The organism is Catellatospora sp. NPDC049609 (assembly GCF_040675365.1).
Lineage (GTDB): Bacteria > Actinomycetota > Actinomycetes > Mycobacteriales > Micromonosporaceae > Catellatospora.
Window position 1 is genome coordinate 1 of sequence record NZ_JBFAOU010000025.1, and the last position, 56,165, is coordinate 56,165.

The 56,165-nt window shown below is 72.9% G+C and carries 53 protein-coding genes and 1 tRNA gene (1 of these 54 running past the window's edge); 28 read left to right on the top strand and 26 right to left on the bottom strand.

What is annotated here, in order from left to right; all coding sequences use genetic code 11:
• Positions 1 to 55: 55 nt before the first annotated feature.
• Positions 56 to 1,333, bottom strand: coding sequence for an aspartate--tRNA(Asn) ligase (aspS, locus tag AB0J67_RS10200; RefSeq protein ID WP_363479066.1), 1,278 nt, complete (start codon positions 1,331 to 1,333; stop codon positions 56 to 58).
• 268 nt (positions 1,334 to 1,601) lie between these two features.
• Between aspS and AB0J67_RS10205 the strand changes: the two genes are divergently transcribed.
• The 5 genes from AB0J67_RS10205 to AB0J67_RS10225 all read left to right on the top strand — a co-directional run bounded on the left by AB0J67_RS10205 (position 1,602) and on the right by AB0J67_RS10225 (position 5,625).
• Positions 1,602 to 1,883, top strand: coding sequence for a PIN domain-containing protein (locus AB0J67_RS10205; protein WP_363479235.1), 282 nt, complete (start codon positions 1,602 to 1,604; stop codon positions 1,881 to 1,883).
• 55 nt (positions 1,884 to 1,938) lie between these two features.
• Entirely contained in the window at positions 1,939 to 2,871 is a 933-nt protein-coding gene (gene lipA, locus AB0J67_RS10210) for a lipoyl synthase (protein WP_363479069.1), read from the top strand.
• 37 nt (positions 2,872 to 2,908) lie between these two features.
• Positions 2,909 to 3,601, top strand: coding sequence for a DUF4191 domain-containing protein (locus tag AB0J67_RS10215; RefSeq protein WP_363479072.1), 693 nt, complete (start codon positions 2,909 to 2,911; stop codon positions 3,599 to 3,601).
• A 138-nt stretch (positions 3,602 to 3,739) separates the two neighbouring features.
• Positions 3,740 to 4,336 carry a helix-turn-helix domain-containing protein gene (locus AB0J67_RS10220; RefSeq protein WP_363479075.1) on the top strand — a complete coding sequence of 199 codons (597 nt, stop codon included), beginning with the start codon at positions 3,740 to 3,742 and terminating at the stop codon, positions 4,334 to 4,336.
• Positions 4,336 to 5,625, top strand: a complete 1,290-nt coding sequence (locus AB0J67_RS10225) for an MFS transporter (protein WP_363479078.1) — start codon at positions 4,336 to 4,338, stop codon at positions 5,623 to 5,625. Before AB0J67_RS10220 ends, AB0J67_RS10225 begins: the two co-directional genes overlap by 1 nt.
• Positions 5,626 to 5,861: 236 nt before the next feature.
• On the opposite strand, the gene AB0J67_RS10230 is transcribed toward AB0J67_RS10225, so the two are convergent.
• Positions 5,862 to 6,227 carry an RDD family protein gene (locus tag AB0J67_RS10230; protein ID WP_363479081.1) on the bottom strand — a complete coding sequence of 122 codons (366 nt, stop codon included), beginning with the start codon at positions 6,225 to 6,227 and terminating at the stop codon, positions 5,862 to 5,864.
• Between the two features lie 259 nt (positions 6,228 to 6,486).
• Between AB0J67_RS10230 and glnA the strand changes: the two genes are divergently transcribed.
• A complete protein-coding gene (gene glnA / locus AB0J67_RS10235; protein WP_363479084.1) occupies positions 6,487 to 7,920 on the top strand; it encodes a type I glutamate--ammonia ligase in 1,434 nt (477 codons plus the stop codon).
• A 159-nt stretch (positions 7,921 to 8,079) separates the two neighbouring features.
• Here glnA and AB0J67_RS10240 read toward each other — a convergent pair whose 3' ends face one another.
• On the bottom strand, positions 8,080 to 8,526 hold the full coding sequence (locus tag AB0J67_RS10240) for a holin (protein ID WP_363479087.1): 447 nt from the start codon (positions 8,524 to 8,526) through the stop codon (positions 8,080 to 8,082).
• A 163-nt stretch (positions 8,527 to 8,689) separates the two neighbouring features.
• Between AB0J67_RS10240 and AB0J67_RS10245 the strand changes: the two genes are divergently transcribed.
• Complete coding sequence (locus AB0J67_RS10245; protein ID WP_363479090.1) at positions 8,690 to 11,254, top strand: penicillin acylase family protein; 2,565 nt, start codon at positions 8,690 to 8,692, stop codon at positions 11,252 to 11,254.
• Positions 11,255 to 11,322: 68 nt separating this feature from the next.
• Here AB0J67_RS10245 and AB0J67_RS10250 read toward each other — a convergent pair whose 3' ends face one another.
• From AB0J67_RS10250 to AB0J67_RS10260, 3 genes are all read right to left on the bottom strand, one after another.
• Positions 11,323 to 12,111 (bottom strand): metallophosphoesterase, encoded by a 789-nt coding sequence (locus AB0J67_RS10250; RefSeq protein ID WP_363479093.1) that lies wholly within the window; start codon positions 12,109 to 12,111, stop codon positions 11,323 to 11,325.
• A gap of 89 nt (positions 12,112 to 12,200) precedes the next feature.
• Positions 12,201 to 12,632, bottom strand: a complete 432-nt coding sequence (locus AB0J67_RS10255) for a hypothetical protein (protein WP_363479096.1) — start codon at positions 12,630 to 12,632, stop codon at positions 12,201 to 12,203.
• A gap of 70 nt (positions 12,633 to 12,702) precedes the next feature.
• The gene (locus tag AB0J67_RS10260; protein WP_363479238.1) at positions 12,703 to 15,753 is read right to left on the bottom strand and encodes a bifunctional [glutamine synthetase] adenylyltransferase/[glutamine synthetase]-adenylyl-L-tyrosine phosphorylase; all 3,051 of its coding nucleotides are present in this window, start codon (positions 15,751 to 15,753) and stop codon (positions 12,703 to 12,705) included.
• Positions 15,754 to 15,877: 124 nt separating this feature from the next.
• Between AB0J67_RS10260 and AB0J67_RS10265 the strand changes: the two genes are divergently transcribed.
• Positions 15,878 to 16,258 (top strand): DUF4259 domain-containing protein, encoded by a 381-nt coding sequence (locus AB0J67_RS10265; protein WP_363479099.1) that lies wholly within the window; start codon positions 15,878 to 15,880, stop codon positions 16,256 to 16,258.
• Here AB0J67_RS10265 and AB0J67_RS10270 read toward each other — a convergent pair.
• From AB0J67_RS10270 to AB0J67_RS10290, 5 genes are all read right to left on the bottom strand, one after another.
• The gene (locus AB0J67_RS10270) at positions 16,255 to 16,935 is read right to left on the bottom strand and encodes a DUF4166 domain-containing protein (protein ID WP_363479102.1); all 681 of its coding nucleotides are present in this window, start codon (positions 16,933 to 16,935) and stop codon (positions 16,255 to 16,257) included. The two genes, AB0J67_RS10265 and AB0J67_RS10270, sit on opposite strands and share 4 nt — an antisense overlap.
• Positions 16,932 to 17,747, bottom strand: coding sequence for a hypothetical protein (locus AB0J67_RS10275; protein ID WP_363479105.1), 816 nt, complete (start codon positions 17,745 to 17,747; stop codon positions 16,932 to 16,934). The genes AB0J67_RS10270 and AB0J67_RS10275 overlap by 4 nt, the downstream gene beginning before the upstream one ends.
• Before the next feature lie 233 nt (positions 17,748 to 17,980).
• A complete protein-coding gene (locus AB0J67_RS10280; RefSeq protein ID WP_363479108.1) occupies positions 17,981 to 18,742 on the bottom strand; it encodes a type 1 glutamine amidotransferase in 762 nt (253 codons plus the stop codon).
• 77 nt (positions 18,743 to 18,819) lie between these two features.
• Positions 18,820 to 19,455, bottom strand: coding sequence for a TetR family transcriptional regulator (locus AB0J67_RS10285; RefSeq protein WP_363479111.1), 636 nt, complete (start codon positions 19,453 to 19,455; stop codon positions 18,820 to 18,822).
• Between the two features lie 300 nt (positions 19,456 to 19,755).
• Positions 19,756 to 20,733 carry an endonuclease/exonuclease/phosphatase family protein gene (locus AB0J67_RS10290; RefSeq protein WP_363479114.1) on the bottom strand — a complete coding sequence of 326 codons (978 nt, stop codon included), beginning with the start codon at positions 20,731 to 20,733 and terminating at the stop codon, positions 19,756 to 19,758.
• A 96-nt stretch (positions 20,734 to 20,829) separates the two neighbouring features.
• Between AB0J67_RS10290 and AB0J67_RS10295 the strand changes: the two genes are divergently transcribed.
• Positions 20,830 to 21,756: an LD-carboxypeptidase gene (locus AB0J67_RS10295; protein WP_363479117.1), complete on the top strand. Its 927-nt coding sequence runs from the start codon at positions 20,830 to 20,832 to the stop codon at positions 21,754 to 21,756.
• 19 nt (positions 21,757 to 21,775) lie between these two features.
• Here the strand turns inward: AB0J67_RS10295 and AB0J67_RS10300 are convergent, their stop codons facing one another.
• The 4 genes from AB0J67_RS10300 to cimA form a co-directional block, all read right to left on the bottom strand.
• The gene (locus tag AB0J67_RS10300; protein ID WP_363479120.1) at positions 21,776 to 22,225 is read right to left on the bottom strand and encodes a DUF4279 domain-containing protein; all 450 of its coding nucleotides are present in this window, start codon (positions 22,223 to 22,225) and stop codon (positions 21,776 to 21,778) included.
• A gap of 66 nt (positions 22,226 to 22,291) precedes the next feature.
• Entirely contained in the window at positions 22,292 to 23,005 is a 714-nt protein-coding gene (locus tag AB0J67_RS10305) for a hypothetical protein (protein WP_363479123.1), read from the bottom strand.
• A gap of 158 nt (positions 23,006 to 23,163) precedes the next feature.
• Positions 23,164 to 23,913 (bottom strand): D-Ala-D-Ala carboxypeptidase family metallohydrolase, encoded by a 750-nt coding sequence (locus AB0J67_RS10310; protein WP_363479126.1) that lies wholly within the window; start codon positions 23,911 to 23,913, stop codon positions 23,164 to 23,166.
• A gap of 165 nt (positions 23,914 to 24,078) precedes the next feature.
• Positions 24,079 to 25,674, bottom strand: a complete 1,596-nt coding sequence (cimA, locus tag AB0J67_RS10315; protein WP_363479129.1) for a citramalate synthase — start codon at positions 25,672 to 25,674, stop codon at positions 24,079 to 24,081.
• A gap of 453 nt (positions 25,675 to 26,127) precedes the next feature.
• On the opposite strand from cimA, the gene AB0J67_RS10320 reads away from it, so the two are divergent.
• From AB0J67_RS10320 to AB0J67_RS10350, 7 genes are all read left to right on the top strand, one after another.
• On the top strand, positions 26,128 to 26,682 hold the full coding sequence (locus AB0J67_RS10320) for a peroxiredoxin (protein WP_363479241.1): 555 nt from the start codon (positions 26,128 to 26,130) through the stop codon (positions 26,680 to 26,682).
• Positions 26,682 to 27,215 carry a carboxymuconolactone decarboxylase family protein gene (locus tag AB0J67_RS10325; protein ID WP_363479132.1) on the top strand — a complete coding sequence of 178 codons (534 nt, stop codon included), beginning with the start codon at positions 26,682 to 26,684 and terminating at the stop codon, positions 27,213 to 27,215. The genes AB0J67_RS10320 and AB0J67_RS10325 overlap by 1 nt, the downstream gene beginning before the upstream one ends.
• Positions 27,216 to 27,471: 256 nt before the next feature.
• Positions 27,472 to 28,263 carry a class III extradiol ring-cleavage dioxygenase gene (locus tag AB0J67_RS10330; RefSeq protein ID WP_363479135.1) on the top strand — a complete coding sequence of 264 codons (792 nt, stop codon included), beginning with the start codon at positions 27,472 to 27,474 and terminating at the stop codon, positions 28,261 to 28,263.
• Between the two features lie 64 nt (positions 28,264 to 28,327).
• Positions 28,328 to 29,077, top strand: coding sequence for a tyrosine-protein phosphatase (locus AB0J67_RS10335; protein ID WP_363479138.1), 750 nt, complete (start codon positions 28,328 to 28,330; stop codon positions 29,075 to 29,077).
• A gap of 13 nt (positions 29,078 to 29,090) precedes the next feature.
• Positions 29,091 to 29,846 carry a tyrosine-protein phosphatase gene (locus AB0J67_RS10340; RefSeq protein ID WP_363479141.1) on the top strand — a complete coding sequence of 252 codons (756 nt, stop codon included), beginning with the start codon at positions 29,091 to 29,093 and terminating at the stop codon, positions 29,844 to 29,846.
• A gap of 62 nt (positions 29,847 to 29,908) precedes the next feature.
• Positions 29,909 to 30,628: a hypothetical protein gene (locus AB0J67_RS10345; RefSeq protein WP_363479144.1), complete on the top strand. Its 720-nt coding sequence runs from the start codon at positions 29,909 to 29,911 to the stop codon at positions 30,626 to 30,628.
• 91 nt (positions 30,629 to 30,719) lie between these two features.
• Entirely contained in the window at positions 30,720 to 32,060 is a 1,341-nt protein-coding gene (locus tag AB0J67_RS10350) for a C39 family peptidase (RefSeq protein WP_363479147.1), read from the top strand.
• Positions 32,061 to 32,105: 45 nt separating this feature from the next.
• Here AB0J67_RS10350 and AB0J67_RS10355 read toward each other — a convergent pair whose 3' ends face one another.
• Positions 32,106 to 32,864: a VOC family protein gene (locus AB0J67_RS10355; RefSeq protein WP_363479150.1), complete on the bottom strand. Its 759-nt coding sequence runs from the start codon at positions 32,862 to 32,864 to the stop codon at positions 32,106 to 32,108.
• A gap of 138 nt (positions 32,865 to 33,002) precedes the next feature.
• On the opposite strand from AB0J67_RS10355, the gene AB0J67_RS10360 reads away from it, so the two are divergent.
• Positions 33,003 to 33,641 (top strand): hypothetical protein, encoded by a 639-nt coding sequence (locus AB0J67_RS10360; protein WP_363479153.1) that lies wholly within the window; start codon positions 33,003 to 33,005, stop codon positions 33,639 to 33,641.
• Between the two features lie 90 nt (positions 33,642 to 33,731).
• Here the strand turns inward: AB0J67_RS10360 and AB0J67_RS10365 are convergent, their stop codons facing one another.
• The 3 genes from AB0J67_RS10365 to AB0J67_RS10375 form a co-directional block, all read right to left on the bottom strand.
• Positions 33,732 to 34,625: an oxygenase MpaB family protein gene (locus tag AB0J67_RS10365; protein WP_363479156.1), complete on the bottom strand. Its 894-nt coding sequence runs from the start codon at positions 34,623 to 34,625 to the stop codon at positions 33,732 to 33,734.
• A gap of 111 nt (positions 34,626 to 34,736) precedes the next feature.
• The gene (locus AB0J67_RS10370) at positions 34,737 to 36,173 is read right to left on the bottom strand and encodes an alpha-amylase family protein (RefSeq protein ID WP_363479159.1); all 1,437 of its coding nucleotides are present in this window, start codon (positions 36,171 to 36,173) and stop codon (positions 34,737 to 34,739) included.
• 250 nt (positions 36,174 to 36,423) lie between these two features.
• On the bottom strand, positions 36,424 to 37,350 hold the full coding sequence (locus tag AB0J67_RS10375) for an aminoglycoside phosphotransferase family protein (RefSeq protein WP_363479162.1): 927 nt from the start codon (positions 37,348 to 37,350) through the stop codon (positions 36,424 to 36,426).
• A 106-nt stretch (positions 37,351 to 37,456) separates the two neighbouring features.
• Here AB0J67_RS10375 and AB0J67_RS10380 point away from each other — a divergent pair, with 106 nt between their 5' ends.
• Entirely contained in the window at positions 37,457 to 38,173 is a 717-nt protein-coding gene (locus AB0J67_RS10380; RefSeq protein ID WP_363479165.1) for an FkbM family methyltransferase, read from the top strand.
• Here AB0J67_RS10380 and AB0J67_RS10385 read toward each other — a convergent pair.
• A complete protein-coding gene (locus tag AB0J67_RS10385) occupies positions 38,149 to 38,883 on the bottom strand; it encodes a CDP-alcohol phosphatidyltransferase family protein (protein ID WP_363479168.1) in 735 nt (244 codons plus the stop codon). The two genes, AB0J67_RS10380 and AB0J67_RS10385, sit on opposite strands and share 25 nt — an antisense overlap.
• 43 nt (positions 38,884 to 38,926) lie before the next feature.
• On the opposite strand from AB0J67_RS10385, the gene AB0J67_RS10390 reads away from it, so the two are divergent.
• The 9 genes from AB0J67_RS10390 (at position 38,927) to AB0J67_RS10430 (ending at position 47,129) form a co-directional block, all read left to right on the top strand.
• A complete protein-coding gene (locus AB0J67_RS10390; RefSeq protein ID WP_363479171.1) occupies positions 38,927 to 39,922 on the top strand; it encodes a dehydrogenase in 996 nt (331 codons plus the stop codon).
• Positions 39,910 to 40,308 (top strand): 6-carboxytetrahydropterin synthase, encoded by a 399-nt coding sequence (locus AB0J67_RS10395; protein WP_363479174.1) that lies wholly within the window; start codon positions 39,910 to 39,912, stop codon positions 40,306 to 40,308. Before AB0J67_RS10390 ends, AB0J67_RS10395 begins: the two co-directional genes overlap by 13 nt.
• Positions 40,305 to 41,354 (top strand): glycosyltransferase family 4 protein, encoded by a 1,050-nt coding sequence (locus AB0J67_RS10400; protein ID WP_363479176.1) that lies wholly within the window; start codon positions 40,305 to 40,307, stop codon positions 41,352 to 41,354. Before AB0J67_RS10395 ends, AB0J67_RS10400 begins: the two co-directional genes overlap by 4 nt.
• Before the next feature lie 100 nt (positions 41,355 to 41,454).
• Positions 41,455 to 42,441 carry a lysylphosphatidylglycerol synthase transmembrane domain-containing protein gene (locus AB0J67_RS10405; protein WP_363479244.1) on the top strand — a complete coding sequence of 329 codons (987 nt, stop codon included), beginning with the start codon at positions 41,455 to 41,457 and terminating at the stop codon, positions 42,439 to 42,441.
• On the top strand, positions 42,434 to 43,159 hold the full coding sequence (locus AB0J67_RS10410; RefSeq protein ID WP_363479178.1) for a dihydrofolate reductase family protein: 726 nt from the start codon (positions 42,434 to 42,436) through the stop codon (positions 43,157 to 43,159). The genes AB0J67_RS10405 and AB0J67_RS10410 overlap by 8 nt, the downstream gene beginning before the upstream one ends.
• Positions 43,156 to 43,782: a GTP cyclohydrolase II gene (gene ribA / locus AB0J67_RS10415; protein ID WP_363479181.1), complete on the top strand. Its 627-nt coding sequence runs from the start codon at positions 43,156 to 43,158 to the stop codon at positions 43,780 to 43,782. The genes AB0J67_RS10410 and ribA overlap by 4 nt, the downstream gene beginning before the upstream one ends.
• A gap of 80 nt (positions 43,783 to 43,862) precedes the next feature.
• Positions 43,863 to 45,530 carry a sulfatase-like hydrolase/transferase gene (locus AB0J67_RS10420; protein ID WP_363479184.1) on the top strand — a complete coding sequence of 556 codons (1,668 nt, stop codon included), beginning with the start codon at positions 43,863 to 43,865 and terminating at the stop codon, positions 45,528 to 45,530.
• Positions 45,531 to 45,716: 186 nt separating this feature from the next.
• Positions 45,717 to 46,316 (top strand): hypothetical protein, encoded by a 600-nt coding sequence (locus AB0J67_RS10425; RefSeq protein ID WP_363479187.1) that lies wholly within the window; start codon positions 45,717 to 45,719, stop codon positions 46,314 to 46,316.
• A 141-nt stretch (positions 46,317 to 46,457) separates the two neighbouring features.
• Positions 46,458 to 47,129, top strand: coding sequence for an HAD family hydrolase (locus AB0J67_RS10430; RefSeq protein WP_363479190.1), 672 nt, complete (start codon positions 46,458 to 46,460; stop codon positions 47,127 to 47,129).
• Positions 47,130 to 47,278: 149 nt separating this feature from the next.
• Here AB0J67_RS10430 and AB0J67_RS10435 read toward each other — a convergent pair.
• From AB0J67_RS10435 to AB0J67_RS10450, 4 genes are all read right to left on the bottom strand, one after another.
• Positions 47,279 to 47,350: transfer RNA gene (locus AB0J67_RS10435), tRNA-Val, on the bottom strand.
• Positions 47,351 to 47,711: 361 nt separating this feature from the next.
• Complete coding sequence (locus AB0J67_RS10440) at positions 47,712 to 48,170, bottom strand: peroxiredoxin (RefSeq protein WP_363479193.1); 459 nt, start codon at positions 48,168 to 48,170, stop codon at positions 47,712 to 47,714.
• 101 nt (positions 48,171 to 48,271) lie between these two features.
• Positions 48,272 to 48,712, bottom strand: coding sequence for a DUF3052 domain-containing protein (locus AB0J67_RS10445; RefSeq protein ID WP_363479196.1), 441 nt, complete (start codon positions 48,710 to 48,712; stop codon positions 48,272 to 48,274).
• A gap of 282 nt (positions 48,713 to 48,994) precedes the next feature.
• Positions 48,995 to 51,307 carry a thiamine pyrophosphate-dependent enzyme gene (locus AB0J67_RS10450; RefSeq protein WP_363479199.1) on the bottom strand — a complete coding sequence of 771 codons (2,313 nt, stop codon included), beginning with the start codon at positions 51,305 to 51,307 and terminating at the stop codon, positions 48,995 to 48,997.
• A 101-nt stretch (positions 51,308 to 51,408) separates the two neighbouring features.
• On the opposite strand from AB0J67_RS10450, the gene AB0J67_RS10455 reads away from it, so the two are divergent.
• A complete protein-coding gene (locus tag AB0J67_RS10455) occupies positions 51,409 to 52,368 on the top strand; it encodes a metallophosphoesterase (protein ID WP_363479202.1) in 960 nt (319 codons plus the stop codon).
• A 115-nt stretch (positions 52,369 to 52,483) separates the two neighbouring features.
• Here the strand turns inward: AB0J67_RS10455 and AB0J67_RS10460 are convergent, their stop codons facing one another.
• Both AB0J67_RS10460 and AB0J67_RS10465 read right to left on the bottom strand, forming a co-directional pair.
• Complete coding sequence (locus AB0J67_RS10460; protein WP_363479205.1) at positions 52,484 to 54,037, bottom strand: DUF4139 domain-containing protein; 1,554 nt, start codon at positions 54,035 to 54,037, stop codon at positions 52,484 to 52,486.
• Between the two features lie 268 nt (positions 54,038 to 54,305).
• Positions 54,306 to 56,165: the 3' portion of a glycoside hydrolase family 9 protein gene (locus AB0J67_RS10465; protein ID WP_363479208.1), read on the bottom strand. The gene runs 705 nt beyond the window's last position; only the last 1,860 of its 2,565 coding nucleotides appear in the window; its start codon lies off the right edge, out of view; the stop codon is at positions 54,306 to 54,308.

Consider the following 56,165-nt stretch of genomic DNA (forward strand, 5'->3'; position numbering starts at 1 on the left):
GGGGGTCTCCGCGGGCGCGGGGGCGCGGGGGGCGGGGCCGCGCGGGCGGGTGCGGTCAGGGGGTCACGCGGTGCAGGTCGCGGGGGTACGCGGTGACCTCGCGGATGTTCGGCGCGCCGGTGATCCGGGCGACGAAGCGCTCCAGGCCGATCGCGAACCCGCCGTGCGGTGGCATGCCGTGCTTGAACGCCTGCAGGTAGGGCTCGTACGGCTCGGGGCTCTCCCCGGCCGCGGCCAGCGCCGCCAGGTAGTCGCTGTAGCGGTGCAGCCGCTGCCCGCCGGTGACCATCTCCAGGCCCCGGAACAGCAGGTCGAAGCTGTTCGACCAGCGCTTGTCGCCCGGCTCCGGGTGCGTGTAGAACGGCCGCTTGACCATCGGGTAGCCGGTGACGAAGACGAACTCGCTGCCGTGCTCGCGCTTGGCCCACTCCCCGACCGCGCGCTCGTGCGCGGGCGCCAGGTCGGGCTCGTCCGCCGGCGCACCCGCGATCTTGAGCGCCTCGCTGAAGTGCAGCGCCGGGATCTCGGCCGGCACCTCGGGCAGGGCCAGGTCCGCGACGGGCGCGCCGAGCGCGGCCACCCTGGCGACCATGGCCGCCACGGTCTCGCGCAGCACCGCCATCACGTCGCGGTGGTCGGTGATGAAGCCCAGCTCCGCGTCCAGCGAGGTGTACTGGGCCAGGTGCCGGGTGGTGTCGCTGGGCTCGGCCCGGAACACCGGCCCGACCTCGTACACCCGCTCGAACACGCCGACCATCTGCTGCTTGTAGAACTGCGGCGACTGCGCCAGGTACGCCGGGCGGCCGAAGTAGTCGAGCGCGAACACGTTCGCCCCGGACTCGGTCGCGGTCGCGACGATCTTCGGCGTGTGGATCTCGGTGAACCCGAGCGCGTCCACACCCTCGCGGAACCCGGCCGCCGCGGCGGCGCTGACGCGCAGCGCACGGCTGCGCGACGGGTGGCGCAGCGACAGCGGGGCGTGGTCGAGCTGGGTCGGCAGGGTCGGCGTCAGCACCGGCCGGTACAGGTCGAACGGGGTCGGCTCGGCGGGCTCGCCGAGCAGGCGTACCGCGACCTCGGTCAGCTCGGCCCCGCCCGGGGCCGCCGGGTTGGCGGTCACGGTGCCCTCGACGGCGACGACGGTCTCCTCCGGGATCGTCTCCAGCCAGGCCCGCAGCTCCGGCTCGGCGACCACGGCCTGGGCCAGCCCGGACGCGTCGCGCACGATCAGGAAGGCGACCGACTTGAGCAGCCGGCGGCGATGGATCCAGCCGGCGATGGTGATCCGGGTGCCCACATGGCGGGGCAGCTCGACGGAAAGGATGCGTTGCATGGGTGGTTACCTCCGGTTCTTCCGCAACGCCATCCCCAAAGGGGTGTGGGCGGTTTGGGAACCCGCGGTGCCACCACACCTTCGCCCGACCGCGGGTGCGGTCCGGCCTCGGCAGGCAGTCGAGCGGGGCCACACGGGCGGCTTCCGCTGCCCGACCCGGGCGTCACTCCGGTGATTCGCCCCGCCGACTGCTGTTGATCAGGAAAGTACCCACCGCGCCGGTTGCGCGCAACCACCTTTCTTGTATGCCGATCCCGACTTGCTGGAGATGCTCGTGGCCGCCCGCAACAGCCGGGACTGGCTGCAGACGCGCGACGCCCTGTCCCTGCTGCCGCGGGTCGAGCTGACCGATCCACTGGCCGCCGTCGACCTGCACGGCGCGCTCGCGCAGCCGGGGCAGCACCGGACCCCGCCGGTGGACGTGATCGTCGTCGCCACGGCCGCCGAGCACCGGCTCACCGTGCTGCATTACGACCGCGACTTCGAGCGGCTCACCACGGTCAGCGGCGGCGCGCACGAGTGGGTGGTCCCGGCGGGCACGGGCCACTGAGACGTCCGTTACCCGGTAGAAGATCAAGCCTGTTTCGCCGCGTACGCTGGCTGGCATGACCATCGTGGCTCCCGAGGGCCGGCGCCTGCTGCGCGTCGAGGCCCGCAACGCCGAGACCCCCATCGAGCGTAAGCCGGAGTGGATCAAGGTCAAGGCGAAGATGGGCCCGGAGTTCACCGCACTGACCTCGCTGGTCAAGCGGGAGGGCCTGCACACCGTCTGCCAGGAAGCCGGCTGCCCCAACATCTACGAGTGCTGGGAGGACCGCGAGGCGACCTTCCTCATCGGCGGTGACCAGTGCACCCGGCGCTGCGACTTCTGCCAGATCGACACCGGCAAGCCGGCCGAGTTCGACGCCGACGAGCCCCGCCGGGTCGGCGAGTCCGTCGCCACCATGGAGCTGAAGTACGCCACCGTGACCGGTGTGGCCCGCGACGACCTGCCCGACGGCGGCGCCTGGCTCTACGCCGAGACGGTCCGCCAGATCCACGCGCTGGTGCCCGGCTGCGGCGTCGAGCTGCTGATCCCGGACTTCAACGGCAACCCGGAGCAGCTCGCCGAGGTCTTCTCGGCCGCGCCCGAGGTGCTCGCGCACAACGTGGAGACCGTGCCGCGGATCTTCAAGCGGATCCGCCCCGCGTTCCGCTACGAGCGCTCCCTCGACGTGATCACCCAGGCCCGCGCGGCCGGGCTGGTCACCAAGTCGAACCTGATCCTCGGCCTCGGCGAGGAGCGGGCGGAGATCTCGCAGGCCCTGCGCGACCTGCACGCCGCCGGCTGCGAGCTGATCACCATCACCCAGTACCTGCGCCCCACCCCCCGCCACCACCCCGTCGAGCGCTGGGTGAAGCCGGAGGAGTTCGTCGAGCTGCGCGAGGAGGCCGAGGAGATCGGCTTCGCGGGCGTCATGAGCGGTCCGCTGGTGCGTTCGTCGTACCGGGCGGGACGCTTGTATCGTCAGGCACTCGACGCGCGTACCGCCGCCTGATCGTCAACTCACCACCGACCCACCCTAGGATCCGTCTATGGCAAAGGCCGAAGAGAAGGTCTCCTTCACCCAGCGGTTGAAGCAGATCGGCATGGTGTTCAAGTTCACCGCCAAGCAGGACAAGTGGTTCACGCCCCTGGTGGCGGCCGCGATCCTGCTGCCGCTCGCGTTCACCGTGGTCGCGGTGCTGCTGGGCTGGGGCTGGATCTGGATCCCGCTGGGCGTCCTCACCGCGCTGCTGGCCGTGCTCATCGTGCTCAACCTGCGGTCCAACACCGCGATGATGAACATGATGGAGGGCCAGCCGGGTGCGGCCGGGCAGCTCGTCGAGCAGATGCGCGGCGACTGGCGGGTCAAGCAGGCCGTCTCGGCGACCACGCAGTTCGACGTGGTGCACATGGTCATCGGCCGTCCCGGCGTCATCCTGATCGCCGAGGGCAACCCGGCGCGGGTGAAGCCGCTGCTCGGTGAGCAGAAGCGCCGCCTGTCGAAGGTCATCGGCGACGCCCCGCTGTACGACTACATCATCGGCAACGAGGAGGGCCAGGTGTCGATCCGCAAGCTGCGGATGACCCTGATGCGCCTGCCCCGCAACCTGTCGGGCAAGGAGGTCAACGGCCTCGACCGGGCCCTGACCGCCCTCACCGCCCGCCCCCAGATGCCCAAGGGCCAGCTCCCGAAGGAGTTCCGCCCGCCGCGCATGCCCCGCGGCGGCGGCCGCATGCGCTGACCACGAACGAGGACAGGGCACCTTCTCAGCGCGCCGTGCGTTGCAGAAGGTGCCCTTTCTTATGTGGTAATTTATAGATACTCATAAGATCCAGTAGGAATATTGCGGAAGGTTTCTACTGGATCTAGCGTGGCATCCATGACCGACATGCGGCGCATCACGGACCCCGCAGTGCTCAAGGGCCTCGCCCAGCCCATCCGCCAGAAGCTGTACCGGCTGCTGGTGCAGAGCGGCCCCGCCACCGGTGCCACGCTGGCCCGGCGCCTGGGCACCGACCCCGGGCAGACCAGCTACCACCTGCGCGAGCTGGCCAAGGCCGGCTTCGTCGAGGACGCACCCGAACTCGCCCGCGACCGCCGCGAGCGCTGGTGGCGCGCGGTGCCCGGCCCCACCGGCTGGTCCTCCGCCGACTTCCCCACCCCCGAAGGCCAGGCGATCACCTCAGCCGTCAAGGCCCAGCTCGTCCTCGACGAGTTCGAGCGGGTACGCCGCTACGAGCAGACCCGCGACACGTGGAGCGAGCAGTGGCAGGCCGCCGCCATGAGCAGCGACTCCTTCCTCCGGCTCACCGCCGCCGAGCTGGCCGAGCTCACCGGCGAGCTGCACGAGCTGGTCGTCCGCTGGAAAGACCGCGGCCGCGCCGCAGCCGCCTCCGCTGACGCCACCACCGCCGGTGCCGGTGACGGTCGCGAGCACGTCTTCCTGTTCTTCCACGCCTTCCCGGAGCGTCCCTGATGACCGCCCCCGCCACCGTGACCGCCCCCGTCGGGCCGCTCCTGATCGCGCAGGCCGGGCCGCCCGCCCACCGCGATCCCACGTACCTGCGCTATCTCGGCGGCCAGGCGGTGTCGATCCTCGGCGACCAGGTCTGGTACGTGGCTCTGTCGTACAGCGCGGTCCAGCTCGCCTCACCCGGCACCGCCGGCGTGGTGCTCGCCGTATCGGCGCTGCCCCGGCTGGTGCTGCTGCTGTTCGGCGGCGCGTTCGTCGACCGGTACGGCCCGCGCCGCCTCATGATCGGCAGTGACGCGGCCCGCGGAGTGATCGCGCTGGTCACCGCCGCCGTCGCGCTCGCCCAGCCCAGCGTCGCCCTGCTGGTCGTCGTCGCGCTCGCGTTCGGGCTGGCCGACGCGCTGTTCCTGCCCGCCGCCGGGGCGATGCTCCCCCGCCTGCTGTCCCCCACCCAGCTCACCGGCGGTCTGGCCCTGTCCGGCCTGACCGCACGGGCCGCCCTCACCCTCGGCGCGCCGCTGGGCGGCCTGCTGCTGCCGATCGGCGGGCTGCCGCTGGCGTGCCTGGTCAACGCGGCCACGTTCGCGGTGTCGGTGCTCGCGCTGTGGTCGGTGCACCCCGCACCCGCCACGCCCACGCCGCGTACGCCGGTCGGCACGGCGGTCCGGGAGGGGCTCACCTACCTGCTCCGGCACCGGCTGCTGCGCGTGGTGCTGCTGGCCGGGCTGCTGGTCAACCTGGGCGCGGTCGGGCCACTGAACGTCGGCCTCGCGCTGGTGGCCGACCAGCGCGACTGGGGCTCGGCCGGGATCGGCGTGATGCTCGCCGGGTTCGGCGTCGGCTCCGTCGCCGGCAACCTGCTGATGATGCGGTGGCGGCCGCGGCACGGTCTCGGCATGATCGCCGGAGCGTGTGCGGTGGTGCAGGCGGGCGCGCTGTTCGCCATCGCGGTGGCCCCGGCACCGGCCTGGGCGTTCGCCGCCACGGCCCTCGGCGGGCTGGCGGGCGGGCCGCAGGCGGTGCTGCTGACCGGGCTGACGCACACGTACACGGCCGACTCGCACCGCGGCCGGGTGGCCTCCATCAACAGCCTGGCGAGCCTGGGCATCACCCCGGTGGCGATGGCCGTCATGGGCTTCGCCGCCGAGGGCATGGGCACCACGCGGGCCTTCGCCGCCAGCGCCGCGCTGGTGCTCGCCGCGGCCGCACTGTGCCTGCTCAACCCGTCCCTACGCCAGGCCACCCTGCACACCACGCCAGCGCCCCCCAACCCCACCGCCGCCACCCGCTAACGGGCCGGTCTGCGGTCGGCTGGCTAGGTCAGTGCGAATTTGCCAGGCAGATGGGCCTTTGCCGCGTCAAGATACGCACCGGTGCCAGGCAAGTCGGATGATCAAGCCCGCACGCCGGCCAGCGCGGTCAGGCAGGGTCCGACCAGGCGAGCTTTGCCGGGCGAGGGCTCCGGTCAGGCGGAGGCTTCGGCCCGGGGCTTCGGCCGGCGAGGGCGTGGGGTGGGCGGGGCCCCTGGTCAGGCGGCGGGGCGGATCATGGTGCCGGCGGCGCGGTCGTGCAGGCCGCGACGCTCGCTGTCCATGATCAGAGCCGGGATGACCAGCGCGAGCAGCACGCCGCGCAGGGCGCCGCGGATCAGGCCGACCGGCTGACCCGTATCGACCCCGAGGCAGGTAATCTTCGCCAGGCGCATGCCCGGCGTCTGCCCGAAGATTCCGGCAAATACGGCGTAAACGGCGATCAGCACCACCGGCGCCGCCCAGCCGTCCCGCATCGGGTCCGCGAAGAGCCCGGCCGCCAGCACGCAGAGCATCCAGTCGAGCAGCAGCGCCCCGAACCGGCGGGCCAGGGAGGGTACGGCGGGAAGGGATGCGTCAGTCACCCGCCGAGCGTACCGTCCGCGCTGCCGGACCGGTCGGCTGAGCTGCCCGCCCAGCCCGAAGCGGCAGGTTACGGGTGACGTAACACGGCCGAAACAAAACCGACATGGCCGGGCAATGCCACGGTTCTAGCGTCGCGACCAGCCAATGGCCACCCGACGCAACGCAGCGCCGTCGGCCGCGTCTCCCGAGGTCAACCCCGGAGATGTGCTGAAGTGGGGGCCGGGAGCTCCCGCAGACCATCCGTGCCAGGAGGACGTGTTGTTCGCCAATTCCGAGGAACTGCTTCGGTACATCAAGGACGAAGACGTCAAGTTCGTCGATGTCCGTTTCTGTGACCTGCCCGGCGTGATGCAGTTCTTCACCGTGCCGGTGCAGTCGTTCGACGCGAGCGTCTTCCGTGACGGCCTCGCGTTCGACGGCTCGTCCATCCGCGGCTTCCAGCAGATCCACGAGTCGGACATGCTGCTGCTGCCGGACGTGACCACGGCGTTCGTCGACCCGTTCCGCGCGCAGAAGACCCTGGCTCTGAACTTCTTCATCCACGACCCGTTCACCCGCGAGGCCTACTCGCGCGACCCGCGGAACGTGGCGAAGAAGGCCGAGGCGTACCTGGCCGCCAGCGGCATCGCCGACACCGCGTACTTCGGCGCCGAGGCGGAGTTCTACATCTTCGACTCGATCCGCTACTCGACCCAGGCCAACCAGGCGTTCTACCACATCGACTCGATCGAGGGCGCGTGGAACACCGGCGCCGCGACCAACGCCGACGGCAGCGCCAACCGCGGTTACAAGCCCGGTTACAAGGGCGGCTACTTCCCGGTCGCGCCGACCGACCACTACGCCGACCTGCGCGACACCATGGTGACGAACCTGGTGGACCTCGGCTACACCGTCGAGCGCGGTCACCACGAGGTCGGCACCGCCGGTCAGGCCGAGATCAACTACAAGTTCTCGACCCTGCTGGCCGCCGGCGACCAGATGCAGCTGTTCAAGTACGTCATCAAGAACACCGCCTGGCAGGCCGGCAAGACCGCGACCTTCATGCCGAAGCCGCTGTTCGGTGACAACGGCTCGGGCATGCACACCCACCAGAGCCTCTGGCTGGGCGGCGAGCCGCTGTTCTACGACGAGACCGGCTACGCCGGCCTGTCCGACACGGCCCGCTGGTACATCGGCGGTCTGCTGCACCACGCGCCGTCGCTGCTGGCCTTCACCAACCCGTCGGTCAACTCGTACCGCCGCCTGGTGCCGGGCTTCGAGGCGCCGGTCAACCTGGTGTACTCGCAGCGCAACCGCTCCGCCTGCACCCGGATCCCGGTCACCGGCACGAACGCGAAGGCCAAGCGCATCGAGTTCCGCTGCCCGGACCCGTCGTCGAACCCGTACCTGGCGTTCTCGGCGATGCTGATGGCCGGGCTGGACGGCATCCGCAACAAGATCGAGCCGCCGGCCCCGATCGACAAGGACCTCTACGACCTGCCGCCGGAGGAGGTCGCCAACGTCACCCAGGTGCCCGGCTCCCTCTCCGACGTGCTCACGTCGCTGGAGAAGGACAACGAGTACCTGCAGGCCGGTGGCGTGTTCACCAGCGACCTGATCGAGACCTGGATCGACTACAAGCGGTCCAACGAGATCGACCCGGTCCGCCTGCGTCCGACCCCGCACGAGTTCCAGATGTACTTCGACTGCTGAGTTCCGCTCGGTAGACGGAAGAAGGCCCCGCCGACTCGGCGGGGCCTTCTTCCGTCTCAGGGACCGGGATTTCGGCAGGGGCGGCGCGCGAAGATCGCTGCCTCAGGTCAGAAAGTGAGGTCTGACCTGAGGTTTTGACACAAGACAGCGATCATCAGGTCAGGCAGCCGGAGCCGGAGCGGGCGCGGCCTCGGCAGCCGGAGCGGCGGCCGGAGCAGCAGCCGGAGCAGCAGCAGCCGGAGCAGCAGCGGCCGGAGCCGGGGCGCCGGTGGGGTCGACGGCGACCGCGGCGGCGACGGCGGGAGCGAGCACGGGGCTCGCGGCAGCGGCCGCGACGACGGCGGTGGCCGCGGCGGCCGGTGCGGCGTTGATCAGGCTGGGGCTGTTGGCCGCGCCGATCGGGCCGGACCCGACCGACATCAGCACGGACAGCAGGGCGGCGCTGAAGGCCAGCGACAGCGCGCCGCGCCAGTCGATCGCGGCGACGTCGACGCCGACGACCCCGCTGACCTGGCCCACGCCGAAGGCGGCGATCAGCGCCTGGACGAAGGTCTTGATGGCACGCTCGGCGCTGGCGATCCAGAACTGCTTGTTCAGCAGGTACATCGGAGCTCTCCTGGAGATGAGGGGGGACACCGGGAAGCGACCCTTGAGCTTAGATGCCTATCGCTGCTCCGGCCTGTCCGCATGCCGACGGACCGAATGACCAGCTAAATCTGCGTTACCTGGTGGTAACGCGCATCACACGACATGCGTAGACTCCGCCAACGTGAAACCCCCACGTCTTCTGCTCCGCCGCCTGCGTACCACCGCGCTCTGGCTGCTCGGCGTCGTGACGGTGCTCGCCGTCGTCGTCGCCGGCCTCGGTGTCTGGTCGGTGCGTCGCGCTTTCGCCACCGTCGACGGTGAGCTCACCCTGTCCGGGCTGTCCGCCCCGGTGACAGTGCGCCGCGACGCGTACGGCATCCCCCAGCTCTACGCCAAGACCAGCGACGACCTGTACCGCGCCCAGGGCTACGTGCACGCCCAGGACCGGTTCTGGGAGATGGACTTCCGCCGCCACGTGACCGCCGGCCGGGTCTCCGAGCTGTTCGGCGCGTCCCAGCTCGAGACGGACAAGTACCTGCGCACCATGGGCTGGCGCCGGGTCGCCGAGCAGGAGCTGGCGCTGCTCAAGCCGGAGTCGCAGCAGGCGCTGCGGGCGTACGCGGACGGTGTGAACGCGTGGCTCGCCGCGAACGCCGACCCGGCGTCGCTTCCGTCGGGCCAGGGCGAGGGCTTCGCCGCGTCCGGTGCGCTGAGCCTGGAGTACTCCCTGCTGGGCCTGCAGAACTCCGGTTACGTGGTCGAGCGGTGGACGCCGACCGACAGCCTGGCCTGGCTCAAGGCGATGGCCTGGGACCTGCGCGGCAACATGGAGGCCGAGATCCGCCGGGCCGCCCTGCAGGCCGAGGGCCTGACCAAGGAGCAGGTGGACCAGCTCTACCCGGCGTACCCGATGGACCGGAACCTGCCGATCGTGACCGGCGGCGTGGTCGTGAACGGAGCGTTCGACGCCAAGGCGACCGCCCCGGCGGCGCCGCCGGCCACGCCCGCGCCGCTGGCGACCCCGCTGGCCGCGACGGGCCTGCGCGACCTCGCCGACGGCCTGGCCGCGCTGCCGGGCCTGATGGGCAACGCCGACGGCGACGGCATCGGCTCGAACTCGTGGGTGATCAGCGGGAAGCTGACCGCGACCGGCAAGCCGATCCTCGCCAACGACCCGCACCTGAGCCCGAGCCAGCCCGGTATCTGGTACCAGATGGGGCTGCACTGCGAGTGCGGCGTGGACGTCGCCGGGTTCAGCTTCTCCGGCGTGCCCGGTGTCGTCATCGGCCACAACGCGAAGATCGCCTGGGGCTTCACCAACCTCGACCCTGACGTGATCGACATGTACCTGGAGGAGGTCGACGGCGACAAGGTCAAGGTCGGCGACGGCTGGGAGCCGCTGGCCGGCCGCCAGGAGGTCATCAAGGTCGCGGGCGGCGACGACGTCACCATCACGGTGCGCACCGGCCGCCACGGCCCGCTGCTGTCCGACGCCAGCGAGAGCCTGGCCAAGCTCGGCGGGAAGTACGCCGTCGCGATGCGCTGGACCGCGCTCGACCCCGGCCGCACCGCCGACGCGCTGTTCGCGCTGAACAAGGCGGGTAACTGGACCGAGTTCCGGGCCGCCGCGGCGCAGTTCGAGGTGCCCGCGCAGAACATCGTCTACGCCGACGTCGAGGGCAACATCGGCTACCAGTCGCCGGGCCGCATCCCGGTCCGCGGCGCGGGCGACGGCAAGCGGTTCGCGCCCGGCTGGGACAAGGCGTACGACTGGACGGGCTTCCTCCCGTTCGAGCAGCTGCCCAGCGTGCTGAACCCGGACCGCGGCTACGTGGTGACCGCCAACCAGGCGGTGATCGGCGACCAGTACCAGCCGCACCTGACCGACGACTGGAGCTACGGCTACCGCAGCCAGCGCATCTACGACATGATCGAGGCCGCGGGCGGCAAGATCACCGTCGAGGACGTGCAGAAGCAGCAGTTCGACAACCGCAACGGCTTCGCCCCGACGCTGATCCCGGCCCTGCAGAAGGCGCCGCGACCGGCCCCGTCGCAGGTCGAGAAGAACGCCGACGCGCTGCTCGCCGACTGGGACTACCAGCAGGGCGAGGACTCCGCCGCGGCCGCGTACTACAACGCGGTGTGGAAGAACCTGCTCGGCCTCACCTTCGACGAGCTGGGCGCCGACTACGCCGCCGACGGCGGGGACCGCTGGTTCGAGGTGGTGCGCGGGCTGCTGAACAAGCCCGACGACAAGTGGTGGGACGTCAAGGGCACCCCGGCCGTGGAAAAGCGCGACGACATGCTCGCCCAGGCCATGTCGGCGGCGGTGAAGGAGCTGTCCGAGGCGCAGGGTGAGGACCCGGCGCAGTGGCGCTGGGGCGCGATGCACACGCTGACCCCGACCCACGCCACGTTCGGCGAGTCCGGCATCGGCCCGATCGAGTGGCTGTTCAACCGGGACACCGTCGGGGTGTCGGGTGGCGACGCGATCGTCAACGCCACCGGCTGGAGCGCCGGCGAGGGTTACGAGGTCGACGCGGTGCCGTCCATGCGCATGATCGTGAACCTGGCGAACCTGGACGACTCCCGCTGGATCCAGCTGACCGGCAACTCCGGTCACGCGTTCCACGAGCACTACGCCGACCAGTTCGAACTGTGGCGCACCGGGCGTACGCTGCCGTTCCGCTTCGACAAGGCCACCATCGAGAAGGAGGCCACGGCGACGCTGGTCCTCCAGCCCTGACCCGGCCTGAGTTAGGAAGGGCACCTTCTACAACGGAATCCGTTAAGAAGGTGCCCTTCCTTTCTGGGCTAGGCGGGTTGGGGGGTGGGCAGCGCGATCACGAGGCACGGCGCGCCCAGGGAGATGCCCGTGTCGACGGCCATCGCCAGGCCGTCGGCGTACGTGATCGGGCCGCGGACCGCCGCCGGGGGCACGCCGAAGGTCTCCGGGATGGTCGAGTGGCCGTGCACGATCTGCCGCCCGCCCAGCCGTTCCAGCAGCGTACGGGCGTTGGCCACGCCGTCGTTGTGCTCCAGGAACTCGAACCGGCGAAACAGCAGCCGGGTGTTGCGGCCGAACGTGGCCGCGTCGCGCTCGTGCATGATCCGGCGCAGCGTGGCGTTGATCTCCTCGACGGTGCCGCCGAACTCCAGGTAGGCCAGGGTGTCGGCGTGCAGCAGCAGGTGGTCGTCGACCAGCGCGACCGCGGGCAGGTCGGCCAGCCAGCCGGCCCGCTCCTCGTCGAGCCGGTCCAGGTCGTGCTCCTGGCCGCCGTTGAGCGCCCACACCTGGACGATGGTGCGCACCTCGGTCACCGGCGCCTCGGGCACGAAGCGGCTGCCGTAGAGCAGCATGTCGTGGTTGCCGATGACGCAGCCGACCTCGCCGCCGGCCGCGACGGCCTCGGCCTGCAACCGCCGGATCAGGTCGATGACGCCGATGCCGTCCGGGCCGCGATCGGTGAGGTCGCCCAGGAACCACAGGCGCGCGTCAGCGCCGCACCAGGCGCCTGCCTCGTCCAGCAGGCCCGCCTCGCGCAGGGCCCCGGTCAGCGGCGCGAGGTGCCCGTGCACGTCACCGACCACGTACAGCGTCACGCGATCACCCTAGAGCACGAACGTGGCCAGTCGCCGGGCACGCCGCTCGCGGGGCGGCGTGCCGGTGCGGCGGCGCGGGCTCCGGCGCGTCAGCGGGCCCCCTGGCCGCCCGTCACCGCCGCGCCGCGCGACGCGATGCCGGCCACCACCGCCGTGCCCAGCAGCAGGGCCGGGATGAGGAACCACAGTCCGACGCCGAGGCCGAGCAGGAGGCCCCAAGCCAGCAGCACCAGCGCCGCGACCGTCGTGGTGACGGCGACGGCGCGGCCGGCCAGGTCGGCCACGACGGGGCACACGGCGGCGAGCACGGGCACGCCCAGCAGGTACGCGGCGGCAGCGCCGCTGTCGTCGACCGTGAACGGCAGCAGCGCCACGGCGATCCCCGCCGTGGCGGCGAGCGCGAGCAGCCGCAGCACCCGCCCGACGGCGTCGGGTGCCGCCCGGTGCCTGCTCCAGTACATGACCGCTGCCGATGCGATGAACAGGGCGAGAACCGCCCCCACTGTCGAGGCTACGTTCACTTCGGTGACTCCTTCGTCGTGATGATGTCAGCGATCCGGGTGTCGTGCGTGCGTCGAGCGGGCCACCGCGCTAGGCCATGAACAGCCGTTCCACGGCGGCTCGGGCGCGGCGGGTGGTCTTGAGGTACTCGTCGAGGAACTCGCCGGGGTCGCCGCCGGTCAGCAGGCGCGCCACGCCCGCCAGCTCGACGCCGTGCCGGGGCAGCTGGTCGGCGGCCCGGCCCCGGATCAGGGTCAGCGCGTTGCGGATCCGCGAGCACAGCGTCCATGCCGCGGCCAGCACCTCGGCGTCCTCGACGGACACCAGGTCGGCCGCGTGGGCGGCGGCGAGCGCGTCGAGCGTACGCGGCGTGCGCAGCCCCGCCACCTCGTGGCCGTGCCGCAGCTGCCACAGCTGCACCGTCCACTCGACGTCGGCGATGCCGCCGCGGCCGAGCTTGGTGTGGGTGAGCGGGTCGGCGCCGCGGGGCAGCCGCTCGTTCTCCACCCGCGCCTTGATCCGGCGGATCTCGGTGATCTGCTCGCGGCGCAGCCCGTTCAGCGGGTAGCGCACCGGGTCGATCAGCGCGATGAACTCGGCGGCCAGGTCCGCGTCGCCGGCCACGGGCCGCGCCCGCAGCAGCGCCTGCGCCTCCCACACCTGCGACCAGGTCGCGTAGTAGCGCTGGTACGCGGCGAGGCTGCGGACCAGCGGCCCCTGCCGCCCCTCGGGCCGCAGGTCGGCGTCGATGCCCAGCGGCGGGTCGGGCGCGGGCGCGGACAGCAGCGTGCGCAACTGCTCGGCGATCGCCAGCGCGGCGCCGTTGGCCTCGTCGTCGCGCAGGCGACGCGCGGCCGGCTCCGCGTCCGCCGGGCCCGGCGACTGGTCGTACACGAACAGCACGTCGGCGTCGCTCGGGTAGCTCAGCTCCGCCCCGCCGAGGCGGCCCATGCCGATCACCGCGAAGCGCAGCTCGTCCGGGACGCCCGCGGCCTGCCGGGCCACGGCCAGCGCCGCGGCGATGGTGGCGTCGGTCAGGTCGGCCAGCCCCTGCCCCACCTCGCCGATCTCGACGGTCTTCGCCGGGGCCAGCTCGCCCGCGCCGCTGAGCAGGTCGGCGCTGCCGATGCGGAACAGCTCCCGGCGGCGCATCGCGCGCACCGCCGCCACCGCGGCGCGCGGCTCGGTGTGCCGGGACGCCGCCGCGGCCAGCCCGTCCAGCAGCGACTGCCGGGTGCGCAGGGTCAGCTCGCCCTCGTCGGCGAGCAGGCGCAGCGCCTCCGGGTCGCGCGACAGCAGGTCGGTGAGGTATCGCGAGCTGTCCAGCACCCGGGCCAGCCGCAGCGCCACCGGGCCCTCGTCGCGCAGCAGCCGCAGATACCAGGGCGTGCTGCCCATGGTGTCGGACACCTGCCGGTACGCCAGCAGCCCGGCGTCGGGGTCGGGCGCGTCGGCGAACTCGGCCAGCAGCACCGGCAGCAGCGTGCGCTGGATCGCGGCGGTGCGCGACACGCCCGCGGTCAGCGCCTCGATGTGCCGCAGCGCGCCCGCCGGGTCGGCGTAGCCGAGCAGCTCCAGGCGCTTGCGGGCGGCGTCGGGGCGCAGCGACAGGCCGTCGGCGGGCACCCGCGCCACGGCCGCCAGCAGGGGGCGGTAGAGCAGCTTCGCGTGCAGGCGGCGTACCTCGGCGGCGTGGGTGACCCAGTCGGCGCGGAACGCGGCGATGGGGTCCAGTCCGCCGCCCTCCCGGCCCCGGCCCGTGCCGAGCGAGGGCTCCTCCCGCTTGTAGTTCATCGCCCGCGCCAGCCAGCGCAGCGCCGCGGTGCCCGCGCCGCCGTCGTCGGCGGGCACCGTGTGGGTCCGCCGCAGCCGCTGCAGCTGCAGCCGGTGCTCGACGTTGCGCAGGAAGCGGTACGCGTCGCTGAGCGCCTCGCCGTCGCCCCGGCCCACATACCCGCCCGCGACCAGCGCGCGTAGCGCCTTGAGCGAGTTGCCCGAGCGCAGCGTCTCGTCGACGCGGCCGTGTACGAGCTGCAGCAGCTGCACCGCGAACTCGATGTCGCGCAGCCCGCCCGGCCCGCGCTTGATCTCCCGGTCGATCTCGGCGCGCGGCACCTGCTCGATGATGCGCCGCCGCATGGCCCGCACGTCCTCGACCGCCTCCGGCCGCTCGGCGGCGTGCCAGATCAGCGGCTGGAGCGCGGCCAGCCAGGCCTTGCCGAGGCTCGCGTCACCGGCCACGGGACGTGCTTTGAGCAGCGCCTGGAACTCCCAGGTCCGGGCCCAGCGCTGGTAGTAGACGAGGTGGCTGGCCAGCGTACGCACCAGCGGGCCGCGCCCGCCCTCGGGCCGCAGCGCGGCGTCCACCGGCCAGGCGACCTGCCCGCAGATCTCCATCAGCGCGGCGGCGACGGTGGTGCCCGCGGCCAGGTCCTCGTCCTCGGCCGCGACGAAGATGACGTCCACGTCCGAGACGTAGTTCAGCTCGTCCCCACCGCACTTGCCCATCGCGATGACCGCCAGCTTCGGCCGCTGCGGCCCCACCCGCCCCAGCGCGATCCGGTACGCCGCCCGCAGCGTCGCGTCGGCCAGCGCGGTGACCTCGGTCATCGTCGCCTCGACGTCGACGCCGTCGGCGAGGTCGGCCGCCGCGATCCGCAGCAGCCCCCGCTGGTACGCCGCCCGCAGCGACGGCACGTCGGCCAGGCCGCTGTGCACCTCGTAGCGCGGCGGCACGCTGTGCGTCAGCACCCGCCACTGCCCGGTCTGCGCGGCGAGCTGGTCGCCCAGCGCCGACGACGCCCCGAGCACGGTGATCAGCCGGATCCGCAGATCCTCGTCGGCGCCCAGCCATTCGATGACACTCTTGCCGGTGCCGTCGCCGGCGCCTTTGGCCGTGCTCCCGGCGGCGGTCCGGGCCCGCTCGCCGGCGCGGTCGCGCTCGGCGATCCGGTGCAGCTGGCGCAGCGCCAGATCCGGGTCGGCGGCGCGGCCGAGCTGCTCCAGGATGAGCGCGCTCTCCTCGTCCACCGGCCGCTGCGCGGCCGCGTCCCACAGGTGCAGCCCGCTCGCGCCCAGCAGCACCGCCGGATCGGGCCCCGTCGCCGACAGGGTGAAGCCGTACCGTGCCAGCCGCCCGATTCCCGCCACCCGCTCAGGTTATCGGCGCGCGGCCCGCCGCGGCAGCACGCACGGCTCGCGGTGTCAGTCCCGGCTGGTTCGATAGGGCCCGCAGACACGACACCACCCGCGCAGAGGAGACCTTGTGGGCACGTGGGGCAGTGGAAACTTCGACAGCGACACGGCATCGGATCACCTGTCGATCGTCGTCGACCGGCTCGTCACCGAGGTCGCCGAGGCGATGGCCGGCGATCCCGTCGCCATCGAGCCCGATGAGTACTGGGGTGTCGCCGTGCCCTGCAATCTGGAGTTGCTGCAGGTCCTCGCCCAGGCCGGCTACGCCGCCGGCCGCCTGCCGGAGGCCGGGGTGGTCGAGGAATGGAAGAAGACCTTCATGGCCGTCTGGGAACGGACCATCGACGACCTGGGTCCCTCGCCTGACTTCAAGCAGGCCCGGCGTTCGGTGCTGAACCGCACGTTCGACCAGCTCGCCGACGCCGCCCGGCGTGCGGCGGCCGGCCACTAGTCACGGCGGCTTTCGCGAAGCGGACGGACCGAGGCGGGGGCCAGCGCCGCCTCGGCCGCCGGGTACGAGGTGGTGAAGCTGCCGCGGTAGCCGAACAGCGGGCCGAACCTGTCGTTGCCCACGTCGACCCGGATCCGGAAGCGCCCGGCCGTCTCGTCGTACCACTCGTGCACGTGGGCGGTGCCGGACAGCGCCAGCGGCATGCGTACGCCGAGCAGGCCCTCGTAGAACCGCTGGCTGCCGGTGCGGATGTGCAGGCCGCCCGTGCCGTCCACGGTCAGGTCCAGGTCGACCGCCAGGTGCTGGTGGGTGCCGAGGTAGTCGATCACCCGGCCGCGCAGCGGGCTGTAGATCATCGTGGCGTCGAAGCGGCGGCGCACCCCGGGCAGGTGGAACGTGCGCACGAAGGTGACCGTCTCCCGGCCGTACCCGTCGCGGTAGGCGTAGTTCTCGATGGTGAACGGGACGTCGCGGCCCCGCTCCGGGAACAGGATGTTGCGGGTGGCGCCCAGGTGCAGGAACGGCACCGTGAACGCGCGGCCGCGCCAGATCTCGTCCATCACGCCGGTGCCGACGCAGGCCGTCCGGTCGGTGCTGTCGAAACCGAAGCGCTGCCGCAGCCGGGGGTGCAGCCGGCCGAAGTCGGAACCGAGCGCGCGTTCGAAGATCGAGGTCATGGTCTCTCCAGGTGGGCGAGGGTGGTGGGCGCGGTCGCGGCCGCGCGGTCGGGCGGGCGGCGCAGGCACCGCCGCGCCGCCGGAGTAAAGGGAAGCGGCGGAACGAGCACGAGCACAGCTGCCGCCAGCAGCCCGGCCAGCAGCCCGGCCGGCAGCCCGTCGAGCGATCCGGGCAGCCCGGTTGTCACCGAAGCCGTTGCGGGCCCCATCCGCGTCCCGGGCCCCGTCCCGGACCCGGACCCCGTCGCGGACCAGGACCCGGCCGCGATCGCGATCGCGACGCAGAGCAGCAACCGGGCCGTGACCTCGCCGACCGCGTGCCACAGCGCCCGGCGGGGCGTCACGCCGCGTTCCAGCCACAACCGCAGGCGGTCGAACGACCAGGCGGTGAGCCAGCCGAACAGCGGCCGAAAGACGAGGTCGGCCATCGGGCCGAGGCGTCCCCAGCCGGGCGTGTAGTCGTACCCGGTGAGGAACCGCACCCCCGTCGGGGTCGGCACGTAGCGCCAGTAGCCGGAGCCGCGCCGGATGAGGGTCAGCGGGTGGTCCGAGGTGAACCGCAACGCACTGGTACGCGTGCCGTCCGGCCGGCTGCGCTCCCCCGCGAACACGCCCTCCCCGCTGATCACGAGGCCGGGCAGCACCCGCGTCGCGTACCGGAAGCGCCGCGGCCGCCCCGGCTCGTCCGGCAGGTAGCCGATCTCCCCGAACCGCGCGTCCCAGCGCTGGTGCTGCGCCGGGTCCTGCGACGCCGCCCAGACCGCGTCGAGCTCGCGGCGGATCAGCGTCTCGACGTACAGCAACCGCCCCACCACGACCCCCTTCCGTCGATTTGAGCACTCGCTCAAAAAAGAGGCTAACAGATTTGAGCGATTGCTCAAGTCCCCGAAATGCCCCACGACAAAGCCCCGCCCGCGCCGCTCCGGCGGCACGAACGGGGCTCCCGGTCAAGATCGCGTTGATCTTGCGCGAAGTGTTAGGGATATGTCCACTATGGGCGTGTCATACCCACAGTTCACGCAAGATCGACGCACATCAGAGGGGGTCAGGTCAGGAGGGGGAGGGTGCGGCGGCCGGCTTCGGGGAGGGTGCCGAGGGCGAGTTCGGCGAAGCGGTGGGCGAAGGGCTGCCACACCTCGGCCACGTCCTGCTGGGTCGCTTCGACCTCGGCGATCAGGCCGTCGGCGTCCCAGCCCTGCTCGGCCATCCAGCCCCGGTTGCTGTCCACCCAGGCCGTGAACATGTCGAGGTCGCACTCGATGTGGAACTGGGTGCCCCAGGCCCGGTCCCCCACCCGGAACGCCTGGTGCGGGTAGCGCGGCGAGGCGGCCAGCAGGGTAGCCCCGAGCGGCAGCTCGGTGATCTCGTCGAAGTGGTACTGGATCACGTCCGGCGCGAACGGCACCGCCCACCACAGCGGGTCGGACTCGGCCACGTCCCGCCGGGCCACCAGGCGCGCGCCGATCTCGGGCCCGCTGGTGGAGCGCTCGACGGTGCCGCCGTGGGCCTGCGCCAGCAGCTGGCCGCCCAGGCAGACCCCGAGCGTCGGCACCCGGTGCTTGACCGCCTTGCGCAGCAGCGACTCGAGCTTCGGGAACCACGGCGCGCCGGGCGTCCCGGCCGTGGGGTACGCGTTCTGCTCCCCGCCGAGCACCACGAACGCCGCGTACCCGGTCAGGTCGTCGGGCAGCGCGTCGCCCGCGTGCGGGCGGAGCACGCTCAGCTCCAGCCCGGCCTCGGTCAGCCAGTCGCCGAGCCGGCGCAGGTCGTCGGTCGGGTCGTTCTCGATCACCAGTGCGGTCGCCACGCAGCGAGACTAGCCCGCGGCCCGCGCGGCTCCGGCAGGCGGCCTTGACCTGCGAGCAAAGGGTCACGGTGGCCGGATCAGGCCTTCCGGGCGGCCACCTTATTGATCTTGCTGCGCAGCGCGCGCCGGGCCACCGGCCCCAGCTCCTCGACGATCTCCAGCAGCGCGCCGAGCTGCTCCAGCGCGGCCATGGCGCGCTGCGCGCCGGGACGGTCGACGCCCTCGTACAGCTCCAGCCCGACGAACGAGACGGAGATCGCGCGGGCCAGGCCCGGCACGTCGGCCATCTCCGCGAACGGCGAGCCCGCCAGCACCCGGCGCAGCACCGACTCGATCTCCGCGGTCCACTGGCCGAGGGCGTCCGCCGTGACCCGGGCCAGCTTCTCGTCGTGCTGCGCACCGGCCAGCATCTGCGCGAGGACCGCCACGTTGCCCAGGTCGCGCTCCTCCTCGTGCAGCGCCCGGCCCACGTCGAGCAGCTCGCGCAGCGAGCCGACGGCGGCGAAGCGCTGCCGGTACGCGTCCACGCGGTCGGTGGTGGCCGCCGTGCACGCCGCGACCAGCAGATCGTCCACGCTGCCGAAGTGGTAGAAGATCAGCGCCTGGTTGACCCCGGCGGTGGCGGCGATGCTGCGCGCGGACACCCCCGCGATGCCCTGCTTGCGCAGCGTGTCCATGGCGCCGTCGAGCAGCCGCTGCTTGGTGTCGGACATGCCGTTTCCTCCCAGACCCGGGCCCGCACCGCGCGGCTCGCGCGAATGCGGACGGTGCCGGCCACCCCCCGTTGCCAATGTGGCCGGCACCGCCCGATGTCTGTCGCGTCCCCGACTCACCGGGACGCGCAGACTGTCTCGCACCGGTCTGACAAAACAGCCGATGCGTCGGCGATGTCGGGTCAGGACGGTCACCACAAGGAAACACGTCCCGCGCCACTGATTTGAGCGGTCGGTCAAACTTCAGCCTAGCAAGGCTTGAGCGTTCGCTCAAACAACCTGCTCATCCCAGGCGGCGGCTCACGGCAGCACCAGCTCGGCGTAGACCGGCCGGTGGTCGCTGCCGGGCAGGTCCAGCACCCGGAAGTCGCGTACGCCCACGCGCCGGTCGGCCAGCACCCGGTCCAGCGTCACCGGCGGGATCATGTTCCCGTCGTACGGCCCCCAGGTCCCCGTCAGCCCGCGCCCGAGCACCTCGGCCGCGTCCCGGTACCCCGAGTCGATCAGCTCCCGCAGCAGGTGGTGGTCGAGCGTCGCGTTGAAGTCGCCGAGCAGCACCCGCACCGGCCCGTCGGGCGTGGCGCGCGGCTGGTCGTCGAACCCCCGCGCCCACAGCGGCGTCACGAAGTCCGCCCACGGCGCCAGCGGATGCGCCGACTCGACCAGCACCGAGCCGCCGCCCGGCACCGACACCTCGGCCCGCGCCTGCCGGAACCCGCCCGGGTTGACCCGCACCCCGTCGTCGCGCAGCGGATGCCGCGACAGCACCGCCGACCCCTCCACGCCCGGGACCGCGTAGTCCACCCGGAAGGGCAGCTCGTCGCGCATCCCCGCCGCGTCGGCGGCGGCCAGGTAGTCCGGCGACACCTCCTGCAGCGCCAGCACGTCCACCCGGTGCTCGCGCACCAGGGCCACCAGCGTGTCCGGGCCCGCCGAGCCGACCAGCACGTTCGCGCTCATCACCCGCAGCGCCTGCCCCCTGGCCCCGGCCAGCGCGTCACCGTCGGCGAGAAAGCGCGGCGCCACCACCGCGACCAGCGCCAGCGCGGCCACCCCGGCCACCGCGGCCGCCGTCCAGCGCCGCCACACCAGCAGGACGGCCAGCGGCACCAGCGAGCCCGCGGCGACGTACGGCGTGAACGCCATCAGCTGCGCCATCGGATACCAGGTGTCCCAGCCGGCCAGGCGGAGCACGGCCCAGACCGCCGCCGGCAGCGCGAGCGCCCACGGCAGTGCGGACAGGAGGCCGCGCTTGACGAACCGGAGGCTGTCCTTCATGCGCCGAATGCTATACATCGGCCCGGCTGCGGACCGCGCGCCCGTGTGAAGGTTCTGTGGGCAGCCGAGCGCGGCCCTCGGCTAGGCTCTGCGGCCATGACCGCCACCCTGCACCCCGCGAAACTCCGACCCGGCGACACCGTGGCGCTCGTCTCGCCGTCCGGTCCGGTGCCCCCGGAGCGGATCGAGGCGGCGGTCGCCGTGCTCACCGGCTGGGGCCTCGCCCCGCGCGTGTACCCGCACGTGCTGGCCCGGCACGGCTACTTCGGCGGCACCGACGACCAGCGCCTCGGCGACCTCAACGAGGCGCTGGCCGACCCGGAGGTCCGCGCCGTGCTGTGCACCCGCGGCGGGTACGGCGCGCAGCGCATCACCGACCGGATCGACCTGGCCGCGGTGCACCGCGACCCGAAGCTCGTCATGGGCTTCTCCGACATCACGGCGCTGCACCTCGCGCTGTGGCAGGGCGCCCGGCTGGCCACCGTGCACGGCCCGGTCGTGGCGCAGTTCGACAAGGGCGCCGACTCCGTCACCGCGCTCGGCGCCCGGCACGCCCTGATGAGCGGCGAGCCGGTGACCGTCACCGCCGACCCGGCCGAGGAGACCCACGGCGTACGCACCACGGGCCGCGCCGAGGGCACCCTGCTCGGCGGCAACCTGTCCCTGCTCGCGAGCACTGTGGGCACTTCGCACCAGCCCGACCTGACCGGCGCGATCCTGCTCGTCGAGGACGTCGGCGAGTACCCGTACCGCGTCGACCGGATGCTGACCCAGCTGCGCCGCAGCGGCGCCCTCGACCACCTCGCGGGCATCGCGATCGGCCAGTTCACCGACTGCGCCGACGCCTGGACGGTCACCATCGCCGACGTGCTCACCGAGCGCCTGCTCGACCTCGGGCTGCCGGTGCTCGGCGGTCTGCCCGTCGGCCACGGCACCCAGCACACCGCCGTGCCGCTGGGCACCCACGCCGTCCTCGACGCCGACGCCGGCACCCTCACCATCGCCCCCGCCACGTCGAGCTGAGCGGCGCCGGGTCGGCGATTCAGCATCCGTACTCGTCGACGTCGAGCTCGGCGCGGGTACGCCGCAGGAAGTCGAGTATCCGGGCGCTGACGTGCCAGCCGAGAAGGTTGCGCTGCGGCGCTGCCGTCTCGGCCGCTTCGTCGTCACCGCAGCCCTCGAAGTACCGCACGACCTGCAGGACCGCGCTGCCGGTGGCCGGCTCGGTCCGGTCGAGTTCGGCCGCGAGGACGCCGATGCGGTCCGCCTCGGCGAAGAGCCGGTCCACGACATGGTCCAGCTGCTCGTCCACGGTCAGGTCCGGCTGCCGGCAGACGATCCGCCAGACGTGGCACACCGGGACGGGAGGGTCACTGTGGCGGCTGCCGCGCACGGAGGTCTCGTCGGGCTCGATGCCCAGCCGGGCGGCCATCTCGGCGGCCGCCATCCGGTAGGACCTGAGCGCGAAGTAGACGTACTGGCGCGGATGCATGGCCGGGACTGTATCCACACCGATCGCCGCAGTCCTCGGCGTTTCTGAGCCGTATCTCGATACGGCTCAGAACGAGTTACCCGACTCGGCCAGCATGACGCAGATGACGATGCCCGCGACGAGGCTGACCGGCATGCCCGCCGCCCAGCCGAGCAGGATGCCCGAGCCCACGCCGCCGTCGCGGCGGACGATGCGCGCGATGCCGGTGACGAGGGCGGCCACACCGAGCAGGAGCTGCCCGGCGATGCCGCCGAGCACGAAGATCGAGAGCGGGTCGCCGGACGCGGCTGGGCCGTAGTCGCTGCTCTGCCCGAACAGCCTCGCCGCCGCGAGCGGCAGCAGCATCGTCAGCACGTGCCCGGCCAGGGCGATGCCGACCCCGCGCCAGACCAGGCGAGCGGCCACGGGACGCGACTGCCCCGCCGTCCCCTGCCCGCTCGGCGCGGCCTGCGGGTCCGGCGCGCCCTGCTGGGCCGTGCCGGCCTCACCGCCCGGCACGTCCCCGCGGACCGGCACGTTCTCGCCGCTTCCGGCCGCGCCGGAGGCGGACGGCTGGGCCGAGCCCGCGGCCGTGGGCTGGGCCGAGCCGGAGACGGTGGGCTCGACCGAGCCTGCGGTCGACGGCTTTGCCGTGCCCGAGAAGGCGGAGGGGACCGGAGCAGCCGTGCTCGCGCCGAGGTCCGGGCGGCCTGCCACGCCCTGGGTGGCGGCGGCCGCCGCGGGGTCGGCGGAGGTCGGGCGCGAGGGTGGCGTGGGGGCCGCGTAGGGGTTGCGGGTCACGGGGCTGCCTCCAGATCGGGCGGCCCGGGGACGGCCGCAACGAGGTGCGTGCCGCGCAGCCTATCGCTGCGCGGCACGCTTGCTGCTCGGCCGATCCGGTATGGGCTCCGGCGGGCTGGCGCGGGGGGACGCTCAGCCGCACCGGTGCCGGTCACCGGTCAGAAGCACTGCGACGCGGACCAGAACTTGCTGGGCCGGAAGTCGGTGTGCGTGTGGTCGCTGTGGCCGGGGTAGCCGGGGCCGAGGATCCCGTTGAAGCCGTGGTAGCGCGCCTGCTTGGCGAGCGTGCACAGCGAGTGCGGGCCCGAGCCGAGGTCGGCCGCGTCACCGTAGAGGTGCCTGCTGTCGGAGGCGCCGCCGACAGCGTTGTTGCAGGCCACGCTCCGGAAGCCGGAGGTGACCCGGATGGCCTGGTCGCCGAGGGCGTGGCGCAGCGCCTCCAGGCGCCACATCGCCCGCAGCGCGTTGGCCTTGGCGGTGGCCGCCGAGACGGCGCCGCCGGACCAGGTGCTGTTGCAGGTGTTCAGCTCGGCGTAGCTGAAGTGGATGGGGGTGCAGTCGTCGTCCTGCAGGGCATAGATCTTGTTGTACGTCTGCGGGCCGGCGATGCCGTCGGCGCCCAGGCCGTACGCCTGCTGGAACCGGATGACGGCGTCGCGGGTCTCCCCGCCGAACACGCCGTCGATGACGATGGTGTTGTTGTAGCCCGGCCAGCCGGCGACCCGGATCTGCAGTTGCCGGACGTCCTCGCCGGACATGCCGGAGGACAGGTTGCGGCCCCAGGTGTAGCAGCCGTCGGCGTGCGCGGGGGAAGCGCCGACGACGATGGCGACCACCGATCCGATGGCCGCCATCACCAGTGCGGTCAGCGCCCGGATGAGGGCGCGGCGGGGGGTGCGAAGCGACATGGAAGGCACCTTGCCAACCACGCTCATCTATGTCAAGAGTTTACATTTCTTGCAGTTACTGCGTAGTATCCTTTCGCAAGCGGGCGGTCATGGCACCTGGTCAGGGGTTCGCCGAACCTGCGCGTCAGGGCCATGCCGCCCGGTGCTCGGCGACGATGGTGCTGGTCAACGGCGCGAGCGCACCCTCCGGTCGTTGCCCGCCGCGGTGACGCCGTACGCGAGCGCGTCGACCAGTGCCCGCCAGCTGGCCTCGACCACGTTCTCGTGCACGCCGACCGTGGTCCAGTCGCGACCGTCGGCGTCCACGGTCTCCACCAGCACCCGCGTCACCGCGTCGGTGCCGTGCGAGCCGGCCAGGATGCGGACCTTGTAGTCGGCCAGCTCCAGCCCGGACAGCTGCGGGAAGTGCCGCTCCAGCGCCTGGCGCAGGGCCTGGTCCAGGGCGTTCACCGGGCCGTTGCCCTCCGCGGTGGCGATCACGCGCTCGCCGCGTACCCGCAGCTTGACGGTCGCCTCGCTGACGACCGCACCGTCCTCGCGGTGCTCGACGATCACCCGGTACGACTCCAGCGCGAACGGGGTCGTCTGCTCGCCCAGCGACTGGCGCACCAGCAGCTCGAAGGACGCGTCGGCGGCCTCGAAAGACCAGCCCGCCGCTTCCAGCTCCTTCACCCGGTGCGTCACCTTGGACAGCGTGTCGGGCTGGCCGGCCAGGTCCAGGCCGAGCTCGCGGCTCTTGAGCTCGATACTGGCCCGGCCGGCCATCTCGGTGACGAGGATCGTCATGTCGTTGCCGACGACGGCCGGGTCCACGTGGTTGTAGAGGGCCGGGTCGACTTTGATCGCGCTCGCGTGCAGCCCCGCCTTGTGGGCGAAGGCGGCCGACCCGACATAGGCCTGGTGGGTGTCGGGTGCGATGTTCGCGATCTCGGCGATGGCGTGCGAGACGTGCGCCATCTGTTCCAGGCAGCCCTCCGGTAGGACGGTCATGCCCAGCTTGAGTTGCAGGTTCGCCACCACCGCGAAGATGTCGGCGTTGCCGGGGCGCTCCCCGTAGCCGTTCGCGGTGCCCTGCACGTGGCGTACGCCCGCCTCTACCGCGGCGATGGTGTTGGCGACGGCGCACGCGGTGTCGTTCTGCGCGTGCATGCCGAGCACGGCCGGGTCGATGCCCAGCCGCGCGGTCAGCTCCCCGATCGCCTTGCTGACCTGCGAGGGCAGCATGCCGCCGTTGGTGTCGCAGAGGACGACCCGCTCGGCGCCCGCGTCCAGCGCGGCGCGCACCACGGAGGCGGTGTACGCCGGGTCGAAGCGGAAGCCGTCGAAGAAGTGCTCGCAGTCGACGAAGACGCGGCGGCCCTGCGCCCGCGGGTGGGACACGCTGTCGGCGACCATCGCGAGGTTCTCCTCGGGCGTGGTGCGCAGCGCGCGCTCGACGTGGCGCAGGTCGGACTTGGCGACCAGGCAGACCACCGGGGTCTGCGCCGCGAGCAGGCCCGCGATCTGCGCGTCGTCGGCGACGGGCGTGCCCGCCTTGCGGGTGGAGCCGAAGGCGACCAGCACCGCGTTCTTCAGATCGAGCTCGGTTCTGGCGCGTTCGAAGAACTCGGTGTCCTTGGGCACCGCACCGGGCCAGCCGCCCTCGATGAACCCGACGCCGAACTGATCGAGCAGCCGCGCCACCGCGAGCTTGTCCGCGACGGAGTACGTGATGCCTTCGCGCTGGGCGCCGTCGCGCAGCGTGGTGTCGAAGATCTGCATGTCGTCTGACCTCCTGTGGGGCGCCCGCGGGGGCACCTGGTTGACCGTGGCCGCCGAATCGGGCCGCGTGCCGGGAGACGCTGTGGAGCTGGGCTGTGGAGCTGAGCGGGCCGCAAAACAAAAGACCCCCCGCGGTCGCGGGAGGTCTGCGCGTCGGCGAGGGGGCCTGGTTTCCCAGGCGGCGGCCGGCGCGCTAGGTGCGAATAATCAGTGCGAGGTGGATCACGCAGGGTAGCATCCCATTTTTCCGGCCCGTGGGCCAGCAGCCTCCCGGATTTCGGGACGCCGTGTCGCACCAGGCGGGCCCGTTCCTACGACTGACCTGGACATCAGGACACGGCCGCGGTCCTGTGCGCGTCGCCACAATGTCATGATCCGGTAACTCGGGAGCCGCGAGCGGTTGCCTAATCTTGAACCGCTCAAGTAAAGCCCTGCTCCATGGAGGTACCTCGCGTGCTCACCGTCGGCGACCACTTTCCCGCCTACGAACTGACCGCCTGCGTTTCGCTGGACGCCGACAAGGCGTTCGAGACGATCACCAACAAGACCTACGAAGGCAAGTGGCGGGTCCTGTTCTGCTGGCCCAAGGACTTCACCTTCGTCTGTCCCACCGAGATCGCCGAGTTCGGCCGCCTGAACGGCGAGTTCGCCGACCGGGACGCGCAGGTGCTGGGCTGGTCGGTCGACAACGAGTTCGTGCACCACGCGTGGCGCAAGAACCACCCCGACCTGCGTGAGCTGCCCTTCCCGATGCTGGCCGACGTCAAGCGCGAGCTGACCGAGGCGTGCGGCGTGCTGGGCGAGGACGGCGTGCCGCAGCGGGCGACGTTCATCGTCGACCCGAACAACGAGATCCAGTTCGTGATGGTCACCGCGGGCTCGGTCGGCCGCAACGTCAGCGAGGTGCTGCGGGTGCTCGACGCGCTGCAGACCGACGAGCTGTGCCCGTGCAACTGGAACAAGGGCGGCGAGACCCTCGACGCCGGCAAGCTGCTGGCCGCCGTCTGATGGGTATCGACGCGATCAAGGCGGCGCTGCCGGCGTACGCCCGCGACACCAAGCTCAACCTCGGGACCGTGCTCGGCACGTCGCCGCTGACCGAGCAGCAGCTCTGGGGCACCGCCCTGGCCTGCGCGGTCGCGGCCCGCAACGCGGTCGTGCTGCGCGAGATCGCGGCCGAGGCGGCCGACCACCTCAAGCCGGAGGCGGTCGAGGCGGCCAAGGGCGCGGCGTCGATCATGGCGATGAACAACGTCTACTACCGGTCCAAGCACCTGATCGGCGACGAGGCGTACCAGTCGCTGCCGGCCCGGCTGCGCATGCAGATCATCGGGAACCCGGGCGTCGACAAGGCCGACTTCGAGCTGTGGAGCCTGGCCGTCTCGGCCATCACCGGCTGCGGCGTCTGCCTGGAGTCGCACGAGAAGACGCTGATCGGCACCGGGGTCGGCCGCGAGGCCGTGCACGAGGCGCTGCGCATCGCCTCGGTCGTGCACGCGGCGGCGGTCACCCTCGACGCCGAAGCGGCTCTGGCGGCCTGACCGGCCGCTGAGCCCGCGGCGAACGGCTCCGGCCGCTCACCGCCCACCGTGCCAGGAAGGCCACCGAGCAGGCGGCGGTGCCACGCCGCCCGGTGGGCCCACCGGCACGCGGAGAAAGAAGCCCGGCGGGAGACGTCCCGCCGGGCTTTCCGCTGCCCAGGGTGGGGAAGGGCACCTTCTTCAACGGAAAACGATAAGAAGGTGCCCTTCCTTTCGTGGGGTCGACGATAGTTGAACAGTCAAGTATTCTTGAGGCATGACTGCCACCCGGATGCCCGCCATCTACCTCAGCCACGGTGCTCCACCGCTGGCCGACGACGCGCTGTGGACGCGGCAGCTGGCGGACTGGTCGGGCGCGCTGCCGCGGCCCACCGCGATCCTGGTCGTCTCGGCGCACTGGGAGAACGCGCCGCTGGCGATCGGCGCGACGACGACCGTCCCGCTCGTGTACGACTTCGGCGGCTTCGCGCAGCGCTACTACGAGGTGACGTACCCGGCGCCCGGCGCGCCCGAGCTGGCCGCCAAGGTGCGCGGGCTGCTGCGCGGGCCGCAGACGCCGCTGGCCGACGTGCCCGACCGGGGGCTCGACCACGGCGCGTACGTGCCGCTGGTGGAGATGTATCCCGACGCCGACATCCCGGTGCTGCAGATCTCGATGCCGACGCTGGACCCGCGGCGGCTGATGGAGATCGGCCGCAGGCTCGCGCCGCTGCGCGAGGAGGGCGTGCTGATCGTCGGCTCCGGCTTCTTCACGCACAACCTGCGTGCCGCGATGACCTACCTGCACCTGGGTGCGGACGCACCGGTGCAGGGCTGGTCGGCGGAGTTCGACGCATGGGGCCGCGAGGCGCTGGACGCGGGCGATGTGGACGGCCTGCTCGACTTCCTGGTCAAGTCGCCGGCCGGGCGGATGGCGCACCCGCGCACCGAGCACTTCGCGCCGCTGTTCGTCACGCTCGGCGCGGGCGAGGCGGACCTGGCCGAACAGCGTACGGTCATCGACGGCTTCTGGATGGGCCTGGCCAAACGTTCGGTTCAGCTCGGGTGACCTTGTAGACGATGTGACGCGATCCCCGCTACTGCCGGGCGGTGGCGCTGATTACGGTAGCGGGGTGACCACCTTGCCCGCCGAGCGCAGCATCGCGTTCGCCGCCGTCTTCAACTTCCGCGACCTCGGTGGGCTGACCACCGCCGACGGCCGCGCGGTGCGCCGGCGCACGGTGTTCCGGTCGGACACGCTGTCCCGCCTCGGCGCCGAGGACCGCGACGCGTTCGCCGCGCTCGGCATCCGCACCGTGATCGACCTGCGCCGGCCCGCCGAGGTCGCCTCGATGGGCCGGGTGCCGGAGTGGACCCGGGTGGTGTGGCGGCACAACCACCTCGAGCACCCGCTGTGGGACCACTCGACCTACACCACGGAGGTCGGGGTGGCGCGCTGGCTGGCCGAGCGCTACCTGGAGCTGGCCCACCACGGCAAGGCCGACATCGCGCGGGTGGTCGGCATGCTGACCGACGACCAGCACGGCCCGACCGTGGTGCACTGCGTGGCGGGCAAGGACCGCACCGGCCTGATCGCGGCGCTGACGCTGGAGCTGCTCGGCGTGCCCGACGACCAGATCGCGGCGGACTACGCGCTGACCGAGCACAGCGCGCCGGCCTTCACCCGCTGGGTGCGCACCGCGTTCCCGGACGAGGACCACCGCAACCCGCCGCCGTTCTACACGTACACCCCCGCCGAGGCCATGCTGATCACGCTGCACGGGCTGCGCCTGCGCCACGGCTCGATCGCGGAGTACCTGGTGGGCGCGGGCCTGCACCGCGAGCGGGTGGACCGGCTGCGCGAGAGGCTGCTGGAAGCGTGAGCGGGCGGCGCGCGTGAACACCGGCGACGCGGCCCGGCTGGTCGACTTCACGGGTCCGCTGTTCAACTTCCGCGACGTGGGCGGGCTGCCCACCACGGACGGCGCGACCGTACGCCGGGGCGTGCTGTTCCGGTCGGACACGCTGACCGCGCTCGACGAGGCCGACCGCGAGCGCTTCGCCGAGCTGGGCGTGCACACCGTCATCGACCTGCGGCACCGGGTGGAGCTGGAGCGCTACGGCCGCGCCCCGCAGTGGTGCTGCACCGACTGGCACAATGTGCCGCTGAACAACCCGGTCTGGCGGGCCGAGGACTACTCCCCCGACGCCGGGGTGGCCGCCTTCCTGGTGGCCCGGTACCTGGAGACCACCGAGCTCGCCGCGGCCGACCTCGTCCGCGCGCTGGAGCTGGTCGCGACCGGCTCCGGCCCGACCGTGGTGCACTGCTGGGGCGGGCGCGACCGCACCGGGGTGGTGATCGCGCTGGCGCTGGAGCTGGTGGGGGTGTCCGATGCGGACATCGCCGCCGACTACCAGCTGACCGAGCACGGCACGGCCCGCTACCTGGCCTGGCGGGAGGTCAACCGGCCGGAGCGGCCGCCGCTGGCGCCGTTCCTGTCGCGCACCCCGGCCGAGGCCATGCACGCGTTCCTGGGCCTGCTGCGGGAGCGGCACGGCTCGGTGTCCGGCTACCTGACCGGCGCGGGGCTCGCCCCCGAGCACGTCACGATGCTGCGCGCACGGCTGCGCGAGGAGCGTCCGTTGAGGTGACCCCGGCGTGATTCCCGGGTGGCATGATGTGACCGACATTTCCCCGGGGAGGAGCCGTCACCATGCACTTCGGACAGCGAGCCGCGCTGGCCGTGCTCACCGCAACGACCCTCGCGGCCGTGCTGGCGGGTTGCAGCGGCAAGGATCCCGGCGACACCTCGCCCGCCGTGCGGCCCGGCAGCGGCACGGGCGAGTTCGCGCAGATCGACGCCGCGACGCGCGGGCTGGTGTCCCAGCGGGTCGCCTGGCAGGCGCCCGGCTCCCTGGACGTCGAGGAGACCGCCCGGATCGGCCTGTCCATCGGCGAGGGCAGGGAGCTCACCGACAAGATCGAGACGTTGCTGCGGGGCACGCAGCAGACGCCCGTCGGCGAGATGAGGGTCGGTCCCTCGGTGCGGGCCACCCTGCGCGGCAGCTCCGAGGACGTGGAGATCACGCCGTCGGAGTCGGTGAACGCGTCCACCGGCAGCGACGTGCAGATGCTGTTCACCTGGCTGATCAAGGCCAAGCAGCCGACCGACGACCTCCAGCTCACCGCGCACCTGGAGGTGCCGCTGAGCAATGGGCACGTCATCACGCACGAGGTGCCGCTCAGCATCCAGGTGCACCGCACGGCGAAGTTCACCGTGTGGCAGGTGCTCACCAACTGGGGCACCTGGTCGGCCGTGGTGACCAGCCTGATCGCGGTGGTGGGCTGGCTGGTCCGCCGCCGCAGGCGCGAGGCGGCCGCCGAGGAGGCGCCGGAGCCGTCGGTGTCCAGCACCGCCGACGCGGTGGTCTGAAGAAATCTTCCAACCGAGTGGGTATGGCGAAAGTTAGCTTCAACGACGATAGTGGCGGGTGAATGTCCATTCCCACCATCGCGGAGACTCCATGGCCAGATCACGCCTGCGGACGGCCGCCGTCGCCGGCCTCACCGCGCTCAGCCTCGCGGCCCTGACCGCGGCCGCCGGGGCACCCGCCGCGGCCGCCCCGATCACGCACGACGAGCAGATCACCTTCCAGGAGTGGTCCAGCTATCCCGCCTGGCGCCAGGGCACCCACGAGGGCACCCTCGCCATCCCCGGGGTGCGCACCGGGATCACGATGCTCCGCCCGGCCGGCACCACCGACTACACCGACCCGCACACCGGCGTCACCAAGCCTTACGACTACGCCACCTGGACCTCGCCGGTGACCGAGGTCGGCTTCGACGCCACCGAGCTGGTCGCGTCGTGGAACGCCGAGACGCCCGCGGGCACCTGGATCCAGGTCGAGCTGCAGGGCACCTACAACACCGGCGGCCAGACGCCGTGGTACGTCATGGGCCGGTGGGCCTCCGGTGACGGCGACATCAAGCGCACCACGGTCAACCGCCAGGGCGACCCGTGGTCGACGATCTGGACCGACACCTTCTCCATCGACGACGCCGCCAACGGGGTGCTGCTGCACGCCTACCAGCTGCGGCTCACCCTCTACCGGGCGCCGGGGCAGTGGCGCGCGCCGCGGGTGTGGATGCTCGGCGCGATGAGCTCCTTCGTGCCGGACCGGTTCACCGTCACCCCGAGCGCGGGCGGCATCGCCTGGGGCACCGAGCTGGCCGTGCCGCGCCGCTCGCAGAACATCCACATCGGGGAGTACCCGGAGTACGACGGCGGCGGCCAGGCCTGGTGCTCGCCGACCTCCACCACGATGGTGCTGGAGTACTACGGCCGCGGCCCGTCGCAGCAGGACCTGGCCTGGGTCGACCCGGCCTACGAGGACCCGCAGGTCGACCACGCGGCCCGGATGACCTACGACTACGCGTACGAGGGCGCCGGCAACTGGCCGTTCAACACCGCGTACGCCGCGTCGTACCCGGGCATCGACGCCAAGGTGACCCGGCTGCACTCGCTGGACGAGATCGAGCGGTTCATCAAGGCCGGCATCCCCGTGATCACCAGCCAGTCGTTCCTGTCCGAGGAGCTGGACGGAGCCAACTACGGCACCTCCGGGCACATCTTCGTCATCGTCGGCTTCACCGCCGACGGCGACGTGATCGTCAACGACCCGGCGTCGTCGAGCAACGACGCGGTGCGCAACATCTACCAGCGCGACCAGTTCGAGAAGATCTGGCAGCGCACCAAGCGCTACCGCGCGAACGGCACCGTGGCCGGCGGCCCCGGCGGCATCGTGTACCTGATCAAGCCGTGGTGGAAGCCGTGGCCGCACGTCCCGGGCTCGACCAACTGGTGACGTGATGATCCGGGTGCGCCCCCGCCGTGGGGCGCGCCCGGATCATCAGAGCCGGGTCTCCAGGATCGCCTCGGACAGCGCGATCACGCCGAAGCTGCCGCCCTGCGGGTCGGCCAGCAGCGCGTAGTGGCCCACCGGCAGGTCCAGCGGGCCGGCCAGCACCGACCCGCCCAGCTCGACGCAGCGCGCGATGGCCGCCGCGCAGTCCGCCACCTCGAACGTGATGCGCCAGTGGGCCGGCGTGCCGGCCGGGTAGCGCTCGTCCATCACGGACATGCCACCGACGACGCGGCTGTCCTTGCACCACTCGATGTGGTCCACGCCCTCGGCGATCTCGCTCTTGCGCTCCGACCAGCCGAACGCCTTGCCGTAGAAGGCCGCCGCGGTGTCCTCCCGCCAGGTCACCACCTCGGTCCAGCACATGGTGGCGGGCTCGTTGGCGGCCTCGGCACCGCCGAAGGCGCCGCGCTGCCAGATGCCGAAGACCGCGCCCTCGGCGTCGGCGACCAGCGCGGCCCGGCCGCGGCCGCCCCGGTCGTGCGGCGGCGCCAGCACCGCCCCGCCGGCGTCGACGACGGCCGCCACGGCGTCGTCCGCGCTCGGCGCGGACAGGTAGCCCAGCCAGCACCCGGGCCTGCCGGGTGCGCCCGGCACCACGCCGGCCACGGCACGGCCGTCGAGCGTGAACACCTCACCCGGCGCCCAGCCGAACAGCCCGGCGTAGAAGTCCGCCGCGGCGGCCGGGTCGGCGGCGGCGTACTCCGCCCAGCACGGCGTGGCGGGCGCGTATCCCCTCACTCGCATGCCCGCCACCCTAGAGCCATCTCCCGTCCCCGTGAAGATCCGCACGTGCCGTCCGATTCGCTCCGTTCGGCTGACCGGCCGGGCGATCGGTGACACGGGGGCCATGCACATGGACCGATCACGCGCGATGATTGCGCCATGCTCCCGGATCGATCCCCGCTCGAGGGATGCAACGTCGCGCTCAACGAGTCCGACGTCGTGGGCCTGCGGGTGGACTGGCCCAGCCGCACCGTGCGGCTGCTGCTGCACGTGCTGGCGCTGCCCGAGCACGGGCCGGTCGATCCGGACACCCGCCGGGCGCTGGTGTTCACCGGCGTCCGGCTGGTGCGGGTGCTGCTGCGCGCGGACCGCTCGTTCAGCCGCGACTACGGCAACGCCATCGACCTGCCCGACGCCGAGGCGGCCGACGCCTTCCTCGCCTCGGTCGGCTGGTCCAACCCGATGTACGGGTGGAGCTTCCTGAACGATCCGCAGCTCACCCAGGACTGGCCGGAGCGGCTGAGCCTGACGCTCGACGCCGGAGCAGGCCCCGCCGCGCACACCCTGTACTGGTTCTGCGAGTGCGGCCGCGACGAGCCCGGCGGCGACGCCGCGTACTGCATCGAGGGCGACATCCACTTCGAGCGCCTGGCGGTCGAACGGGCCGACGGCTCGCCGGTGCCGCTGACCTCGTTCATCGCCGACGGCCGGCGCTGGTGGCACGGCTTCGGCGCCGGCGACCCCCGCGTCTCCGGCGAGGCCCAGCAGTCCCAGCCACCCTCCCCCGCCTGGACCTGACCCCGCCTCCGGCGGTGCGGAAGGGCACCTTCTTATCGCTTTCCGTAGATGAAGGTGCCCTTCCTCACCCGGATGCCGCGTCGTTCCCGCTCAGCCGTGCTGGGCCGCGACGCGGGCCATGGCGTCGCGGTAGATGGGGCCGTGCCGGAAGCGGTCCGGCAGCAGGCGCATGGTCAGGCGCAGCCCGCGGACCGAGACCGAGGCGGACAGGTCCGTCGTGGGCAGGCCGAGCGTGCCGTACACGCGCCGCGCCCAGCCCGGTTGCAGCGCGAACGCGGTCGCGGCCAGGCCGGTGTAGACCAGGCGGGCCGGGGTCAGCCCGAGGTGCCAGGGCAGCGGCGGCGCCAGCAGGAAGAACAGGGTGTCCAGCGCCTCCCGGGTCAGCGCCAGCTCGGGCCGGACGCGCCGGTAGTACGCGGCGACCTCGGCGCGGGTGCCGGGCACCGTCGCCGGGTCGAGTCCGACCAGCTCGGCCGCGCGCAGCTGCTCGGTGTAGTACCCGTCCACGTCGGCGTCGGTCAGCTCCACCCCGGCCCGGCGGGCCGTGCTCACGAACGACTCGACCTCGGTGACGTGCACCCAGCGCAGCAGCTCCGGCTCGTCGATGCGGAACGTCTCGCCGGTGCGCCGGTCCACCCCGCGCAGCCGGGCGTGGATCGCGCGGATGCGCCGGCCCGCCGTGCGCGCCTGCTCGGTGGTGCCGAAGATGACCGTGCCGACGTAGTCCGCGGTGCGCAGCAGCCGCGACCACGGGTCGACCTTGTAGCTGGAGTTCTGCACCACGCCCGCAATCGCCCGGGGGTGCAGGGCCTGCAGGAACAGCGAGCGTACGCCCGCCACCCAGAGCACCGGCTCGGCGTGCACCCGCCAGGTGACCGACCCGGGGCCGAACAGCCCGAGGTCGCCCCGGCCGGTCAGCCCCGCCGCGCCCGGCAGGACGACGCCGGCCGTCCGCCCGCCGCGCCTGACGGTCCGCTCGCTCATGAGATCCAGCGTGCCACGCCCGCGGGGGTGCCGGAACGGTCTCGCGCCCCCGGGCGGGCCGGGGGCGCGAGGTTGTCGCCTGATGCGCCGGATGACCGGCTCAGGGCAGCCTTAGCTGATCTTGGCGTTGACGTGGATGGCGATGGCGTCGTGCGCGGCGACGTTCGCCGCGAACCAGCCGTTCGCATCGACCGTGATCACCGGCCCGGTGCAGGTGGTGCCGCTCTTCTCGCCGTGGATGACGTCGCAGTAGCGCCCGGCGGGCAGGTTCGTCTGGTACGAGCGCCCGTTGACCGCCCCGTCCTCGTCGTTGATGGTCAGGTAGCCCTTGCCGCTGCGGCCGAACGCGATGTGGTTGTTGCCGTTGTCGTACCAGTTGACCATCGCCGTGCCCTTGACCGCGTTGTGGAAGCCGACCATGTTCGCCACGACCTGCCAGCGGTGCTCGCAGCGCCAGCCGCCGCTGAAGCAGGTCGCGTTGTTGGTCTTGCCGCCTGCGTCCGAGGGCGGCCCCTGGTCCTTGTTGCTGAACTCGTAGCTGCTCATCACCGTCGGCGAGCCGTACGGCCAGGCCAGCATGAACGCGTTGGCCAGCGCGTAGATCCCGTTGTCCTTGTAGGTGAGGATGTCGCCGCCCTCGCGCTGGGTGTCGTGGTTGTCGACGAACACCGCGCCCTTGCCGGTGGCGATGTGTCCCCACGGCTCGCCGAAGTTCTTGAGGTAGGCGAGCTTCTCGCGCCGGAACACCCGGCCCAGATCCTTGCCGTAGCGGAACTCGTGCACGTCGCCGTTGCCGGTGTACTCCGTCGGCTGGACCGGCTCGCCCGCGCCGTAGATGACCTCCTGCACGTGGTACACCGAGCGCGACAGCTTGCCCTTGATCGCGGCGATGTCGGCGGCCGGCATGTGCTTGCTCGCGTCCCAGCGGAACCCGTCCACGCCGAGGCCGAGCAGGTCGTTGAGGTAGGCCGCGAGCTTGGTCCGGACGTAGTCGCTCTCGGTCTTGAGGTCGGCGAGGTTGACCAGCTCGCAGTTCTGCACCTCGTACCGGTCGCCGTAGTTCACGATGTCGTCGTTGCCGTTGCGGCCGCAGTGGTGGAAGTCCTGCGTCTGGTAGATGCCCGGGTAGGTGTACGAGGTGTAGGTCGAGCCGGCCCAGCCGGTGCCCGAGCCGACGCCGGTGGTGTGGTTGACCACCGCGTCGACGATGACCTTGACACCCGCGTTGTGGCAGGTGGTGACCATCGACTGGAACTGCGCCCGGGTGCCCTTGCGGGACTCGATCCGGTAGCTGACCGGCTGGTACGCGACCCACCACTGCTGGCCGCGCACGTGCTCCTGGGGCGGGGAGACCTGCACGTAGCCGTAGCCGCGCGGGCCGAGGTAGTTGGTGCACTCGGCCGCCACCGAGGGCCAGTTCCACTCGAAGAGCTGGACGATGACGTCCTTGGTGGCCGAGGGGGCGGCGGCCGCGGGTGCGGCCGGGAGGGGCAGCGTGGCGGCGAGCACCGCCGCCAGCATCAGAGGGAGAAACCTGCGTCGTCGCATGGGGACACTCCGGACGGTACGAGGGGACGAGTCGTCGCGGTGCTGCGGCCCGAACACGGCTGAAACCGCGTTGAAACCTTGCGGCAATGTTCACAAGAACTTTCAACGAAGTCAACGAGTCCGATGCGGATCGGCACGCCGAAGCGCTCGCAAGATCTTGCCACAGTGGCCATGACAGCTCCGGCCTGCCGCTCGGGCCGACGACAGGCGGTCACGGCACCGGCCGAGGCGGCGACGCAAGCGCGACGCCTCAGCCGAGCAGCCGTGCGGCCGAGGCCAGGTACGCCCGTCCCGCGTCGGGCTGGCCGTGGCGGATCATGTAGAGGCCGGACGAGACCCGCTCGACGAAGGCCCACTCCCAGATCACCTGCGCGTCCACACCCGTCGCCGCGGACAGCCGCGCGCACCAGCCGCGCAGCAGCGCCACCGGGTCCGCCGCGGCGAGCAGCTCGTCCTCCCAGCCGCGCACCACGACGCCGAGGTCGTAGCCCGGATCGCAGAGGAACCCGTCCGGGTCCACGAAGACGTACCCCGACTCGGCTCCCGGCCGGGGCGACAGCACCGCCAGCGCGTTGTCCGGGTGCGCGTCGCCGTGGCAGACCACGGCGGCCTCCGGGTCGAACGCGTCGGCCCGCCGCCGGGCATAGTCCAGCGCCCGGTCGACGACCGCCGCCGGGCACGGCTGCCCCGTCTCCGCCCACAGCTGCTCGATCAGCTCGATCAGGGTGCTCGCCTTGTCCGTGCCGGGCGGCACGGCCGCATCGGGCGGGGACGGCACCAGCCAGGCCTGGCGCAGCGTCGCCGCCATCACGTCGAGCACCCGCTCCGGGGGCAGCCCGGCCGCCGCGAGCGCCGGGCCGAGCGGTTCCAGCAGCGCCGCGTCACGGTCGGCGTCGTACGCGTACAGCCGGACGTAACCGTGCCCGTCCGCCGCGGCCAGCGTGCGCACCTGGCCGGCGAAGCCGTCGCCGGGCGGGGCGAGCCGCAGCACCGCGGCGCTGCCGTCCTCGCGGCGCACCCGCAGCACCAGCGCGGCCGACCCGCCCGCCAGCGCCGGGCCGGGCGTCAGCGCCCAGTCGGCGCACACCTGTGCCACGCGCACCGGCAGCGCGGCGAGCCAGTCGTGCGCTCCCCTGCTCACGGCGGTGCGGTGCATCAGGTCCGGCAGCTCGATCACGCTGCAAACGATGCCATGCGCAGGGCGTGGTCGCGACGGGATATGCCGGACCGGGTTAGGCTCAGCCATGCTCGCCCGCGCCTGGGGAATCACCCGTTCTCTCGCGATGTACCACGGCATCCCGGGCCGCCACCGGCGGATGCGGCGCTTCTACGGGCAGTTCCTCGGCCCCGGCGACCTCGGCTTCGACATCGGCGCGCACGTGGGCAGCCGGGTGCGGCCGTGGCGGCGGCTGGGCGCGCGGGTGCTCGCGGTCGAGCCGCAGCCGGACTGCCTGCGCGTGCTGCGGCTGTTCTTCGGGCGCGATCCCGGCGTGACGATCCTGCCCACCGCCGTGGGGGCACGGCCGGGCACGGCCAGCCTGGCGCTGTCCTCGGCGACCCCGACGGTCTCCACCATGTCGCACGAGTGGATCGAAACGGTGCGCACGACGGACGACCGCTTCGCCGCCGTGCGCTGGGACCGGTCGGTCGAGGTCGCGGTGGTGACGCTCGACGACCTCGTCGCCGCGCACGGCGAGCCGGCCTTCTGCAAGATCGATGTGGAGGGTTTCGAGGCGGACGTGCTGCGCGGGCTGTCCACGCCGCTGCGCGCGCTGTCCTTCGAGTACCTGCCGCCCGCCCACGACGCCGCCCTAGAGTCCCTGGCGCTGGTCGAGCGCCTCGGCGCGGGCCGGTACGAGTACAACTACGCCCCGGTCGAGACCATGCGCTTCGCGGCCGCGCAGTGGCTGACCGCCGCCGACCTGGCCCGCCTGCTGGAGCAGCGCTTCCGCCCGCTGGGCCGCTCCGGCGACGTCTACGCCCGCACCCGCTCGCTCTGACCCGCAGCCACGACCGGCGCATCGGCGCGGCGCTGCCAGAGCCACACCACGTCGCGGCCGAAGGACTCGGTGAGCAGGGCCAGGGCGGCGGCCAGCGCCACCGTGACCGCCGGTCGGGGCAGCAGGCCCGCGGCGGCGACGGCCAGCGTGATGCCCTGGATCGCGGCGACGACCTTGCGCCAGTAGCGCGGGAACAGCCGCCCGCGCAGCCACGGCAGCACCCAGGTCGCGGCGACGTACGCGTACCGCATCGCGCCGATCGCGAGCACCCAGGCGCCGAACCGCGGCGCGGCGTACACGCTGAGCACCAGGATCAGGAACGCGTCGACCTCCATGTCGAAGCGCGCGCCGAACGCCGAGTCGGTGCCCGTGCCGCGGGCGACCCGCCCGTCGACCGCGTCCAGCACCAGCGCCACGGCCGTGACCCCGACCAGCACCGGGACGGCGATGTCGCGGGTGAACGCGTCGACGACCAGCGCCGTGACGCAGCCGGTGAGCAGGGCCCGGGTGAGGGTGACCCGGTCGGCGGGGCCCAGCGCGCCCCGGCGCGCGGTGCGCATGGCCCGCTCGACCAGCATGCACAGGCCGATGCCGTACGCGATCCCGGCGAGCCAGCCCACGCTGCTCAGCCCGGTCGTGGAGGCCAGCACCACCAGTAGGGTGAACTGGACGATCAGGCCGATCACCGGGCCCGGGCTCACCGACGGCACGGCGCCTCCGTTAGGTTCGATCGTGATCGGATGGGAGAGATCGATGGCATCCTACGCGCGCGCCTTCTGGGTCGCCTCGCCACACGTTGGTGAGATCCGGCGCGTCGCGGTGCCCGAGCCCGGCCCCGGCGAGGTGCTGGTGCGCACCGTCCACACCGGCGTCAGCCGGGGCACCGAGACGCTGGTGTTCCGCGGCGAGGTGCCCGCGAGCCAGCACGCCGTGATGCGCGCGCCGTTCCAGGAGGGGGACTTCCCCGGGCCGGTGAAGTACGGCTACCTCAACGTCGGCGTCGTCGAGCAGGGCCCGGCGGACCTGCTGGGCCGGACCGTGTTCTGCCTGTACCCGCACCAGACCAGGTACGTCGTGCCGGCGGCCGCCGTGGTGCCGGTGCCCGGCGGGGTGCCCGCGCGCCGGGCGGTGCTGGCGGGCACGGTGGAGACCGCGGTCAACGCGCTGTGGGACGTCCCGCCGCTGGTCGGCGACCGGATCGCGGTGGTCGGCGCGGGCATGGTCGGCGCGTGCGCCGCGGCGCTGCTGGCCCGCTTCCCCGGGGTCGAGGTGCAGCTGGTCGACGTGGACCCGGACCGGGCCGCGCTCGCCGCGGCACTCGGCGTCGCGTTCGCCACCCCCGAGACCGCCGCCGGCGGGTGTGACCTGGTGTTCCACGCCAGCGCGTCGGGCGCGGGCCTGCAGCGCTCGCTGGACCTGCTCGCCCCGGACGGCACGGTCGCCGAGCTGAGCTGGTACGGCGACCGCGAGGTGGGCCTGCTGCTGGGCGGGGCGTTCCACTCGGGACGGCTGAGCATCCGCGCCAGCCAGGTGGGCACGGTCTCCCCGGCGCGGGCCGCGCGGCGCACCCACGCCGACCGGCGGGCGCTCGCCCTGGACCTGCTGCGCGACCCCGTCTTCGACGCGCTGCTGTCCGGCGAGTCGGAGTTCGAGCAGCTGCCCGAGGTGCTGGCCGGGCTGGCCGACGGCACCCGGGCGGCCCTGTGTCACGTCATCGCCTACGGCAAGGAGCAACCGTGTTCAGCGTGACCGTCCGCGACCACATGATGATCGCTCACAGTTTCCGCGGCGAGGTCTTCGGACCCGCGCAGCGGCTGCACGGCGCCACGTTCGTCGTCGACGCGACCTTCCGGCGCGCCGACGTCGACGCCGACGGCATCGTGGTCGACATCGCCGCGGCGGCACGGGAGCTGAACGCCGTGGTGGGCGAGTTCAACCTGCGCAACCTCGACGAGGTGCCCGCGCTGGCCGGTCTCAACACCACCACCGAGGTGCTGGCCAGGGTGATCGCGGACGCCCTCGCCGCGCGGGCGCGCGCGGGCGCGCTCGGCGACGGGGCCCGCGAGCTGGCCGGGATCACCGTCACCCTGCACGAGTCGCACATCGCGTGGGCGAGCTACGAGCGCACCCTGTGACGGTGGTGCACGTCGTCCTGCCGGGGGACATCGACGATCCGGCGGCGCCGAGCGGTGGCAACCGCTACGACCGGCGGATCTGCGGTGGCCTCGTGGGGCTCGGCTGGGCGGTGCGCGAGCATGCCGTGGCCGGGTCCTGGCCACGGCCTTCCGCGGCGAGCCGCACCGCGCTGGCCGGGCTGCTGGACGGGCTGCCGGAGGGGGCGGTCGTCCTGCTGGACGGCCTGGTCGCCGCCGGGGCCGGGGAGGTGCCGGCGGCCCGCGCGGCCCGGCTGCGGCTGGTCGTGCTGGCGCACATGGTCTTCGGCGACGAGGCCGCCGACCTGCGCGAGCCGGAGGCGCGCGCCCTGCGGGCGGCGGCCGCCGTGGTCACCACCAGCCGGTGGTGCCGGCAGCGGCTGATCGAGCGGTACGCGCTGCCGCCCGCCCGCGTCCACGTCGCCGCGCCCGGCGTCGACCCCGCACCCGCCGCCACCGGGTCGCCGGACGGGTCGCGGCTGCTGTGCGTGGCGGCGGTCGCCCCGCACAAGGGGCACGACGTGCTCGCCGACGCGCTGGCCCGGATCGGCGACCTGCGGTGGAGCTGCACCTGCGTCGGCTCGCTGGACCGCGACCCGGGCTTCGTCGCGCGGCTGCGGGCGCACCCGGCCGCGCGCCGGATCGACTTCACGGGGCCGCGCACCGGCGCGGACCTCGACGCGGCGTACGCCGCGGCGGACCTGCTCGTGCTGCCCTCGCGCGGGGAGAGCTACGGCATGGTGGTGACCGAGGCGCTGGCCCGGGGCATCCCGGTGCTGACCGGTGCCGTGGCCGGGCTGCCCGAGGCGGTCGGCCGGGCCCCGGACGGCGACCTGCCCGGCCTGCTCGTGCCGCCCGGCGACCCGGCCGCGCTGGCCGGCGCGCTGCGGCGGTGGCTGGCCGAGCCCGCACTGCGGGACCGGTTGCGCCGTGCGGCACGGGGCAGGCGTGACACGCTCACCGGATGGGAACACACCACAGGACAGGTCGGCGAGGTCCTGGCGGCGGTGGCCGGCGCCACCGGATGACGGGCGCTCTGTGTATAAATCCACAGACACCCGGTGGCGTTGCGCCTAGGAAGGTGAAGTGCTTGGACGGGAGATCACGTTGCGCAGCGCCTTGACGGGGATCCGCGCCCGGGCGTCCGGCCCGGCGGCGCGGCGTGCCTGGGCCTGGGCGCGGCTGCTCGGCGGGCTGTCCATCCTCGCCCTGCTGGTGTGGCAGGTCGGCACCGGGCCGTTCCTCGACGGCGTACGCGGGATCGACCGCTCTGCGCTGGCGGCGGCGTTCGGCATCAGCATGCTGACCACGGTCTGCTGCGCCTGGCGGTGGAGCCTGGTCGCGGGCGTGCTCGGCGTCCGGCTGCCGCTGGGCCGGGCCGTCGCGGCGTACTACCGCGCCCAGTTCCTCAACACGACGCTGCCCGGCGGGGTCGCCGGCGACGTGCACCGGGCGGTGCGGCACGGGCTGGACATCAGCGACGTGCGCCTGGCCGTGCACGCCGTCGTCGCCGAACGATCGATCGGGCTGGCCGTGCAGGTCACCGCCACGCTGGTGCTGCTGGCGGTGTTCCCCTCGCCCGTGCGACCGTACCTGCCGCCGGTGCTCGCCGTCCTCGTCGCGCTGGCGCTCGGGGTCTGGCTGGCCACACGGGCGCTCACCCGCACCCGGCCGGCCGCCGACCCGGCCCGGCTGGGCGGTCGCCTGCGGGACAGGCTGCACGCGGCCGTCGCCGGGCTGCGGGCCGCCCCGTTCACGCGGCGCGCCTGGGCCGGCATCGTCGCCGCCTCGGCGCTCGGTGTCGTCGGGCACCTGGTGCTGTTCCTGCTCGCCGCGCGTACCGCCGGCGCGACCGCACCCCTCACCCTGCTGGTGCCGCTGACGCAGCTCGCCCTGCTGGCGATGGCGCTGCCGGTGAGCTTCGCGGGCTGGGGCCCGCGCGAGGGCGTGGCCGCGTGGGCGTTCGGCGCCGCCGGGATGACCGCGACGCAGGGCGTCACCACCGCCGTGACGTACGGGGTGCTGGTGCTGGTCGCGGCGCTGCCCGGCGCCGCCGTGCTGCTGGCCCGGACGCTGCGGCCGCGCGTCGCGCTGCGGGGTGGGGCCGATGTCTGAGCGCCCGTACGTCCTGCTCAGCTGCAGCGTCTCGCTCGACGGTTATCTCGACGGCGCGACCGACGAGCGCCTGCTGCTGTCCAACGACGCCGACTTCGACCGCGTCGACGAGGTCCGCGCCGGCTGCGACGCGATCCTGGTCGGCGCGCGCACGGTGCGCCGGGACAACCCGCGGCTGATGGTGCGCGCGCAGGCCCGCCGCGACGCGCGGGTCGCCCGGGGCCTGCCCGCCTCCCCGATGAAGGTGACCGTCACCGCCCAGGCCATGCTCGACCCGCAGGCCGCCTTCTTCACCACCGGCGACGTGGACAAGATCGTCTACTGCGCCAGCCGCCGGGTCGGCCACGCCCGGCAGCGGCTGGGCGGCGTCGCCACCGTCGTCGACGGCGGCGAGCCCGTCGACCTGCGCTGGGTCACCAAGGACCTGCACACCAGGGGCGTGAACCGGCTGATGGTGGAGGGCGGCGGCACCATCCACACCCAGTTCCTCACCGCCGACCTCGCCGACGAGCTGCACCTGGTGGTCGCCCCGTTCTTCGTCGGCGACTCGCGGGCCAGCCGCTTCGTCGGCGACGGCCAGTTCCCGTGGCACCCGGGCCGCCGGGCCGAGCTCGTCGACACGCGGCAGATCGGCGACGTCGTGCTGCTGCGCTACGCGCTGTCGCCGCGGTTCCACAGCGCCGACCGGTTCGGCGGCACCGACCAGGGAGATCGATGACGACGTTCCCACCCGCCGCGACCATCCGTACGCAGGTGAAGGTGCCGTTGCGCTTCCACGACGGCTACACCGCCACCGCCCGGGTCATCTCGTTCGGCGGGCTCGCCGACGGCCGCGAGCACCTCGCGCTCGCCCTCGGCGCGGCGGGCCGGGCGGTGCCGCTGGTGCGCCCGCACAGCGAGTGCCTGACCGGAGACGTCTTCGGCAGCCAGCGCTGCGACTGCGGGCCGCAGCTGCGGGAGGCGGTCGAGCGCATCGCCGCCGTCGGCGGCTACCTGCTCTACCTGCGGCAGGAGGGCCGCGGCATCGGCCTGTACGCCAAGCTGGAGGCGTACGCGCTGCAGGACACCGGCCTGGACACCTACGAGGCGAACGTCGCGCTCGGACACGACGCGGACGCGCGCGACTACACCGTGGCCGCGCAGATGCTCCGGGCGCTGGGCGTGGACCGGGTCGCGCTGCTCAGCAACAACCCGGACAAGGCCGAGCAGCTCACCCGCCTCGGCGTGGCAGTGGCCGAGCGCGTGCCGACGGGCGTGCACCTGTCCGCCGCGAACGCCGCCTACCTGGCCACCAAGGCCAACCGCGCCGCGCACACCCTGCGCCTCTTCCCGGCCCTCTGATGACGCAGACCGAACCGACCGCACCGACGACGCCGGCCGGACCGACGCCGGCCGAACCCGCGACGCCGACCGAGCCGGCGGTGCCGAGCGAACCGATTGCGCTGGCCGACGCCGCCGTTCCGGCCGGGCGGGTCGGCGAGGCCGGGCGGGCGCGGCGGGTGTCGGTGCGGGCGGGCACGGTGCTGGCGTTCGGGCTGGTGATAGTGCTGCTGGTGGTGCCGAACGAGCTGGGTCGGCTCAGCCCCGCGGCTTTCCTGCGTGTCCCGATCGACGGGCTGGTCGCGCTGGCGGTCGTGCTGGTGCTGCCCCCGCGAGCCAGGCGGGTCGCGGTAGTGGTGATCGGTGCGGTGCTGGGCCTGCTCGGCGTCGTGAAGGCGGTCAGCCTGGGTTTCTCCGCGGTGCTCGACCGGCCGTTCGAGCCCGCCCTCGACTGGCCGTTCCTCGTCGCGGGCGCCGACTACGTCGGCCAGTCGTACGGCGACGCTCTCATGTGGGCCGCCGTCGCGGGCGCGATCGGGCTCGCGGTCGGCGTGCTCGCCCTGGTCACGGCCGCGTTCCGGCGGGTGGCCCGGCTGGCCGTCACGCGCCGCGCCGGCGCGGCCCGCACCCTCACCGTCCTCGCCGCCGCCTGGCTCGCCCTGGCGCTGGCCGGGACGCAGCTCGTGCCCGGCGTGCCCGTCGCCGCGCACGACGCCTACGACCAGGTCGACCTGCTGGGGCGGGGCACCCGGGACGGGCAGACGTTCGCCGAGCAGCTGTCCACCGACGCCTTCCGGGGCATGCCCGCCGCCGAGGCGCTGGCCGGGCTGCGCGGCAAGGACGTGATCGTCGCGTTCGTGGAGAGCTACGGCAAGGTGGCGCTGGCCGACCCGGAGCTGTCGCCGCAGGTCGGCGCGGTGCTCGACGCCGGGTATGACCGGCTGCGGGGGGCCGGTTATGCCGCGCGCAGCGCCTGGCTCACCTCCCCGACCACCGGCGGCGGCAGCTGGCTCGCGCAGTCCACCCTGCTGTCCGGCCTGTGGGTGACCAACCAGCAGCGTTACCGCACCCTGCTGGCCAGCGACCGGCTCACCCTGCCGGGCCTGTTCGCGCAGGCGGGCTGGCGGACCGTCGCCGTCATGCCGGCCACCACCACCGCGTGGCCCGAGGGCGCCGTGTACGGGTACGACCAGGTCTACACCGCACCCGACCTCGGCTACGCCGGGCCGCGTTACAGCTTCGCCACCATGCCCGACCAGTACACGCTGCACACCTTCCAGCAGCGGGAACGGCCGCCGGGGCACCTGCCGGTGATGGCGGTGATCCCGCTGATCTCCAGCCACTCGCCGTGGGAGCCGGTGCCGCGGCTGCTCGGCTGGGACGCGGTCGGCGACGGCTCGGTGTACGCCGCCGCGTCCGGCTCCGACGACCCCGCCGAGATCGTCGAGCAGCGGGACCGCTCGCGCGTGCGGCAGGCGTACGCCAACGCGATCGCGTACTCGCTGGAGACGCTGATCTCGTACGTGCAGACCTACGGGGGCGACGATCTGGTGCTGGTCTTCCTCGGCGACCACCAGCCCTCGCCGTCGGTGACGGGCCAGCTGGCCAGCCGCGACGCGCCGGTCACGATCCTGGCCAGGGACCCGGCGATGCTGGACCGGGTCGCCGGCTGGTCCTGGCAGGACGGCCTGCGCCCCGGCTCCGACGCCCCGGTCTGGCGCATGGACGCCTTCCGCGACCGCTTCCTGACCGCCTTCGGCCCCCGCTGACCGTCCCACCCGCCCTTGATCATCGGACTTGCCTGGCACATGGGCGTATCCGCGCTCAAGATACGCCCATGTGCCAGGCAAATCGGGCGATCTTGGCGGGCGAGCCGGAGGGGTGTCGTGGAGAACTCACTCTGGGAGTCGGCGAGGTGACAGTGCGGGGCGGGCGGATCGGCTCCACTACTGACCATGCTGCGTCGCGCACTCCTCCCCCTCCTCGCCGTCGCCCTCCTCGCCGGCTGCGGTGACGACCCGAAACCGCCGTCGGCCGAGCCCAGCGCGGTGACCAGCCTCCCCGCGGAGGCGTCGCCGAGCGCCCCGCCGAGCCCGTCGGCCTCCCCCTCACCCGCGATCAACTTCACCGTGGACGGCGCGGGGCCGTACGCGGTGGGCGCGAAGCTCGCCGACCTGCAGGGCGCCGGGCTGCTCGCCGACGTGGCCACCGGCGCGGAGACCTGCCCGGCGAACACCACCGCCGCCGGCACCGGCGTGTGGCAGGACGTGCGGCTGCAGTTCCGCCCGGACGGGGCGCTGTACCTGGTGGTCAACCGGTCCAAGACGATCCCGACGCCGTCCGGGGCGTGGCTGGGCATGTCACTGGCGGCGCTCGACTCGATCTACGGCAACCTGGGGCAGGAGCTGAGCGGCGGCAAGGCGTACCTGGTCACCACGACCTCCGGCCGGGGCATCCTGTTCGACCTGGACGACAAGAAGAAGGTGATGGCGATGATCGCCGGCGACGCCGCGTACCTCAAGTCGAGCTACGAGGGCGGCACCGACTTCTGCTGAACCGCCGGCAAGCGGATGCTCTGACACCGTCGCGGGGCTCGGGGCCGCCCCGAGCCGTCGCGCCGTGCGCGTGCGATGCTTCGTTGCGTGCGGGAGCCGGACGATCGTCGGAACAGCGAGCACGGCGGCCCCGTTCGCGCGGTGTTACTGGACTTCTACGGCACGGTCGTCGCCGAGGACGACGCCATCCTCGCCGACATCTACCGGCAGGTGCTGGACCAGTGCACTGATCCTCATGAGGTGACCACTACGCAGGTGGGCTCGTATCGGTGGCGCGTGTTTCGCGAGGAGATGGCGGCCGACCGGGCGGCGTTTCGATGCCAGCGGGACATCGCCGTGTCGTCGCTGGCCCGTACGGTCCGCCGGTTCGGCTCGGCCGCCGACCCGGCGGCCTTGTGCGCGTCGCAGTTCGCGTTCTGGCGTGAGCCGGACCTGTTTCCCGACGCCCGCGCCTTCCTCGACCTGGTCGACGTGCCGGTCTGCGTGGTGTCCAACATCGACCGCGCCGATGTGCTGGCCGCGATCGCCCATCACGGGCTGCCGCTGGCGCACGTGGTCACCAGCGAGGACGTGGGCAGCTACAAGCCACACCCGGCGATGTTCCAGGCCGCGTTGGACCTGCTCGGCCTGCCCGCCGGCGCGGTGCTGCACATCGGCGACTCGCTGTCGGCCGACATCACCGGCGCTCACCATCTCGGTATTCCCAGCGTATGGGTCAACCGATCCGGCAAGCCACGGCCGGACCCGTTGCACGCGATCACCGAGGTGGACACCCTCTTCGCCGCGCTACCGCTGGTGCCGCACCGGCAATGAACGTTACCTGTGGCACATGGACTTGCCGGTGAAGGCGGGACGCCGGGACGAGCTGACAGTGCTGGGCCGTGACGCGGGCGACGGCGGCGAAGGTCCGCCAGGACCGAAGCAGAGCGGGAGCAGGCAAGACGCCTGCTCCCGCTGGATTGTGGGCGTGGCAGGGTTCGAACCTGCGACCCTCCGCTTGTAAGGCGGATGCTCTCCCACTGAGCTACACGCCCGCACGGCTGACGCCGACACGAACCGGCACATCCTACCTGACCGTCGTGCCCGCCTTCGCGGGACTTACCGCCCCCTGACCCCGCCCGGGAAGCCCGCCGACCCACCACACACCCGCCGCGTTCCGCTGGCCCTCGCCCACGACCCGCACCGACCGTCGCCCGTTTAGGCAGCGAATGCCCGACCCGGCGAGCGTTCCCAAGGAACATGATCGCCGTTTCGTGTCAGAAGGCGCGGCCTGAATGCACATTCCGACCGGAAACAGCGATCTTCGCCCGACGGCACAGCACCGCCTGAGAGCCGACCGAGCCCGGATGGAGAGCCGGGCACCCGGCGGGAGGGTTCCGTGATCGCCGGTACGGCTCAGAGCGCCGCCAGGGCCTTGCGCCAGGCGTCCTGGTCGCGCGCCTCGCCGGGCAGGTTCATCTCGGCGTAGCGCACGACGCCCTCCCGGTCGATGACGAAGGTGCCCCGGTTGGCGAAGCCGCGCTCGTCGTTGAAGACGCCGTACGCCTGGGCCACGGCCCCGTGCGGCCAGAAGTCGGCGAGCAGCGGGAACTCGTAGCCCTGCTCGGTCGCCCAGACCTTGTGCGCGTACACGGAGTCGACGCTGACCGACAGCACCTGGGTGGTGTCGTTGACGAAGTCGTTGAGGTTGTCGCGGATCGCGCACAGCTCGCCCTGGCAGGTGCCGGTGAAGGCGAGCGGGTAGAAGACCAGCAGCACGTTCTTGCCGCCCCGGAAGTCGGACAGCCGCACTTCCTGGTTGTTCTGGTCCTTGAGCAGGAAGTCGGGCGCCTGGGCGCCGGCCTCGATCGGCATGATCTGCCCTCACAATCGGTGAACGTTCACCTTCGATGATCGCAGAGCTGCCTGGCGGCCTGCCGGCTGGGGGCAGGCCGCTCGACGGTCCGCGGCGGGGCTCAGCGCTTCGCGCGGGCCGCCTTCGGTGCCACCAGCCGCGCCGCGCTCCAGTCCTTGCCGGCGCTGAGGGTGGAAGTCTGGGATAGGCCGGCGGTGGGTGCCACCTCGGCGATCTCGCTGGGCTCGACGTGCCCTGGCCGACCCGACTTCGGGGTCAGCAGCCACACCGTGCCGCTCTCGGCGAGCGGGGCGATGGCGTCGGTAAGCAGTTCGAACAGGTCACCGTCGTCCTCGCGGTACCACACCAGCACCGCGTCGACGACCTCGTCGGTGTCCTCGTCCACCAGGTCAGATCCGCATGCGTCGGCCAGGGCGTCACGAAGATCATGATCGACGTCGTCGTCGTATCCCATCTCCATGACCACCATGTCCGGCTCGATGCCGAACCGGTCCGCCAGGCTGCGTACGCCCTCGGCGGCCTGACCAGCGGTCGCGCTCACTGTCTTGTGCCTCCTCTTCGTTTTCCGGATAGCCGCCGTTCGCGGCGGGGTCACTTGCCCATTGTCGTCGGCGTCACAGCCGACTGCGGGTAGTCCACACAGTTCTAGCGCCCAGCGCAAGTGGCGGCCTCGGCGGGTCGCCAAAAACGCGGGCTCAAGCCGTCCGCACGGCCTGCTCCGGCGGCCCCGGATCGCCCCGTCGCGCCTCCTATGCCCGTCCGGGGGCCGCCGCACGCGCCGGGCGGCCCACCGTTCCGGCCGCGCCGCCGAGCGCGGGACCGATCATGCTTCGAGCAGGGCGCGGGCGGCGCGCTCGATGGCGTCCTCGCCGACCAGCACGTGGTCGGCGGCGGGGCCGAGCGGCAGGAACGTGTCGACGGCGGCGACGCGCCGGGCGAGGCCGACGTACCCGGCGTCGACCAGGGCGGCGAGCACGCCCTCGCCGACGCCGCCGGAGCGGCGGGTCTCGTCGACGACCAGCACCCGGCCGGTGGCCCCGGCCTCGCGCACGATGTCGGCCAGCGGCAGCGGGGCGAGCCAGCGCAGGTCGAGCACGCGGATGCCGTGCCCGGCCTCGGCCAGCCGGGCGGCGACGCGCAGCGACATGCGTACGCCGTTGCCGAAGGTGAGGATGGTGAGCCGGTCCCCGGCGCCGAAGCTGTGGCTGCGGGCACGGCCGACGGGCACGTGCGTGTCGGCCCACCGGTCGGGCGCGGCGTACGGGCTCAGCCAGCCGCCGTCGCCGTCTTGATGCAGGTCACGGGTGTGGTAGAGGGCGATCGGCTCCAGGTAGACGCTGACCGTGCCGTCGACCTCGGCGGCGGCGACGCAGCTGCGCAGCATGGCCGCGGCGTCGTCGGCGCGCGCGGGGACGGCGAGCACCAGCCCGGGGATGTCGCGCAGCACGGCCACCGAGTGGTCGTTGTGGAAGTGCCCGCCGAAGCCCTTCTGGTACGCCAGGCCCGCGATGCGTACCACCATCGGGTTGCGGTAGGCGCCCTGGGAGAAGAAGCGCATGCTGGCGGCCTCGCCGCGCAGCTGGTCCTCGGCGTTGTGCAGGTACGCCAGGTACTGGATCTCGGGGATGGGCAGCAGGCCGCCCAGCCCGGCGCCGAGGCCGAGCCCGAGGATCGACGTCTCGTCGAGCAGGGTGTCGAAGACCCGGGCGGGGCCGAAGCGGTCGCGCAGGCCCTTGGTGACGCCGTAGACGCCGCCCTTGCGGGCCACGTCCTCGCCGAAGACCAGCGACTGCGGGTGGCTGAGCATGAGGTCGGTGAGGGTGGCGTTGATGGACTGGGCGAGCGTCAGCGGCCCGGAGCGCTCGGGCAGCTTGCCGCCGAAGACGCGGGCGCGCTCGGCCAGCGCGGCGCCGGCGGCCCGCTCCCCCGCCCGCGCGATCACCCGCGCGACGCGCAGCGGGCGGCGCGGGGCCAGCGGGGCGACGACCTCTGCGGCGGAGGCGAGCTTCGGCTCGTCGCGTACGGCGGCCGCGGCCTGCTGCACCCGCCAGCCGATCTCGTCGTACCGGCTGAGCAGCTCCATCGGCGCGGCCATGCCCGCGTCCACGAGCAGGTGCGCGGTGCGCAGCAGCGGGTCCAGCGCGAGGTCGTGCTCGATCTCGGCGTTGGTGCGGTAGGCCAGCTCGGCGTCGGCCCCGGCGTGCCCCATCAGCCGGACGGTGCGCAGGTGCAGCACGGCGGGGCGGCGGTGGCGGCGCACCCAGGACACCGCGGAGCGGGCCACGGCGTACGTGTCGGCCAGGTCGCAGCCGTCGGCGTGGTAGTAGCGCAGGCCGGGGCGGGACTTGAGGGTGGTGCCCACCCAGCCGGCGGGCGAGCGCACGCTGATGCCCAGCCCGTTGTCCTCGCAGACGAACAGCAGCGGCAGCCGCAGCCCGGTGAAGTCGGCCCAGCCCGCGGTGTTGAACGCGGCGGCGGCGCTGGCGTGGTTGACCGAGGCGTCGCCGAACGAGCAGACCACCACGGCGTCGCGCGGCCAGGCCGGCGGCACCACGGCGGGCTGCCCGGTGTCCGCGGCGTGGCGGCCGGCCGTGACGCCCTGCCGGGAGCGTTCCACGGCGAAGGCCAGCCCGACCGCGCGCGGCAGGTGGGAGGCGATGGTGGAGGTGGTCGGGATGACGTTGAGCTCGGTGCTGCCGAAGACCTTGTGCCGCCCGCCCGCGATGGGCTCGGCGGCGCTGGCGACGATGCCGCGCAGCACGTCGCGGATCGGGTCCACCTTGCCCTCGGCGAGCTGCTGGGCGCGCGCGGCGTAGAACGCGCCGGAGCGGTAGTGCAGCAGTGCCGGGTCGGTGGGGCGCAGCGCGGCGGCGACGCCCGCGTTGCCCTCGTGCCCGGCCGAGCCGATGGTGTAGAAGCCGTCGCCCTCGGCCCGCAGCCGCCGCGCGGCCAGGTCCAGGTGGCGGCTGGTCACCTGGGCGTCGAAGAGTTCCCGTGCCTGGGCCCCGGTGAGGCCGCTGTCGGAGCGCACCGTCGCATGTGGATCGCCGCTCGGGGTGGTGCTCGCCGGCCACGCGGCCAGCGCGCTCCGGAACCGGTCGTCGAGATCATGAGAGGTGCTCACGCTGCACAGCATGCCCCGGACCGGCAAGGGGCGACCACCCGGATCGGTGATCGGACACGCCACGCGACCCCACAAGTTGGACCATTTGTCCATATTTATCAATAATCGGCGGCATGCTGAACCCGTCCCCCGGACTCAGGCGTGCCCTGCTGGCCACGGCCTCGACAGCCCTGCTCGCCCTGCTCGCCCCGCAGCCCGGCACCGCGGTGCCGCTCGCCGGCGACGCCGCGCCGAGCGCCGCCGCCGCGCGTGTCGCACCCGCGGACACCGCCGATCCGCCCGTGCTGGTCGGTGCGGGCGACATCGGCAGCTGCCAGAGCGACGGCGACGAGTACACCGCCAAGCTGCTCGACCGGATCCCGGGCACCGTGTTCACCCTCGGCGACAACGCGTACGTCGCCGGCACCGCCGAGCAGTTCCAGCGCTGCTACGAGCCGTACTGGGGCCGGCACAAGGACCGCACCCGGCCGGTCATCGGCAATCACGACATGCGCACCGACTCCGGCGGCCCCTACTACGACTACTTCGGCGAGGCCGCCGGCGAGAAGGGCAAGGGCTGGTACTCCTACCAGCTCGGCGGCTGGCAGGTGGTGGTGCTCAACTCCACCTGCGACCTGGTCGACTGCGAGGAGGACTCCGAGCAGGCCGAGTGGCTGCGCGAGGAGCTCGACGGCTCCGACGCCAAGTGCACCGTCGCGATGTGGCACCACCCGCTGTTCTCATCCGGCTGGAAGCACGACGCCGACCCGCGGGTGAAGCCGTTCTTCGAGATCCTTCACGACCACGGGGTGGAGATCGTGCTCAACGGGCACAACCACAACTACGAGCGGTTCGCCCCGCAGACCCCCGACGGCGAGCTGGACCGCGAGCGCGGCGTGCGGCAGTTCACCGTGGGCACCGGCGGCGGCGGCCTCAACGGCTTCAGCAAGGACATCGCGGCCAACTCCCGGGTCCGCAACGCCGACACCTTCGGCGTCCTCAAGCTCACCCTCCACCCGGACTTCTACGTCTGGAAGTTCGTCGGGCAGCCCGGCAGCACCTTCACCGACACCGGCGTCACGGCCTGCCACTGACGGCCGGCGGCCCCGGCAGGTCACCGACGGCCCCGCCCCCAGGATCAGGGACGGGGCCGTCGGCCGGCAGAGGTTCGACACCGAACGGGTGACACCGGGGATCGGCGGGCCGGCCTCAGTCGCGCCAGCCGTAGATCTCCACGCCCTTGGCGGCCTCGACCCGCAGCGCGAACTGGATCTCCTGGGCGGTGTTCGGGGCGAGCACCAGCTTCCAGGTGTAGACGCCCAGCTCGTCGCGCTCGGCGGGGTCGGGCTTGACCGCGAGCTCCTTGACCGTGATCTGCGCGTCGCGCGACACCGGGAGCTGGTCGAGCACGGTCACGGAGATCTGGCGCGGGGTGTGGTTGGCGATCGTGATCTTGTATTCGGCGTCGGTGCGGCGGGTCGAACCCAGCGCGGCCTTGCTCGCCGAGCGGCGCACCAGCTCGCGCTCCACCCGGACCCGGTCGTCCACGCCCAGTGCCAGCTCCCGCTCCTCCTGCGGGGCCCACGGCTCCAGCCGGGTCGAGCCCACGAAGTCGCCCTCGTGGAACAGCGCCGCCGCGCCGCCCGGCAGGGTGTGCTGCGAGGTGTTCAGCACGGTGGCCCGCAGCGTCGCCTCCTCGGCGCGCACCGGCGCGGTGATGTGGTCCAGCCGGGCGGCCAGGTCGAACCGCGCGATCAGGGTGCGGTGCGCGGTCCCGTCGGCGGGCACCGCCACCGGCTTGAGCGGGGTGTACGTGGCCGCGACCGGCCCCTCCTCCACCGCCGCCGCGGTCTCCCGCACCGCCGCGCGCGCCTTGGGCATCATCGTCGGCGCACCGCCGGGTGCGGGCGGCGGCGGCCCGGCCATCGCCGCCATCGGCGCGGCGGCGTACGCGACCGGCATCGGCCGCGCGACGTCGACGAACCACGGGTCCAGCTCGGGCACCTCCAGCGCGCCGGCCGGGCGGGCCGTGGACAGCTTCAGCGCGCACTCGGGCCAGTCCTCGCCGGTCCGCTGGCTGATCATGCCGTGCCAGGTGAGGGAGAGCGCGTCCCCCGCCAGGCGCAGGTCGTACCCGCTGTGCCAGCTCGCGCCGGGCACCACGTAGGACAGCTCCAGCTCGACCTCGCCGTCCTCGTCGGCCTCCAGCAGCACCTCGGCGACCAGCCGGTCCGGCCGGGCCTTGCCGCGCAGGTCCATCAACCGGCGCTCGGCGGCCTCGCGGCGGCGGTGCAGGTCCAGCCGCTCCCGCTCGCGCTCGCGGCGGCCCTCGTGCAGCGCGGTGAGCTGCTCGTCGAGTCCGTCGGCGAAGCGGACGGCGGCAGTGGGCTCGCCGGTGGCCAGCGCACCGGCCCCGCGCATCGCCAGCCTGCCCAGGAAGCGCTCGCGCGCCGCGGCGACCTTGTCGGCGTCGTCCAGGGCGGAGACCGCGGCCTCGATCTCGCGCAGCTCCACCTCCAGCCGGGTGACGTCGGCGTCGGAGGTCACCGGCTCGCGCCGGGTCACCACGTTCACCCCGGCGACGGCGGCCGGGCCGTGGCCGGACACGCGCACGGAGTCGCGCAGCAGGCCCAGCGGCAGCGGTCCACAGGGGACACGGTGCTCGCCGGCGGTCAGGCTGACCGTGCCGCGCCGGGTCACCCGGGCCCGGTCCGGGAACACCGTGACGGCGATGATCGGGGCGTCGAGGAACTCGAGCGTCATGACTGCTCCCCGCTTCGCTCGCCGCGGGCAGGACCGGATCCATGTCTCATGATTCGCTCGCTCATGAGCCGAGGCTAACCGAAGCATGCGCGCGGAGCGCCCCATTGGAACCGCACGGAGCGGCCCCATGGGAGACCGCGCAGAGCGCCCCTGGGGAACCGGCGGAGCGCCCCCGGCAAACCGTGGGAGCGCCCCGCGGGAACGGGGCGGCCCCGGGGTGCCTGTGGGCACCGGGACCGCCCCGTCCTTCTTCAGGGAGGAGGTGAGGTCAGGAGCAGGCCCGCCCGTTCAGGGTGAACAGGGCCGGGTTGGGGTTGGGGCCGGTCGCGACGTCGCCGTTGAACCCGAAGGTCACCGACGCGCCGGGCGCGATGACCTTGTTCCAGGCCAGGTTGGTCGCGCTCACCGTCGCGCCGGACTGGGCCGCCGCGACGCTCCAGGCGTCGGTGACCGACTGCCCGCCGAGGAACGACCAGCGCAGCGTCCACCCGTTGATCGCGGTGGTGCCGGTGTTCTTGACGGTGACCTGCGTGGTGAAACCGCTCGGCCACTGGGCGTGCTTGGTGTAGGTCACCTTGCAGTTCGGCGCGGGCGCGGCGGTGCCGTCGCCCTGGCCGGCCAGGAAGGCGGCGACCCACGCCAGCGGCGCGTTCCAGTTGATGGTCAGCTCGTTGGTGGACCACGACTCGATGTGGTCGATGTAGCAGAACTGCCCGGTGCAGCCGGTCAGCTTCTGCTGCGCGATCGGGTCCTGGATGGACGAGTTCGGGCCGCCGGCCAGGGTGCCCCGCGGCGGGTTCGGCAGGTCCGGGTTGAGCTGGTGGGCGTACCACCGGCTGTGCTGGTTGTGCGCGTTGACCTCGCCGTATCCGGTCACGTACGAGATGTTGAGCGCGTTGCGGCCGAGCAGGTAGTCCATGCCCTGCGCCACCGCGTCGGCGAACCGGTCCTCGCCCGTGATGTCGTACGCCGCGGCCAGCACCACCAGGTTGTTGGCGACCTGGCTGCTGGAGCCCCAGTCGTAGGAGTTGTTCGCCGGTTGGTACGGCACGCCGTACGGGTGCGCCGAGATCGCGTCGAGGTACTCCTGCGCGCCGGTCACGACCGAGGCGCGCACGGCGGCCCGGCCCGGCAGGGCGCTGGGCACCGTGGCCAGGTCCAGGCGGCCCAGCGCGGCCAGGCTCTGCCAGCCGAAGCCGTTGCTGCTCCACACGTCGGCGGTGTGCAGCGGCGAGGAGGTCACCGCGTCGCGGTAGGCGGTCTCGCCGGTGGTCAGGTAGAGCTCGGCCGCCGCCCAGTAGAACTCGTCGGTCACGTTGACGTCGTCGTACGTGCCGCCGCCGGTGCCGTCGGACGGGCTGGCGTAGATCGCCGGGTGCGCCAGCGCCGCCGCGTAGGCCGTCTTCGCCGCGGCCAGGTTGCGGGCCGCGAACGCCGCGTCGTACGGCGCGTACACCCGGGCCGCCTGCGCCGCCGCGGCGGCCAGGTTCAGCGTCGCCGCGGTCGACGGCGGGTGCAGCTCGCGCAGCTTGTCGTCGCTGTGCGGCAGCAGCGGCAGGCCGGTCCACTCGTTGTCGTGGATCTTGTGGTGGGCCATGCCGGCCAGCGGCTGACCCGCCGGGACCTGCATCTTCAGCAGGAACTCCAGCTGCCAGCGGGCCTCGTCGAGGATGTCCGGCACGCCGTTGCCGCTCTCCGGCAGGTTCAGCTGGCCGTCCGGGAACGGCTGCGCGGTCGCCGCCCACTTGCCCCGCTCGAACTCGTTGACCAGCTGGAACACCGAGATGCCGCCGTTGACGACGTACTTGCCGTGGTCGCCCGCGTCGTACCAGCCGCCGGAGACGTCCAGCGAGTACTCGCAGACGCCGGGCTGGCACGGCACCGAGGTGTCGCCCTTGTTCGGCGCGACGCCGACGTGGCCCGCCGGGCGGCCGTAGCCGGGGCGCAGGCTGTCCAGGATCTCGATGCCGCTGCGCTGGGTGTAGAACATCTTCAGCGCGTCGTCGCGCAGCCCGGCGTAGAGGTCGCCGGCCAGGTCGAACGGGCGGCTGGTCTGGCCGTCGGCGACCAGCGTGTAGCCGGTGCCCGCGGTGGCGTACGAGCTGAAGTCGATCGAGTGGACGTTCTG

Excerpts from the sequence above, each read along its gene's own strand:
- aspS (WP_363479066.1), bottom strand. The coding sequence starts at position 1,333 with ATGCAACGCATCCTTTCCGTCGAGCTGCCCCGCCATGTGGGCACCCGG.
- AB0J67_RS10205 (WP_363479235.1), top strand. The coding sequence starts at position 1,602 with ATGCTCGTGGCCGCCCGCAACAGCCGGGACTGGCTGCAGACGCGCGAC.
- lipA (WP_363479069.1), top strand. The coding sequence starts at position 1,939 with ATGACCATCGTGGCTCCCGAGGGCCGGCGCCTGCTGCGCGTCGAGGCC.
- AB0J67_RS10215 (WP_363479072.1), top strand. The coding sequence starts at position 2,909 with ATGGCAAAGGCCGAAGAGAAGGTCTCCTTCACCCAGCGGTTGAAGCAG.
- AB0J67_RS10220 (WP_363479075.1), top strand. The coding sequence starts at position 3,740 with ATGACCGACATGCGGCGCATCACGGACCCCGCAGTGCTCAAGGGCCTC.
- AB0J67_RS10225 (WP_363479078.1), top strand. The coding sequence starts at position 4,336 with ATGACCGCCCCCGCCACCGTGACCGCCCCCGTCGGGCCGCTCCTGATC.
- AB0J67_RS10240 (WP_363479087.1), bottom strand. The coding sequence starts at position 8,526 with ATGTACCTGCTGAACAAGCAGTTCTGGATCGCCAGCGCCGAGCGTGCC.
- AB0J67_RS10270 (WP_363479102.1), bottom strand. The coding sequence starts at position 16,935 with ATGACCTCGATCTTCGAACGCGCGCTCGGTTCCGACTTCGGCCGGCTG.
- AB0J67_RS10285 (WP_363479111.1), bottom strand. The coding sequence starts at position 19,455 with ATGTCCGACACCAAGCAGCGGCTGCTCGACGGCGCCATGGACACGCTG.
- AB0J67_RS10290 (WP_363479114.1), bottom strand. The coding sequence starts at position 20,733 with ATGAAGGACAGCCTCCGGTTCGTCAAGCGCGGCCTCCTGTCCGCACTG.
- AB0J67_RS10295 (WP_363479117.1), top strand. The coding sequence starts at position 20,830 with ATGACCGCCACCCTGCACCCCGCGAAACTCCGACCCGGCGACACCGTG.
- AB0J67_RS10300 (WP_363479120.1), bottom strand. The coding sequence starts at position 22,225 with ATGCATCCGCGCCAGTACGTCTACTTCGCGCTCAGGTCCTACCGGATG.
- AB0J67_RS10310 (WP_363479126.1), bottom strand. The coding sequence starts at position 23,913 with ATGTCGCTTCGCACCCCCCGCCGCGCCCTCATCCGGGCGCTGACCGCA.
- cimA (WP_363479129.1), bottom strand. The coding sequence starts at position 25,674 with ATGCAGATCTTCGACACCACGCTGCGCGACGGCGCCCAGCGCGAAGGC.
- AB0J67_RS10325 (WP_363479132.1), top strand. The coding sequence starts at position 26,682 with ATGGGTATCGACGCGATCAAGGCGGCGCTGCCGGCGTACGCCCGCGAC.
- AB0J67_RS10330 (WP_363479135.1), top strand. The coding sequence starts at position 27,472 with ATGACTGCCACCCGGATGCCCGCCATCTACCTCAGCCACGGTGCTCCA.
- AB0J67_RS10345 (WP_363479144.1), top strand. The coding sequence starts at position 29,909 with ATGCACTTCGGACAGCGAGCCGCGCTGGCCGTGCTCACCGCAACGACC.
- AB0J67_RS10350 (WP_363479147.1), top strand. The coding sequence starts at position 30,720 with ATGGCCAGATCACGCCTGCGGACGGCCGCCGTCGCCGGCCTCACCGCG.
- AB0J67_RS10355 (WP_363479150.1), bottom strand. The coding sequence starts at position 32,864 with ATGCGAGTGAGGGGATACGCGCCCGCCACGCCGTGCTGGGCGGAGTAC.
- AB0J67_RS10360 (WP_363479153.1), top strand. The coding sequence starts at position 33,003 with ATGCTCCCGGATCGATCCCCGCTCGAGGGATGCAACGTCGCGCTCAAC.
- AB0J67_RS10365 (WP_363479156.1), bottom strand. The coding sequence starts at position 34,625 with ATGAGCGAGCGGACCGTCAGGCGCGGCGGGCGGACGGCCGGCGTCGTC.
- AB0J67_RS10370 (WP_363479159.1), bottom strand. The coding sequence starts at position 36,173 with ATGCGACGACGCAGGTTTCTCCCTCTGATGCTGGCGGCGGTGCTCGCC.
- AB0J67_RS10380 (WP_363479165.1), top strand. The coding sequence starts at position 37,457 with ATGTACCACGGCATCCCGGGCCGCCACCGGCGGATGCGGCGCTTCTAC.
- AB0J67_RS10390 (WP_363479171.1), top strand. The coding sequence starts at position 38,927 with ATGGCATCCTACGCGCGCGCCTTCTGGGTCGCCTCGCCACACGTTGGT.
- AB0J67_RS10410 (WP_363479178.1), top strand. The coding sequence starts at position 42,434 with ATGTCTGAGCGCCCGTACGTCCTGCTCAGCTGCAGCGTCTCGCTCGAC.
- ribA (WP_363479181.1), top strand. The coding sequence starts at position 43,156 with ATGACGACGTTCCCACCCGCCGCGACCATCCGTACGCAGGTGAAGGTG.
- AB0J67_RS10425 (WP_363479187.1), top strand. The coding sequence starts at position 45,717 with ATGCTGCGTCGCGCACTCCTCCCCCTCCTCGCCGTCGCCCTCCTCGCC.
- AB0J67_RS10440 (WP_363479193.1), bottom strand. The coding sequence starts at position 48,170 with ATGCCGATCGAGGCCGGCGCCCAGGCGCCCGACTTCCTGCTCAAGGAC.
- AB0J67_RS10450 (WP_363479199.1), bottom strand. The coding sequence starts at position 51,307 with ATGCTGTGCAGCGTGAGCACCTCTCATGATCTCGACGACCGGTTCCGG.
- AB0J67_RS10455 (WP_363479202.1), top strand. The coding sequence starts at position 51,409 with ATGCTGAACCCGTCCCCCGGACTCAGGCGTGCCCTGCTGGCCACGGCC.
- AB0J67_RS10460 (WP_363479205.1), bottom strand. The coding sequence starts at position 54,037 with ATGACGCTCGAGTTCCTCGACGCCCCGATCATCGCCGTCACGGTGTTC.